We start from the raw sequence: 57,671 nt of genomic DNA on the forward strand, positions 1-57,671 counted from the left end.
CGTATACTAAAAAGATCGTAAAGCAGTAATTATGGTAGAATTAAAATCGATTAAATCAACTGATCCTATTTTCCCTTAAAACCTGTGTAGGTAAACTGTTGATGTCGTAGAGATGCAATCAAATTTTAAAACCATCATAAATTATTTTTAAATTAAACTAAACAAAAATGAAAACAAAATTTTTACAAACCATGTTATTTATTACCTGTGTTTTGATGCAGGTTAATATCACTAATGCTCAAGATCCAGGTGATCGTGCGCAAAAACTACGAGGAACTTGGTGGGCTAATCTTCCTCCAGAGTTATTCGATGAAAGGATAACGAGTCTCAAAACTTTAGATGGCTTTCAAGTATCGTTTAATAGTGGGGCTAGTCAATCGGCATTGCATAGTGCGCCATGTCCATTACTGAGCGGGTTAGATGGAGCAGATGCCGTTTTTCCAGCTGATAATGATACCAAAACTATGGATCAAATATCAATTATTAGAGATGCAGGTTTTATGGTTAAAGCGTATTCAAATGCCGAACATTTTGTTGGAGATAATTCTGCTGAATTTGAGGAGTTTGTAGCAAGTTTTAAAGCATGGTGTGATACCAATCCAACAGCTCAAGCATTTATCAATAGCGAATCATATCATACGAAATCAGGATATCCTAACCGTCCTTATATGTTTTGTTATGCAGAATTCGTTTTAAAGTATTATTCTCAACAATATGGTCAATATATTGATGCATGGATTTTTGATGATGCTGAAGGAAATATGGAAGAAAATGGTGACGATGCAACGAGCGGAAATATAGATGATCAACGTATATATGAAGCATTTGCAAATGCTGTACGTTCAGGAAATGATGATATCCCAGTGGCATTTAACAACGGAAGGAGTACTTCAAATCACAATTCTTATCCTTTTGCAGCTGCTACAAGATTTGATGACTTTACGTTTGGTCATGCCTTTGGTGGAAATAACAATCATGCTGAAAAAATAACTGGAAACCAGTTTAATAATAATTACAAACACGTAACGCGCATGACGGAAACCAATGGTTATGTACATGAAGGTGGAACATGGACCTGGGACGACAAAATTGTTGGGAATTATCATTCTAAATTGTCTACTACAGCCTGGAAGTATGGGCCTACCCAGGCATGGGAACAGGATGATTTTAATACATGGAATGAAGAGGCGCTTTCAGCAGGAGGTATGATGACCTGGGGAGGTTCTTATAATAGAACTGAAACAACAATTTATGCTTGGGTGTATGATTTGTTACAGGGATGTGATGACTATTTGTTTGAACGTGGTATTTCAATTAATAGTGAAAACAACGGAAATGACAATGGTCAAGTTGGCAATGGAAATAACCTCGCTTTAAGCGGAACAGCCACACAATCTTCAACCTATTCTAGCGGTGCAGCTTCACTTGCTATAGACGGTAATACCAATGGTGCATGGCGAGGCGGTTCTGTAACGCATACAGAAACTGAAGATAATGCTTGGTGGGATTTAGTTTTAGATTCAGAATCTTCCATAGAAGAAATTGTAATACATAATAGAACAGATTGTTGTGAGGATAGATTATCAGATTTTATAGTTTTTATGTGGGATGAAGCAGGTAATCGTACCTTAAGAAAATTTTATACAACAGCCCCAGATTCTTCTTTAAGTATAAATGTTGGTGGCTTAGCAGGTTACAGAATTAGAATTAAATCGAACTTAGCTGCTACAGCACTTAGTTTAGCTGAAGTGGAGGTATATGGAACGCGTAATTTAGCCTTAAACGGCATAGCTACCCAGTCTTCAACAGCAAATGGAGGTGCCGCCTCACGAGCTATAGATGGTAATACTAATGGGGCGTGGAGCGCAGGTTCTGTAACCCATACTTCGGCAGAAGATGGAGCCTGGTGGGCTTTAGACCTTGGTGCAGATTATAATATCGGAGAAATCAAAATTTATAACCGTACCGATGCCTGTTGTACAGAGCGTTTATCTAATTTTACCATGTTTATGTGGGATAGTAACGGAAACCGTACCATTAGAAAAGTAATCAATACCACGCCAGATCCCTACATCACCATAGATGCCGGTGGTGTTTTAGGTAAGAGTATCCGAATTAATTCAAACTTAACCGGTACGGCGTTAAGTCTTGCTGAAGTTGAAGTTTATAATGCTTCAAGTAGTTCTACAGCAAAAGCTGCTGATGGTAAAATAGGGGCTTCAAATGCTGCTGTTAGTACTTCATTGAAGGTTTATCCAAATCCAGTACATAATGTGTTTACGGTTCAAACACCTGATGATACTTCAGAAAACACTGCCTATTCAGTTTGTAACCATTTAGGACAAGTGGTTCTTAAAGGCCGTTTTAAAGGGGATTCAACTCAAATAGATGCTAGTGCATTAAAAGCTGGGATGTATTTTTTAAGAGTTTCTAGCGGTGAAAAAACGTATACTAAAAAGATCGTAAAACAGTAAAGGAAACTTAATCTATAATAAAATAATGCCCCGGATGTTACGCATTCGGGGCTTGTTTTTTAGCGTTTTTCTAGCAAAAGAAAACATAATCTTGAATTGGTTTTAATTTCAACTGATTCATGTATTCTAAAATAACTTTCTGCTCATCTTTATTAGCAACACTAATGATGCTTTGTATATTTTCAATGTCTTCTAAAAAACGAAATGGTTTTAATACTGTGCCGTAAATATCTTTACCTATTTTTTTAGGATTATCGCAAACCCATTCAAACGGAATATTCAAAGCTGTTAGTTTTTTAGCGATGGTTTTTCCTTTGTTTCCAGCACCCCAAATCACTAAAGTTTTATCTTGCCGGTAATCGAGTTCAAGAAAATATTTCAGTTTAATATCTATAAAATGATTTTCAGCATAATGCTCATGAGTTCGTGAGGTGCGATCGCTATAATCTCGCCAATCGTGTAAAACGTCGTCACAGGGTATGCATTTTAAACCGTATTTGTAAAACCTGAAAGCCAAATCGTAATCTTCAGGGTATAGGTCTGGGTTAAAAGCATCACAAGTCAAAAAATCATCACGATGTACCATCCAACAAGGTGAAGGGATCACGCATTCTTTATAGATTTCAGAATAATTGCTGCCTTTTTCAGTTAAATCATTCAGCCAAACCTCGTAACTTTTGTAACCTGCTTTAATACCAGATTCAGCAAAATAGTGCACTTTACCTAGGGCGACATGTTGCTTTCCGTAGGTTAATAAATTTTCAACTAGAACCTCAATTTTATTTAGGCGCATCACATCATCACTATCCATGCGTGTTATGAAATCGCCTTGACTATGTTGAAAAGCTAATCTTAAAGCGTCTATAATGCCGCTTCCAGGATTTTTTAAAAGCTTGATGCGGTGGTCTTCAGAAGCAAATTTTTCAACGATATTAAAACTGTGATCTGTAGAATGATCGTCTACAATAAGCAACTCCCAACGACTATAGCTTTGCTTAATTATGGAGGTAAGACAATTCGTAATGTAATTTTCAGTATTTTTAAACGGAATTAAAATACTAACAAGAGGTGTCTGCATGTCGCGAATTTAACAAAACCTTAGCGAATGCACCCGTTACTAAATAGTATTTTGCGCATCTATTTTAATAAAAAAAAGAATACATGAAAAACAGATTTTTAGCCTTAACCCTCACAGGCTTAATATTGGCCAGTTGTGGTACAAAAAAGACATCAGCAAATGATTTAGCTGTAAATACACCAATTGAAACTTGGTTGGACTTGGTTCATATTAATGAAGACCGTGTTCCGGTAACGATAAACCCAGGGCGTTTTACAGTTGATGAAGTGACTTATAGGTTGCCAAAAGTGGTTCAAGGGACTTATGCGGTTAGTGATTTTGGTAAGTATGTTGATGATATCAAGGCTTACGATTACAATGGTAAAGAAATGGCTGTTAAAAATGTAGATGATAATACTTGGACCATTTCTAATGCTAAGGAATTAGATAAAATTAGCTATTTAGTTAATGATACTTTCGATATTGAAGAAGAAGGCGGAATTGGTCACGAAACACCATTTTCACCCTCAGGAACAAATATTGAAGAAAACAACTTTGTACTTAACCTTCATGGTTTTATAGGCTATTTTGATTCTTTGAAAACCAATCAATATAAAGTTGATATTACGAGCCCGTCAAAATTTGTGCGTTCAGCAGCTTTGCAAGAAGTAGGATCTAAAACAAGTGAAGACGGTAAAACAACCACGTCAAGTTATATCGCTCAAAAGTATTTTGATATTACAGATAATCCATTAATGTATGGCGATTTAGATGTTGAAACTTTTCAAGTTGGCGACATCAAAATTGTATTAAGTGTTTATTCTCCAAGTAAATCACATTCAGCAAAATCGTTAAAAGAAACGGTTTATAAAATGATGGAGGCTCAAAAAGCATATTTAGGTGATATTAACGCGACCTCTAGATATGATATTTTCTTGTATTTATCTGAAGGTAAAGAAGATTCTCCAAAAGGTTTTGGTGCTTTAGAGCATCATACATCTACTGTAGTGGTTTTTCCAGATAGCATGCCGGCTGCTGCTTTATCTAAAAATATGATTGACGTGGTTTCACACGAATTTTTTCATATCGTAACGCCGTTAAGTGTACACTCTGAAGATGTGCAGTATTTCGATTATAACAATCCTACATTCTCCAAACACTTATGGATGTATGAAGGGGTTACAGAATATTTTGCAACCTTATTTCAAATCAATCAAGGTTTAGTGGATGAGGCTGAATTTTACAACACCATTATGGGAAAAATCAATTATTCAAAACAAATGGATGATACCATGAGTTTTACCATAATGAGTGAAAACGTTATTAAGGAACCTTATAAGGATCAGTACTTAAACGTATACCAAAAAGGCGCGTTAATTGGTATGTGTATTGATATTTTAATGCGTGAAGAAAGTGATGGTCACCGTGGTATTTTATCACTTATGAAAGAATTATCTAATAAATATGGTAAAGACAAGCCTTTTGAGGATGATAAATTATTTGATGAAATCGTAGCAATGACTTACCCTTCTTTAGGTGAGTTTTTTGAAATGCATGTTATTGGTGATATTCCAATTAATTATAATGAATTTTTCGATAAAGTAGGTCTGGAAGTTAAAACAGGTCAAGTTGAAGGTAATCATATTATCATGGGTGGTGCGCCTATAGTTACAGGAGATCCTGAGAAACGTGTTATCTTTTTTACAGAGCAAGTTGCGGGGAATAGTTTCTGGGTAGAGCAAGGTGTATTACCAAACGATATACTAAAATCGGTTGATGGAAAACCAATGACCTTCGAAAACGCAAATACAATTTTACAAGAAATTTATACTTGGGAAGAAGGACAAGATGTTAATATTATTGTCGTTCGTGATGGTGTAGAGAAAGTTATAAAAACGAAAGTGACTAAGACATACATTTCAGGTGAAGGTCTTAACGAAAAAGCTGATGCTACCGCTGCTCAAAAATCATTGCGTGAAGCTTGGTTACGAGGGTAGTTTTTCGGAGCTAAGTAGTTAAGAAGTTAAGAAGTTAAGAAGTTAAGAAGTTAAGAACAAAAAACGATTGGTGAACTGTGTTCACCAATCGTTTTTTGTTTGTTTTAATTTGTGTATTTCGCAGCCTTTCCGTTGCTTGATGCATTTTTTATAAACTCACGAATGTCATCGTTGGCAGATATTAAATCATCTTTTCTAAGATACATCATATGTCCGCTACGGTAACCTTTGAATGTAAAACGGTCTTTCATTTTTCCACTCGGATCGACTTGCCACGTGGTGTATTTTGCGGCAAAATAAGTTGTCGCGCCATCATAATACCCGGATTGGACAAGCACTTTTAAATACGGGTTTTGTGCCATAGCCTCTCTTAGCCCTTCTCTTACATTATCGTTTCTTCTATCCCATGGGTGTACATTTCCAAACATGTTATATTTTATGTCGGTTTTAAAATTTAAATGTTCTCTTATATAATAATTTATAGCCGGTGTAAAAGAGTGCGACCATGAAGAGATTTCGGCGTTATAATCTGGAGAGTTGCCAGATTCTGTTTTGTCAATACCTAAATATCTAGAATCTAAACGCCCGATTGTTTGCCCTGTTTTATCCCGAAGTAATGCTTTCCAGAAATAGCTGTTAGGTACTTCTAAATTATGTTGAATGATTTCTTTTTCAGTTAAACCAGAGTAGTAGGCTACTTTTTTAGCGATTTGTTGTTTTTCAGTTTCCGAAATAGAACCACCTTTAGCCAGTGCCGGCATGAAGTTGTTTATGGCATAATTTTCAACTTCAGGAAGAATTTCCAATAAATCCTTTTGTTGCAGTTCAGTAGGTAATACTTTATGATACCAAGCGGCAGCAGTAAAATATGGCAAGTTCAATGAAGCGTAAATAGGTTGACCAGTGCTGTATAGTTTATAATCGGCAGGAGAAACCATAATAACCCCATTAAGATACATCCATTGGTTAGATTGTAGTTCGTTAGCTAAACCCATAACTCGAGTGCCTCCGTAACTTTCACCAATAATATATTTAGGAGATTCCCAACGGCTTTTTCTAGAAACAAAGGTATTCATCCATTCTGCTAAGTATTTAATGTCAGCGTTAATACCAAAAAAGGTATCGCGCTCTGGAAGTTTACCATCTTTATCGGCAATCATTCTTGAATAACCTGTGTTTACAGGATTTACGTAAACAATATCAGCCACATCTAAAATAGAGTTGGGGTTGTCTTTTACGCCGTAAGGTTGTACTGGATAACCCTCATCATCGAGATTTATAACTTTAGGCCCAGTATATGCAATATGCATCCAAACCGAAGCAGAACCTGGGCCGCCATTAAATGAAAAAACTAAGGGGCGATTGGCTTTATCCTTAACGTTATTGCGTTCGTAATAGGTGTAGTAAAGTGTGGCAATGGGATCACCTTTTTTATTCCAAACAGGCTGCGTTCCTGTGGTAGCTTTATAGGATATGCTTTGACCTTTTATTGTGGTTGTATTTGTGGTTACAACCATCGTGTCAACAGGAATTTTTCGAGACTGAGAAAATGCAGAAAAGAAGAATAAGGCAAATAAAAAAAGTAGTAATCGCTTCATAAGTATTCAAGTTTTTAAACTCAAAGGTAATGAAAACCGATTTTAAAACCCTTCAAAAACACCTAGTCCAAAAAGGGCAAAGTCATATTTAACAGGGTCTTTGGAGTCTAATTCCCGCAAAGCGGTGTCTAATTCTGACAAAGCTTTGGCATCATTTTGCTTTCGGGTAAGTAAGCCTAATTTTCGAGCAACATTACCGGAATGTACATCTAAAGGGCACGATAATACGGAAGGCGAGATGGTTTTCCAAACACCAAAATCGACACCAGCTTGGTCGTTTCTTACAAGCCAACGTAGCATCATGTTCAACCTTTTTGCTGCCGAACCTTTATTTGGATCCCCTACATGTTTTAGAGTTCTTGATGGATGATCAATAGAAAAAAACGTCTTTTTAAACTCATGAATTGCGAGTTGCATCGTGTTTCCCTTAAGATGCTTTAGAAAAACAGTTTCCAGACCACCGTGATTTTGATAGATGTTCTTTAAAGATTTTATGAAATAGGTTAAATCTTCAGTATTAAAGGTGCGATGTACATAGCCTTCAAAATGATCTAAGTCATTTTCTTTATGGTTTATTATAAAATCATAGGGTGAATTTCCAAGCAATTGCATCATACGATCTGCATTTTTTATAATCATTTTACGATTTCCCCAGGCTATCGTTGCTGTTAAAAAGGAAGCGATTTCAATGTCTTCTTTCTGTGTAAAACGATGCGGAATTTGGATAGGGTCACTGTCAATAAATTTCGGGTTATTGTATTCAATGACTTTAGCGTCTAAAAATTCTTTTAATTCTGAGGTATTCAAGTTAGATAAATTGAAGTTCAACATGATTTTATGTATTCAAAAATACTCTTTATTATGTAATTGATAAAAACACATTTTACTATAGAATCCTGAAAAATATTATTTTTATCTTTGAAGGGTGAAATAATACCGATGAATGGCGTTAGTTTGTCGAAAAACAGGGTTTCAACACTTTGAATGAACTAAATTTCAAACAAACAACGTTATTTGGTTAAATATTAAAACATACATACTTATGAGAAAACTAATTGTACCAATTTTAGCATTATTTTTTATAGCCTGTGACACGGAAGAAGTAAAAGATATATCAAAACCAGATGATTCTATTGAAGCCGTTAAAGAATATGCTTTAGTGAATCAAATATTTCAGGATATAGGTAATAATTCAGGCGATGCTGTAATTACCTCTGAGAATTCGCAAACTTCAAAAATTGATGGTGCTAAAAATGAACCAAATATTACTATAGTGCCTTTTGATTTAACTACTTTCCCTAAAACAATAACAGTCGATTTTGGAGAAGGGTTGTTGTGTAAAGACGGTATTACACGTAAAGGTGTTATAACAATTGTGTCTACTAATTGGTACGGACAAAAAGGTAGTGTGCATACCACAACTTTTAATAATTATTACCATGAAAGTTTCCAGGTAGAAGGGACGCATGTTGCTAAGAATTTAGGTAAAAATACAGCTGGTTTTTCTGAATACAGTGTAGCTATTAGCAATGGAAAAATAACGACTGCAACTGGTGACAGTATTTATTATACTGAAGATTCTATGAGAACCTGGATTTCTGGATTCAACACGCCTTTAAATATTTGGGATGATGAATACTTGTTAGATGGTATGCAATCTGGTGTAAGTTCGAAAGGTGTTGAGTACAGCTTAACCATTGATGAAGCGTTACATTTTGTGTTACTACCACGACAAGTTAAATCTGGAATTCTATCAATTGATGTAGGTTTGTTTAAGGATATTAAATTAAATTATGCCGATAAAACCATCACTGTTTTAGGTGTGACTTATCCGTTGGTGAACTAATAATTTATAAAAGTCTGAATTGTGTCTACCCTATTCAGACTTTACTTTAAATGTTGTTTTTTAAAATTAATACTAGGTTAATTTCTTTCACTGAAATATTTTACCAAGACAAAAGAAATAAGAATACGAATGAAAAAAATGACAATCATTTTTGTGTTACTACTATTAGTTAGCTGTAGTAGTGATAGTGAAAACAATAATTCTACATCAAAGGGAGAAGTTGAATTAGTAACAGGAATTAATATCAGAAGTTCTGAGTATTCTGAGGTAACTCGATTAGGAAACCCAAATGTTTTTACCAAAAATCAATTTGTTGTTTTTCCAAACCCTTTAGCTCGGCCTTATTTGAGTGTGAAGTCTTCTGTAAATATTTCTGATGCTTGGGTTATAAGTGCTAATGCAGAAAAAACACAACAACAAGCAGATTTTAGTTCAATTTTAAACTCAGACTATTACAATGAATCTGAAATCGAATTAAATGCCAAAATGGAATTTATTGATGTGAATTCAACTAATTTAATATTGAATTTAGAAAATTTAAGTTCTGGTTATTACAAGGTTTTTGTAAAAATTAATGGAAATTTATATTGGGATAATATTTTCTTGCAAGGAAATGACTTAGATGTTGATGATTTAATAAATTATTGGGATTAAAAAAAACTTGGGTAAATTGGATAAAATTAAGTGCTGTAAGTATTTATTAAATTAGGTGTCTAATCTAGCTATTAAATTTATTCATAACCCATTAATTTGAACCACTCCAAAGTCATTTTACCCACCATTGTTTTTTCTCAATTTTGTTGTACCTCCTTGTGGTTTGCTGGAAATGGTGTGATAACCGATTTAATTTTTACCTTTCATTTAGAACCGTCTGCATTAGGGCTTTTAACTTCAGCGGTACAATTTGGATTTATAATTGGTACTTTTCTATTTGCTTTTTTTACCATTACCGATCGGTTTTCTCCTTCAAAAGTCTTTTTTGTGAGTGCGTTTTTAGGAGCATTTTTCAATGGTTTGGTTGTTCTTAAAGGGCATAGCATTCATACTTTGATATTGCTTAGGTTTTTAACGGGGTTCTTCTTGGCAGGCATTTACCCCGTAGGGATGAAAATAGCTGCAGATTACTATCATAAGGGTTTAGGGAAATCTCTTGGCTTTTTAGTAGGAGCCTTGGTTTTGGGAACGGCTTTTCCGCATTTATTAAAAGGTTTTAGTCATTTTTTGGCTTGGGAAAACATCGTTTATATTACTTCAGCGCTAGCTTTATTAGGAGGTGTTTTAGTTTTAGTTTTTGTTCCTGATGGCCCTTTTAGAAAATCCGCGAAAGCGATGGATTTATCGGTATTGTATAAAATATTTAGAAATGGTGATTTTCGTTCTGCTGCTTTTGGGTATTTCGGACATATGTGGGAACTTTATGCGTTTTGGGCTTTTGTACCCTTACTTTTAACTAGCTATGTGAAAACACATCCCAACGCAGAGTTTAATATTTCGGTATTAAGTTTTAGTATTATCGCTCTGGGCGGAATCGCTTGCGTGATATCAGGGTATTTATCTGAGAAATTTCAAGCGAAACGTGTCGCTTTAACCGCTTTAATTTTATCTGGAATTTGTTGCATAGCATCGCCGTTGTTTTTCGGAATCACTTCCGAAGTGGTTTTTATCGTAATTATTGCGTTTTGGGGTATGATGGTAATTGCCGACTCGCCATTGTTTTCAACATTAATTGCGCAAACGGTGAATCCAGAATTTAAAGGAACAGCCTTAACCATTGTGAATTGTATAGGTTACTGCATCACGATTGTAAGTATTATGCTTTTAAATAAGTTAAGTACCTATATACCTATGGAATACCTTTTCGTAGTATTGGCTGTTGGCCCACTTTTGGGTGTTACGGCATTATTAAAAGAGCCAAAGGCTTAGCTCGTTATTTTTCCATCTACCATGGTTAATTTTCTATCGGCCATGTTGGCTAAATCTTCATTGTGCGTTACAATTACAAATGTTTGTCCGAATTCATCACGAAGCTTAAAAAATAAGTTGTGAAGGTTTTCGGCAGATTCACTATCTAAATTCCCAGAAGGTTCATCGGCAAAAATTAAAGCTGGACTATTAATTAAAGCTCTAGCTACGGCAACACGTTGTTGTTCTCCTCCCGAAAGTTCGTTAGGCTTGTGGTCGTATCTGTGAGATAAGCCTAAAAAGTCAAGGAGTTCTTTTCCGCGTTTTTCAGCATCAGCTTTATTGGTACCTTTTATAAAAGCTGGTAGACAAACATTTTCTAAAGCCGTAAATTCTGGAAGTAATTGATGAAACTGAAAAATAAATCCGATATGCTCGTTTCTAAACTTCGCTAGCGCCTTATCTTTTAAATCATTGATTTTAGTTTTATTGATACGTAAATCAAAAGGTTTGCGCGAAGAAGCACGATCTAAAGTGCCTAGAATTTGTAACAACGTCGTTTTTCCAGCACCAGAAGCACCAACAATAGAGACCACTTCTCCTTTTTTAATATGGATATCTACGCCTTTTAAAACTTGTAAATCGTCGTAAAATTTATGAATGTTTTTTGCTTGAATCATCTATAAGAAATAATAGGGGTGAATTTACTACTTTAAAGCGTTATGGACAATTAAGTTTACTTTTTTTGTGTTATCTGTTTTTAGGGGTATATTTATAGAGGAGTTAAAAATTAAAAATTAAAAATGGTCAACTCTATTTAGGGAGGTTCAGTTAATAATGTTTAACAAGAAATTTATTTTATTTAAAAAACAATGTCAACTTTCAATAACCAATAACCAATAACCAATAACCAATAACCAATAACCAACAACCAACAACCAATAACTATTTATGGAATATTTTTTACCCATTTTTAATGGAAAATAGCAATTTTAGGAATGATTATCTTAAGAAAAGATATAAATAAACCCGTGAAAATATTAGTGACAAGCATTGTTGTACTTTCTACTATTTGCCTTGTTGGATATTTTCTAGGAAAATCCATGTTTTATATATCCAACCAATAATAAATAATAATTAATCAATAGTCAATATTTAATATATGGCCTACAAAAGTTTTGAAGAATATAATGATGAAGTAACCGGCGACGTTACCAATCGATATAAGCATATAATTGAAGATTTAGGAGAAGATACTCAGCGTGAAGGTTTACTTAAAACCCCCGAACGCGCGGCCAAGGCGATGCAATTTTTAACTCAGGGTTACGAGCAAGATCCCGTTGAAATTTTAAAAGGCGCTATGTTTAAGGAATCTTATAATGAAATGGTTATTGTAAAGGATATTGAATTGTATTCTTTATGTGAGCACCATATTCTACCTTTTTTTGGGAAGGCTCATATTGCTTATATTCCAAACGGACAAATAGTTGGACTAAGTAAACTACCTCGAATAGTAGATGTCTTTGCAAGACGTTTACAAGTACAGGAGCGGTTAACTAAACAGATTTTAGACTGTATAAACGATACCTTAAAACCGCAAGGTGTTGCTGTGGTAATTGAGGCTTCACATATGTGTATGATGATGCGTGGTGTACAGAAACAAAACTCGGTAACCACAACTTCTGGATTTAGAGGGCAGTTTGAAAAAAATGAAACCAGAAACGAATTTTTGAAATTAATCGGGAAATAAAATTGGAATATTTCTTGTTTAAAGCTTAGTAAAAATAATAGTTGTTAATGAATAAAAATAAAAAACTCATTTTAGGGATTGTGTTTGACGCCATTGGTTGCCTCTCATACTTTTTCCCTGGTATCGGTGAGTTATCAGATATAGTTTGGGCACCAGTTTCGGGTTGGCTCATGACTAAAATGTACAAAGGAAAAGCGGGTCGTGTAGCTGGAGTTGTGGCATTTGTTGAAGAAATTATGCCTGGATTAGACTTTATGCCAACTTTTACATTAATGTGGTTTTATACCTATGTTTTTAAAAAAGATAAAAAAGGCTAATTTATATGAATGTATGGCTTATTCTTTTTGAGTTTTTTTCCTTTATGAAATGTTGTAATTCATAGTAACTATATAGGTTTAATATTATTAAGGATCTAGATTTTATAAGAGTTATCGCTATAAATTCACTCCTGAAATATTGTTTGCAATAACCGCGGAAATAACTATTAAAATTTCGTAAATTTGCCTGCGTTTAAAAGCGCAACATGACAAGTACTACAAAATACATCTTTGTAACCGGTGGAGTTACATCTTCCTTAGGTAAAGGAATTATAGCAGCATCTCTAGCTAAACTGTTACAAGCTCAGGGTTACCGAGTTACCATTCAAAAATTAGATCCGTATATAAACGTTGATCCAGGGACGTTAAATCCTTACGAACATGGCGAATGTTATGTGACTGAAGATGGTGCCGAAACCGATTTAGATTTAGGACACTACGAGCGTTTTTTAAACCGTGCCACCAGCCAAGCGAATAACGTGACAACAGGTAGAATTTACCAAAGTGTTATTGAAAAAGAGCGTCGTGGAGAGTTTTTAGGAAAAACAGTTCAGGTGGTTCCTCATATTACCGATGAAATTAAAGAACGTATACAAATTTTAGGTAAATCTGGCGATTATGATATCGTGATTACCGAAATAGGTGGAACAGTAGGTGATATTGAGTCCTTACCATACATTGAAGCTGTACGTCAGTTACGTTGGGATTTGGGAGAAGATAACGGTATTGTTATTCATTTAACTTTAGTGCCATTTTTATCTGCTGCAGGCGAGTTAAAAACAAAACCAACACAACACAGTGTGAAAACCTTAATGGAAAGTGGTGTTCAAGCAGATATTTTAGTTTGTAGAACGGAGCATAACTTACCAAAAGATTTACGTCGTAAATTGGCCTTATTCTGTAACGTAAAGGAAAATGCAGTTATTCAATCTATTGATGCGTCTACTATTTATGATGTGCCTAACTTAATGCTAGAGGAAGGTTTAGATAAGGTAGTTCTTGAGAAATTAGCACTTAAAAGTGATGTGCCAGATATAGAAAGGTGGAATCAATTTGTACACCGTCATAAAAATCCGAAATCTGAAATCACTATCGGGTTAATTGGAAAGTACGTAGAATTACAAGATTCATATAAATCTATTTTAGAAGCTTTCATTCACGCTGGAGCCGAAAATGAAGTTAAAGTAAAAGTTGAATCTGTACATTCAGAATATATAAATAAAGATAATGCGCATTTGAAACTAGGCCATTTAGACGGTGTTTTAGTAGCTCCAGGATTTGGAGAGCGTGGCATTGATGGTAAAATTGATGCCGTTCAATACGTAAGAGAAAACAATGTGCCTTTCTTAGGGATTTGTTTAGGTATGCAAATGGCGGTTATTGAATTCGCTAGAAACGTTCTAGGTATTGAAGATGCAGCATCTTCTGAAATGAATTCAACGACAAAAAACCCTGTAATTGATTTGATGGAAGATCAAAAAACAATTACCGATAAAGGTGGTACGATGCGTTTAGGAGCATGGGCTTGTGACTTAAAATTAGGATCTGCCATTCGTGATATTTACAAAGCAGAAAGCATTAGCGAGCGTCACAGACACCGTTACGAATTTAATGGGAAATATAAGGACCAATTGGATGCTGCAGGTATGAAAGCAACTGGATTAAACCCAGATACTGGTTTGGTAGAGATTGTAGAAATTCCAGAACACCCATGGTTTATAGGTGTGCAATACCACCCAGAATATAAAAGTACTGTTGCCAACCCGCATCCATTATTTGTGGCTTTTGTAAAGGCAGCTTTAACAAACAGTAGAGAAAAAAGAAGTGCCAGTATGGCAAAAAAATAAAATTGGATAGTTTATTGATAACCAATTAAAGATTATAACAAATACTTCGTCATTTTAATTATAGATAAACTCTTATTTATTTCTGTTAAAACGATTAAAATGACACTAATTAAAATATGGAAGAAAAAAAATTAGATCTTAATTCGATAATAGGTTTTGTACTTATATTCGGTATCCTGGGTTACATGTTATGGCAAAATCAGCCAACACCAGAGGAAATTGAAGCCCAAAAGAAAGCTAAAGAAGAATACGTAGCATCAGAGCAAAAAGCTAAAACAGATCAAGAAACAGCGGTAACCACTGCTTCAGATTATGTTGCGGGTGCTGGTGTAGATTCCTTACAGCAAATTGAATTAAAGAATAAATTAGGTGCTTTTGCTTATTCGGCGATGCAATCTAAAGGTGGAGAAACTACGGTTGAAAGTGATTTATTTGAATTGAAATTCGACAGTAAAGGTGGGTATCTTTCAGAAGTGCGCCTAAAGCAATTTGTAGATTACGATTCGCTTCCTATTTATTTACTTCAAGATAAAAACGCATCGTTCAATATTAATTTTGGTACTACAGATAGTCGCATCTTAAACACAAAAGATTTGCCATTTGTTCCCGAAGTGACTAAAAACGGTGATGTAACTGTGGTTTCTATGAAACTTAAAGTTTCTGAAAGTAAGTTTTTAGAATACCGATACGAAATTAAAGAAGGAGATTACATGATCGATTTTTCGGTACGTTCGCAAGGATTAGGTAGTGTTATCAATAGTTCTTCTGAAATTAATTTAGATTGGAAAATTAAAGGATTCCGCCATGCGAAGAGTATCACTTATGAAAATAGATATACCGATGTGCATTATGAATATGAAGGCGGTAAAGCTAACTATACAGGGGCTAGAGATGCCGATAAGGATATAGAAGATGCAACTTGGATTGGCTTCAAGCAACATTTCTTTTCTTCGGTTTTATTAAATGAAAAAGGCTTTAAGACAGCAAATATTAAAACGGTTAACCTTGTTGATGATGAGGTTGTAGATACCGTTTACACCAAAGATTTTGCAGCTAAAATGCCTTTAGTTTTACAAGGTGGTGAAATTAACGAATCGATGGATTGGTATTTCGGTCCGAATGATTTTGATATCTTAAATGCTTACGATAGAAACCTTGATGAATTAGTGCCTTTTGGTTGGGGGATTTTCGGTTGGATAAACCGTTATATTTTCATGCCGTTGTTTGGTTTCCTTGGAGGATTTATGCCTTATGGAATTGCTATTGTGGTGATGACGATCATGGTGAAAATATTATTGTCTTTCGTGCAATACAAACAATTCTTATCTCAGGCTAAGATGAAAATTTTAAAGCCTGAATTGGATGAGATTCGTGAAAAGCACAAGAACAATAAAATGAAAGCGCAACAGGAAACAATGGCCTTACAAAATAAGGCAGGAGCTAGTCCAATGGCGGGTTGTTTACCAGCTTTGGTGCAATTACCTGTATTCTACGCCTTATTTCAGTTTTTCCCATCGGCTTTCGATTTGAGACAAAAACCTTTCCTTTGGGTAGACGATTTATCATCTTATGATGTTATTGCAGAATTACCTTTTAATATTCCTTTTTATGGTAGTCACGTAAGTTTGTTTCCCATTTTAGCGTCTATTGCTATTTTCTTTTACATGCGTTTAACAACAGGGCAGAATATGCAAGCGGCTCAACCACAGCAAGAAGGTATGCCTGATATGGCTAAGATGATGAAATACATGATGTATTTCTCACCTATCATGATGTTATTTTTCTTTAATAATTACGCCTCTGGTTTAAGTTTGTATTACTTTATTTCAAACTTAATTAGTATCGGTATTATCTTAGTGATAAAGAATTTTATTCTTGATGAAGATAAAATTCATGCACAGATTCAAGAGAATAAGAAAAAGCCTAAGAAACAAAACCGTTTCCAAAAGAAAATGGCTGATATGATGGAGCAGGCTGAAGCCCAACAAAAAGCTCAGAAAAAAGGTAAATAATACCATTTGATATATTTTTAAGGAGGCTGTCCAAAAAGTATTAAAGTGCGTCATTCTGCAAGTTCAGGTTGACAAAACTTTACTTTTTAGACAGCCTCTTATTTTGTTATAAGAATTAACGTGATCATCCGTTAGTAATGTATAATTTCCGCGAAAGCGTTATAAATAATTTAAATTATGAAAAGGATATTGAGCTTATTGATTGTCTTATTTATAAGTCATCATGTTTTTGCGCAGGGCATTAATCAATTTGATGCAGAAGGTAAGCGCAACGGTGTTTGGAAAAAGTATTTTGAAGACACGAAAATCTTAAGGTATGAAGGTCAATTTAAACACGGGAAAGAAGTTGGCTTGTTTAAGTTTTATAAAAAATACAAGAAGAAAGCTGTATTATCGGCAACAAAATTATTTAATGATACGACACATAGCGCCGAGGTTAAGTTTTTAGCATCCAATGGAAAAGTAATTAGTGAAGGCCAAATGAATGGTAAATTACATATTGGAACTTGGAAATACTATCAGAAAAATTCAAAAAAGATATTAACTGTTGAAACTTATAATAGTAATGGAGAACTAATAGGTGAACGTTTGGTGTATTATCCGAATGGCGCTGTTGCGGAAAAAAAACAATACAGCAATGGTAAGTTAGAAGGTAAAGCATACTCTTATACAGATCGCAATAAGGTGCTCACCGAAAGCACCTATGAAAATGATGAACTTCATGGGGTTTCTAAATCCTATAACCCCAAAGGACAATTAGTATCGGAAGGCGTGTTTAAAAGAGGCAAGAAAACAGGGGTATGGAAGTTCTATAAAAACGGGGCATTGGTTAAGGAAAAGAACTTTTCATATACAGCTAAACGCACAAAAAAAACTCCTTAATTATAAGGAGTTCTCTTTTTTTATAGACAATAATCCGAGGAAGGAAAGAGTGAATATTGTCTACAAACTAACAAACCAAAACTAACTAACTAACTTTTCTTTTTCAAAAGAGATGCGTTTTACCACCTCTTGTATTATTTCAAAACTACTCACATAATTTTTGGTGAGCTTATTTGTTTTATTTTAAACGACTCATGTTAAATCTGCATCTTTAGTAAATATAATAAATTTGTAAGAAATAACACTCAAAAATTAAATTTATTTTGTTGGTGTAGTTCTAATATTACTATTGATGTCGTATAAATATATCAATTAATATATGAAATAACAACTTTATTAGTGATTTATTTATTAAAATGTTAAAATATTGTTGATTTTATTGTGTTTGAGATAATCGTTTGGTAGATGTAAATCTTGTAATTATATGTATCTTTGTGCCCTAATTTTTTAAGTATGAAACGAGTAATTATTGGCCTTTCTGGCGGCGTAGATTCTAGTGTAGCGGCATACTTGCTAAAGGAGCAGGGCTATGAAGTTATTGGTTTGTTTATGAAAAACTGGCACGACGATTCGGTTACGATTTCTAATGAATGTCCGTGGTTAGATGATAGTAATGATGCGATGTTGGTCGCAGAAAAATTAGGTATTCCATTTCAAACGGTCGATTTAAGCGAGCAGTATAAAGAACGTATTGTTGATTACATGTTTAATGAATACGAAAAAGGTAGAACACCAAATCCAGATGTTTTATGTAATCGTGAAATTAAGTTTGATGTGTTCATGAAAATTGCCTTAGATTTAGGTGCAGATTATGTTGCAACGGGGCATTATTGTAGAAAGGGAACCATTCAGAAGGATGGTGAAGCTATTTACCAGTTACTGGCAGGTGTAGATGGTAATAAAGATCAGTCGTACTTTTTATGTCAGTTATCACAAGCGCAATTAGCAAAATCATTATTTCCTATTGGAGAGCTCACAAAACCTGAGGTTCGTGAAATTGCAACAAAATTAGATTTAGTAACGGCCGATAAAAAAGATTCTCAAGGACTTTGTTTCATAGGGAAAGTAAAGCTTCCAGATTTTCTTCAACAACAATTAAAACCTAAAGAAGGAGTAATTGTTGAAGTACCTAGCGACCAGACAGTTTATGATAGTGAGGAACCAGCATTCAATTCCGTAGAAGAAAAATTAGCCTATTTATCTCGTAAAATTAACTATACGGTTGATTTAGGAAAAATAGTTGGTAAACATCAAGGGGCTCATTATTTTACAAAAGGACAACGTAAAGGTTTAGGTGTTGGCGGTACTGTAGAACCTTTATTTGTTATTGATACCAATGTTGAAGAAAACGTCATTTATACAGGTCAAGGGAAGGAACACCCAGGTTTATACAAAAAAGCGCTTTTTGTGAGTCAAGAAGAATTACATTGGGTACGTGAAGATTTGGCTTTAAACACTGGAGAAACCATGGAAGTTCAAGCTAGAATTCGTTACAGACAGGCCTTAGAACCAGCAACACTATATAAAGTAGAAAATGGCATGTATGTGTCTTTTGAAAACTTTCAATCGGCGATTACTGAAGGGCAATTTGTGGCATGGTACCTCGAGGACGAACTTATTGGTTCGGGAGTAATTTCGTAATTTAGCATCACCTAATCTTTTGACTATGAAAAAAAAGCTTCTGTATTTAAGTGTTCTTCTTTTTCAATGTGCCGTTTTCGCCCAGGTTCAAGATGCTTGGGTTTACTTTGTGGATAAGGAAAATGTTTCAGCATCTATAAACAATCCAATAAGCATACTTTCTCAAAAAGCTATTGACAGAAAAAGGAAAGCGGGTATAGCTATTGATTTTAGAGATGTTCCTGTTAATGAAAACTACATCGCCCAATTAAAAAATACTTCTGGAATTTCAGTTTTAGCCAAATCTAAATGGTATAATGCGGTTCATGTTCGAGGTTTAAAAACGGACATCGATAATTTAAATTCTAATCCATCATTATCGTTTATAGATGCTATCGATTTTGCAGATAAACGTTTAAATGCTAAAAGAAGGGTATATTCTAAATCAGCTCAGGTCTCAGATAAATTCAGCTTAGAAAATGAAACCGTTGATTTTGTTTATGGAAATACGCAAAATCAAGTAGAAATGATTCAAGTCGATCAATTACATCAAAATGATTTTACGGGAGAAGGCATTACTATTGCAGTATTGGATGCGGCCTTTACAAACGTGAATACCATGACTGCTTTTCAACGTTTAAGAACTGCTGGCGACTTAAAAGGTGGTTATGATTTCGTTGATGGTACCTATGATGTTTACGCTTATACACCACCTAGTGGAAGTATTAGTCACGGTACTCAGGTTTTAAGTTGTATGGCAGGTTTTGTTACAAATGAATATGTAGGTACAGCTCCAGATGCGACGTACTATTTATTTAGAACCGAGGATGGAAAGGATGAAAACCCTGTTGAAGAAAGTTATTGGGTTGAAGCCGCCGAACGTGCAGATAGTTTAGGTGTTGATATTATAAATACCTCATTGGGGTATCAGGATTACGGACCTAATTACCCGAATTATACCTATACAAGTGACGCTATGGATGGCAACACCGCTTTTATAACAAGAGGATCTAACATAGCCTTTGAAAAAGGTTTACTGTTAGTGACTTCAGCTGGGAACTCGGGGAATTCGGGTGTTGGCGCGCCTGCAGATTCTCCTAATGTTTTATCGGTTGGAGCCGTAGATGCCTCGGGGCAATACGCAAGTTTCAGTTCTATAGGTAGTTCGATACAACCGTCTCAAAAACCAGATGTTGTGGCTAAAGGATATAGATCGAACCTTATTAATAGGAATGATGTTATGGTTCAAAATAACGGGACTTCTTTTAGCGGACCAATAATGGCGGGAGGTGTGGCCTGCTTAATGCAAGCACTCCCTAATAAAACGCCAACAGAAATAATGGGCTTAGTTAGAGGGGCTGGATCGCAGTTTAATACACCAGATTATCAATTGGGTTATGGTATTCCAGATTTATATCAAGCTTTACAAAAGGGCTTGTCGAGTATTGAATTCAATAGCTTGGCTTTTAAAATATATCCGAACCCCGTAAACTCAAATTTGTTTATAGATTTTGGTACAGATGAAAGTGAAGCACAGTTAAAGTTATTTAATGTATTGGGCGTTTTGGTTTTAGAAACTGTTGTGAATAATAAAAAAGGAGTTTCAATAAGCCATTTGCCGCAAGGACTGTATTTAGGTGAAATTCAATTAGAAAATGAAACGAGATCCTTTAAAATCATAAAAAAGTAATGAATCGCATCACTGAATTATTCAATATAAAATATCCAATCATTCAAGCAGGTATGGTTTGGAATAGTGGTTGGCGCCTCGCATCGGCAGCCAGTAATTCTGGTATTTTAGGACTTATAGGCGCAGGGTCTATGTATCCAGAAGTGCTGCGTGAACATATTCAGAAATGTAAAAAAGCGACTGATAGGCCTTTTGGTGTTAATGTACCTATGCTTTATCCAAATGTTCAAGAAATTATGGACATTATTATTGAAGAAGGCGTGAAAGTAGTATTTACTTCCGCAGGAAACCCTAAAACATGGACGTCCTGGTTGCAAGAACGTGGTGTGACCGTCGTGCATGTGGTTAGCAGTGTGAAGTTTGCTTTAAAAGCGCAAGAGTCTGGTGTTGATGCTATTGTAGCTGAAGGTTTTGAAGCTGGAGGACATAATGGAAGGGACGAAACAACCACTTTAACTTTGATTCCCATGGTAAAAGAGCAGGTTAAAATTCCTTTAATTGCTGCTGGAGGTATTGCTACCGGGAGAGCTATGTTGGCGACTATGATTTTAGGAGCCGATGGGGTGCAAATTGGTAGTAGGTTTGTGGCTAGCGAAGAAAGCTCTGCACACCAAGCTTTTAAAAACGCTGTTGTTGAAGCTAAAGAAGGTGATACCCAACTCACTTTAAAAGAACTGGCTCCGGTAAGATTGTTGAAAAATAACTTCTTCAATCAGGTTCAAGATTTATACAAATCAGCTCCAACCATTCAGGATCTTAAAACTTTATTAGGAAGAGCCCGAGCTAAAAAAGGTATGTTTGAAGGCGATTTAATTGAGGGTGAATTGGAAATAGGGCAAATTTCAGGAATGATACATGATATAAAACCAGTTTCAGAGCTTGTTAAAGCCATTGTTAAAGAATTTGAACAAGCTAAAAATCAAAATCTGAATATCAATTAAGTGAAATAATCTGCTTTTTACTTTTTATAGTTTTCCTAGATTCCCGTAAAATAAGGCTACTTTTGCAGCATGCAATTATCGCAATACACTAAAGAATTTAAATACAATTGGCAACTCGCTGCACCAGTGATGTTGGGTATGCTCGGGCATACTTTTGTGAGTTTTGTAGATAATATCATGGTTGGGCAACTAGGAACAGCCGAGCTTGCAGCAGTATCTTTAGGGAATAGTTTTATGTTTATTGCCATGTCTCTAGGGATAGGTTTTTCAACAGCTATAACACCTTTAATTGCAGAGTACGATGCCGCTAATGATTTTACCAATGGCAAGTCGGCCTTTAAAAATGGTTTGTTTTTATGTACGGTTATCGGTATAATACTTTTTCTTTTAGTCCTTTTTGCGAAACCTTTAATGTATTTAATGAAACAGCCCGTTGAGGTTGTAGAATTGGCTATTCCTTATCTAGATTTGGTGGCTTTTTCCCTAATACCATTGGTTGTTTTTCAGGGGTTTAAGCAGTTTAGTGATGGGATGTCCATGACCAGATACCCGATGTATGCAACGCTTATTGGAAACGTGATAAACATTGTTTTAAATTACCTTTTCATCTTTGGGAAATTTGGTTTTCCTGAGTACGGACTTGTAGGAGCGGCATATGGTACCTTAATTTCTAGGATTGTTATGGTGTGGTACATATGGTACCTACTTAAAGGAAAGGAGAAATCGAAGGCTTATGTAACAAACATCAAGTTCTTCATTTTAGATAAACTCATGCTTAGAAAACTGCTTGATTTGGGGGCGCCAAGTGCCATGCAAATGTTTTTTGAAGTGGCGATTTTTACATCGGCGATATGGCTTAGTGGTTTATTAGGTAAAAATCCGCAAGCGGCCAATCAAATTGCTTTAAATTTGAGTTCAATGACCTTTATGGTAGCCACCGGTTTAAGTGTAGCAGCTATGATACGTGTGGGAAATCAAAAAGGATTGAAAGCCTATTTTGAATTACGCCGTATTGCTTTTTCATTATTTTTAATGAGTGTATTATTGGCAACAGTTTTCGCTATCATATTCTTCGTTTTTCATACAGAATTGCCTAAAATTTATGTAGATTATGATGATGCTAAAAATCTTTTAGATAACAAAGAGGTGGTAGGAATTGCTTCAAAATTATTGATAGCCGCCGCGATTTTTCAAATTAGTGATAGTATTCAAGTGATGGTTTTAGGAGCGTTACGTGGCTTACAGGATGTGAAAATACCAACTATTATAACCTTTATTTCGTATTGGCTCATCGGGTTTCCAATCTCTTGGTATTTAGGGAAAGAAGATGCCTATGGGAGTTTTGGTATTTGGATCGGGCTTTTAGCAGGATTAACGACTGCTGCGATTTTATTGTATATAAGGTTTAATTATTTAACGAAAAGGTTAATTTTGTCAAACAACAAATCATAAGAAAAATGAGTCTTCCAAAGTTTATTTTAGGTGATAATACCGAATTTCCAAATGCTATTTATGTTATTCATACCGAATTTCCACGTTTCATAATCAACCTTGAAAATGACGAGGTGGAATGGTTTGAAGATTTTGATGCCGAAGACCAAAAAGAATTAGAATCTGAAACTGAAAATGCTATTAAATTGGCTAGTGACTTTTACGATAATGAAGTAGCGCAATACGAAGACTAATTTTTATTATGATTGAAGATTTATTAAAGTACGACACCGAATTATTTTTATACTTAAATAACCTAGGATCTTCATCATGGGACAACCTTTGGCTTATCATTACGGCAGAACTCACTTTTGTTCCGCTTTATGCCATCTTATTGTATTTGATTTATAAGAAATTCGGACTTAAAACTTTACTTATTGTTGCTGTTGTTATTGCCTTAATGATTACGTTTACCGATCAAACAACCAATGCTTTTAAACGTGGATTTCAGCGTTTACGCCCTTGTGGAGAACCAAGTATTGCAGATCAGGTGCGTTTTATAGCGGTGCGTTGCGGTAAATATGGATTTTTCTCTGGTCATGCATCAAACTCTATGGCAGCTGCTATTTTTGCAGGGCTCATGTTAAAACCATACTATAAATACCTCATGATTATTTTAATAGGTTGGAGTTTAATTGTGGCGTATAGTCGAATTTATGTTGGTGTACATTACCCTTTAGATTTACTTTGCGGACTCACCTTCGGGGTTATTGCTGGGACCTTGTTTTATTTCCTTGCTCAGTATTTATTGAAGCGATACGCTAGAAATTAAGAGCTCATTTTTAGCAGTAATTCCGCGGCAGCAAAAGGTGTAGTTTTATTATTTTCTAACAGCTGAATTTGTGCATTTAAGGCTGCTTCTATTTCAGGATTATTAAAAAATTGGGACGATAATTGGTGCTCTATAGTTTGTATAAGCCAGAATTTATTTTGCTGGTTGCGTTTTTTTATAAAATAGTTGTTTTCTGTAGTGATGCGCACATAATCTAAAATCTGTTTCCAAATAGCATCAATGCCTTCTTTTCTCAGTGCACTACATACGGTAACTTTAGGTTGCCAACCCGATTTATTTTTTGGGTAGAGGTGAAGCGCACTATTAAAATCGATTTGCGCTATTTTGGCGCGATCTAGATTGTCGCCATCAGCTTTATTAATGGCTATAGCATCAGCCAATTCTATTATACCACGTTTAATTCCTTGCAGTGCATCACCTGCCCCTGGAAGTTTCAGCAGTAAAAAGAAATCGACCATACTGTGAACCGTGGTTTCACTTTGCCCCACGCCAACCGTTTCAATAAGGATCACATCAAAACCAGCAGCTTCACATAAAACAATGGATTCTCTGGTTTTTCTGGCAACACCTCCTAGGGACGTCCCTGATGCCGATGGGCGAATAAAAACGTTGTCATCTTTTACCAAATCGCCCATTCTCGTTTTGTCTCCTAAAATACTGCCTTTCGAAATGGTGCTGCTCGGGTCGATGGCCAAAACAGCCACACGTTTGCCTTGAGAAGTTAAATGCTTGCCAAAGGTTTCGATAAAGGTACTTTTACCAACACCAGGAACACCAGTAATACCAATACGAATGGATTTGTTGGCGTGTGGTAAACACGTTTTTATAAGTGTTTTGGCTTGTTCGAAATGTTTTGGATTCTGACTTTCAATTAGGGTTATGCTCTGACTTAAGGCCGTGATGTTTTTAGCTAAAATACCTGAAGCAAGTTCGTTTAGAGAACTTGTTTTATGACGCCTCGATTTAAATGCCGCAATAGCCGATGTATTTGTAGTTTCGGAAACTGAAACTCCTTTACTTTCTTGTAATGAAGACTTTTTAGGCTTAGACACGTGTAGACAATTGTTTGTCTAAATTTACAATTATTTTTCTGTTAGACTGAAATACTATTTTAAAGGCAATGCGATTTTAACATCATCCCAAGCCATAGTTAAAAAGAGGTTGTCTGTTGAATTATCGAATGCAATCGTAAATTGCTCAACATCATTATCCAATTTTTGAACGGGTACGTTGGTCGTAATGACATCGTAATTCGGGTCCCACATGGGTTGCATTTCAGCATTTACACCCCATTTATATTGTTTTGAATTGAAAATGACAGTCCAAGTAGAATCTTTAGGGACAGTCCATAATGTGTATTTTCCTGGAGCCAATGGCATGCCATTAATTTCAAGGTCTTGATTGGTTTCGAAAGTTGTAGCCTCGTTTGCTCCTGTACGCCAAACTTGATTGAAAGGGACTAAAGCCCCAAAAATTTCACGACCCTTTTTGTAAGGTCTGTTATAGAAAACCTCAAGTTCTAAATCATTTAATTTAAATTCTACAGTATCCTCCGGACTTAATCGTGGTGCGAAAATATTTTCAACAAAAACAGAATATAAAAATAATCCTAAGGCTACTACAGATAATAGAATTAAGACGCGTTTTAAAAAGGTGTTCATAGGGTATGATCATTAAATAGGTGATAAAGATAAATTAAAAGAGATAACTACTAAGCTGCAAACGCAGTTTTATTTAACCTAGTCTGTAAGTTGATATAAAAATATTGTAATTTTTGCAACACTTTAAATTTTTGATCGTCTTTAATACGAACAAACCAAATACCGAAAGAATTAAAAGCATGCTTCAAGCAGATATCATTGAACAGTGCAAAAAGAACAATCGTAAAGCACAAATGCAGTTGTATAACCAGTACTGCCAAGGGATGTACATTGTTGCCAAACGATTTGTGAAAGACAGTGCTGAGGCTGAAGATGTCGTACAAGAAGCTTTTATAAACGCGTTTACCCGTCTACATCAATATCATGCTGAAGTTACTTTCGGGGCTTGGTTAAAACGTATTGTTGTTAATAAAAGTCTGGATTTTTTAAAAGCAAGAAAACAAGAACTCGTAGAGTTAAACGAGGTGCATTTAAAAGTTGTAGAAACAGAAAAGGACAGCAAATGGTTGGTAGATGATGCTATTACTGTAAATGATGTGAAATTGGCAATTGCGAAATTACCCGATAAATATCAATATGTAGTGATGCTTTATTTAATAGAAGGCTATGATCATGAAGAAATTTCAGAGATTTTAGGCATATCTAATGTGTCTTCACGAACACAATTATCTAGAGGAAAAAGGAAGTTACAAGAATTATTAAAAGTTAAAAAAAATGGCTCAAGATATTAGGGAATTATTTAAGAATAGTAAGGTTACTCACCAAGAAATGCCTGAAAGTCATGAAGCTCGTTTTCTAAATAAGCTGGATCAGGCATTACCACAAAAAAGTCAAGGGTATCCAAATTGGATGAAAATTGCGGCAGCTATTGTGGTATTTCTAGGATTGGGCATGGGGGCATTCCAGATTTTTAAAGTTGAGAATAATGAGGAGTCGTCTACAGAAGTAGCTACTGCAAAACCTATTGAAAATAAGACTTTGGGTGATATTTCTCCAGGGCTTAAAAAAGTTGAGGATTATTATTTGGCGAGTATAAATTTAGAATTATCTAAAATCGATCCTACGCCAGAAACCAAGGAATTATTGGATGGTTATTTAGAACAATTGGAGGTTTTGGATCGGGCCTATCAAAAATTATCAGAAGAGTTATCAACTTCTGGACCTAGTGAACTAACAGTAAATGCGCTAATAGATAATTTAAAATTGCGCCTTAATTTATTGTACCGCTTGAGGTCACAATTACAAATCTTAAAAAACGGTGAAGATCTTGGTGATGCTTCACAACAAAACATTTAACAATCAAAAAATGAACAAATTAAATATATATAAAATCATTACTGTGCTCTGTTTCATGACTACGGCTAATTTTTACGCCCAGCAAAAACTGACTAAAGTCAAGCAGAGTATCGATGTTGATAAGGAGGTTAAAATAGACTTAAACACGAGTCATTGTAATATTGTTTTCGACACTTGGAACAAGGATGTGGTTGAAATAGAGGCTTACATCAATGGTGAGCAGTTAACTAAAGAAGAACTTAAGAATGCCTTAGATACCTGGGATATTAATGTGAATGCATCCATGCAAGAGGTGATGATTGCTTCAAAAGCAAACCATAAAAATGTATGGGTTTATAATACTGGTGGTGATTATGATGATGAAGCCGTTCATGCCATTATTGAAGAATTGAAATTTGAATTGGCTGAAGTGCCTGAAATGGATCTGGATTTGCACTTAGAGCTTCCACAACCCCCAATACCACCTGATTTACCCAAACTACCAAAGTTTCCGAAATTACCTAAGTTGCCTAAAAACATTGGTGCTGTAAAATTTGATTACAAGGCTTATAAAAAGGAGGGTGATGCCTATATGGCAAAATATGCGAAAGAAATTGAATCACAGTATGGTGATGATTTTGCTAAAAACATGGCATCTTGGGGTGAAGCTTTTGAAAAACAATGGGAAGACAGTAAATATGCTGAAAAAATGGAAGCCTGGGGCGAACGTTATGCTGAACGTATGGAAGCTCATGCCGAACGTATGGAGGCGCATGCTGAGCACATGGAAGAACAGGCTAATAAACATAAAAACGAGGCTGAAATGTTGAAAAATGAGCCATGTAAAATCATCATTAAAAACAAGGACAACAGGGATAAAAATAAAGCAGAACGTGTTATTCTAATACAAAATAGGCAGAAGAAAATAGAAGAGCTTGTAAAAGGGTATTCCAATTCTAAAGCTGTTAAAACAATAAAAATTAAAATACCCAAGCATGCTAAACTGAAGGTTAATGTAAAATACGGAGCCATTGAATTTGCTTCGAATGTTGAAAATATAGATGCTAATTTAGAATACGCAAAATTACAAGCAGAGCGCATTAATGGAGGTTTTACTTCTATTAATGCTTCGTATTCACCGTTATCTATAAAACATTGGAATACTGGTGTGCTAAACCTTAATTATGTAGAAGATGCCAGAATTGAAACCGTAAATCAGCTCACTTTAAATGCAGTTTCATCTCATGTGGAAATTGATGAACTTTTAAAAACAGCTGTTATTAACGGTAATATTGGGAATCTTAATATTTTAAAAATAAATGATAAGTTTTCTAATTTAAATGTGAACTTGCAAAATAGTAACGCTGTAATTAATCTGCCCGATACAGATGTGAATTTACAATACACTGGAACGCGTTCGCAGTTTAAGCATCCTGGAAAGGCTTCTAAAGAGCAAGTTTCTAGTTTTTCTAGCGGAAACGGTAATAGTGATAAGAGTATCACGGTGAATGCCAAATTTAGCAGTGTAACTATTAAGTAATCTGAAAATTAACTCCTTATTTCCTTTTCTAGGGCCGCTGTAATGGTAGCTAATTTTTCTTCATAATCAAACCACAGGGTATTTTCATTTCTTTTAAACCACGTGAGTTGGCGTTTAGCAAAACGACGTGAGTTTTTTTTAATTTCTGAAATGGCAAAATCTAAAGTCCATTCGCCATTTAAATAATTGAAAATCTCTTTGTATCCAACCGTATTTAAAGCGTTTAAATCTTGATAGGGTTTTAAGCGTTTTACTTCATCAAGTAAGCCTTGTTCTATCATAATATCGACACGTTGGTTGATGCGGTTGTATATGATTTCCCTATCGGCTTTTAAGCCTACGGTTATGGTCTTAAAGTGACGTTTTTCTTTGCCCTTATTTAGAAATGATGCATATGGTTTTTCGGTTCCGATACAAATTTCTAAGGCTCTAATTACCCGATGCGGATTATCAATCGCAATAGTGTCGTAACTTTTGGGATCTAAGTCTTTAAGTTGGTTTTGTAAATACTCTAAACCTTTAGATTCTAACTCATTATTTAAACCTTCACGTATTTTTGGGTCTACTTCTGGAAAGTAATCTAACCCTTTTACTGCGGCATCAACATAAAGCCCCGAGCCGCCAACCATAACCACAACATCATGTTTTTTGAATAAAACCGCTAAGCAAGTAAGTGTGTCTTTTTCGAAAGCACCTACGTTGTAATTTTCTTGAATGGATTTATGCTGAATAAAATGGTGTGGAGCAGCAGCGCGCTCCTCTGGGGTTGGTGCTGCGGTACCAATACTCATTTCTTTAAAAAACTGCCGTGAATCGGCTGAAATAATTTCGGTATTAAAATGTTGTGCGAGTTTAATGCTGAGTGCTGTTTTTCCAATGGCTGTAGGGCCAACAACGCTAATGAGGTATTTGGATTTTGAATTTATGATAGTGGTTTTTAGATATTTTGTAAAGTTATATTGAAAAACGGATTCGCCAAATGTTTGAAGCTAAAAATATCTTTTGAAAAACGTCCTGCGTTAAGGATTGCAGTGGAAATCCTTTTTAAAGATGGAAGTACAAAAACACAATTTATATGATTATTTAAAATCAAAAATAAAACAGCCAACATTCCCTAGAGCTTTAAAAAGATTGCAACGGAAAGCCTGACCACGCCAGAGCGTGGTAACGCCCAAATCCATTTATAGGTTTTCACCACAACGGTAGCAAAATTGAGCGCCATCTTTATGTTTCTCGGCCGTACAGTTTGAACAGGACTGGGAGTTCATATGTAATAAAGGTTCTTGAGATTTTGAAGGTTCTGGCTTTTTATTGCTTTGACTGGTGTATTCGGCAGAAACAATACCGGTTGGCACGGCAATAATCCCGTAACCAATAACCATGACGATGGAGGCCAAAAATTGTCCGAACGGGGTTTGTGGGGCGATATCGCCAAACCCAACAGTGGTTAGGGTAACGATACACCAATACACACTTTTTGGTATGTTTGTAAATCCGTTTTCCTCACCTTCAACAAGGTACATTATTGTGCCTAGAATAATCGCAATAATGACAACCGCAAATAGAAACACCGCTATTTTTGCACGACTGGCTTTTAGTGCGTTTACAAGGTTTCTAGAAGCACCTAGATAACGGGCTAGTTTTAATATTCTAAATATGCGAAGTAAACGTAGAGCGCGTAATGCTGCCAGAGCGTGTATGCCACCAAAAAATAATGAAATGTATTTTGGAATGGTAGAAAGCAAATCGATCATACCATAAAAACTAAATATATAGCGAATAGGTTTTTTTACCGTAACCACGCGTATGATATATTCTATGGTGAACAGGATGGTAATTATCCATTCTGATATGTTTAAAAAGGCATGATATTCTTCATCAATACTTTTAACGCTTTCGAGCATTACCAACACGATACTGGCAATGATGGTGATGAGTAAAATAACATCAAAAAGCTTTCCCGCAGGAGTGTCGGCTTCATAAATAATTTCATGAAGCTTTTTTTTCCAGGTTGTTTTTGAGTTCGTCATTTGGGTTAAAAGTAATAAATGATTATTAGCTTTTTGTTATTAGGATGGTTGAATTATTTTGAGCATCGACAATTAAATTCATAAACTCTTTTAAATAATCATAATATTCGGGTTCGTAAAATGGTTTATTGAAGTTGATTTTAAACAGAATATTAATTGTGCTACCCACTTTTTTTGTGCTTAAAACAAAACTACCAGTACTGTTTGGAAGTTGAAACGCAACATCTTTAGGTAGTTCTTTAATGGTATATTCATTGTTAATATCAAGGATCATATTGTAGAAATACGTATCGGAATATCCAAAATCGATAGGGTAGGTACGCTCTTGAAGTTTAAAAGGGTTTTCACTAAAAAACTTAATTAAAAAAGGGTTTAAATAGATGTTGCCTCCAATATTTTCTAAATTATGAGTAAGTTCATAATTGGCTTTAAAATCTGGATTATTAGGATTATTTTTTGGTGCTTCAAAGTTTAAAACTTCACTATTTACATGAGTGTCTTCGATTTCATTTAGATAAGAATCTTTATTGTTAAAAAAGGTTTTTTTACTGCTTAAGGCATGATAACCGGTTTGCTTCATGTTAATTTTACCGACAAGTTGGTTATTTTCTTTTAAACTGAATTTAGCCATAACAAAGGTGGCCGTTTTAGAATTTGGCTTTAAATCAATCCATTTACTTTCATTTTTGAAATCGAATAATCGCCCTTTCTGATTTAAGCATCGAAAAGGAATTTGACCAAAAGTTAGAAACTTATCTGTAGCATCAAGTAAGTAGGACTTATCTCCTATAGTGACTCTTGTAATTAAATAGTTGTAATCTGAAAGTACTGGGTAGAGGATGGTTGGAAAACCATTTTCTCTGGTTGATAAAAAAACTGGTTTAGCGTCAATCTCTGATTCATTTAATAAATTATGTAGTAAAATGTTTATTGAAGACACGTTACCCGATTTACTATTTATAAGGTTTTTTATTGAAACGTCGTTGAATATTTTGAAATCCCCATTCCACATATAATGTGTTTGTACATAATTGTAAATAGCTTTGGCTTTTTTTAGAGGATTTGTTTCACTTATAATTTCTGGAGTTAGAAGTTCTTCCAAATCAACCGATTTTCTTAATTGTCTGCCAATATCTTTGTCTGATCTTAGTTCTTTATCTACAGCTTTCCATGACTTTGTATAATGTTTAACCGATGCATCTGCTCGTGTAAATGTTTTTAACTCATAGTCTATTCGGGCCAGGTAGTTTTGCTTTGTTGTACTATAATCTTCTTCAATAAAAGCAGGGATGTCTTTCATGACATAGGTGGAATTAGTACAATCGGCAGAACCTCCACGACCAACTTCTAAACAGGTGTTTTCTATCTTAGAGTCGTTTACAGCTAGTTTTTTACCACCTACAAGTTTTATATGATAATCCCAATAGCCAGGGATACTCGTATTATATTGACTATAGAGTTTTGGTATATCGCCTTGAAATTCCCAACCATGATATTTAAACATGAATGGTGACGTTATTTTATAACCATAGGTAAGTACCGAACCGGGTTTTATATTAGGTAAAGTAAATTTGACTATAGTGTGGTTCTCATCATACACTTCCTTAAATATATTTTCTTCTTTTAATTTCGTTGATTCAACTTGACCATCGAATTCGTTATATGTGGTCGCAATAATTTCTGATACGTTTTCAGAATTACCACCATCACTGTTGTACAAGTGAATAACAATATTTGCTTGATCAAAACCTTCTTGATTTAGAATTTTAATTTTATGCTTTTTTTCAGTTGTTAATCTGAAATTTGTTTTGTCTACATAACTATTACCAAATTCATAGATAACAAAGGCATTAGCGGTTGAGTCTTTTTTAAAGGTTTTAGAACTCAGGTCGCCTAAAGTAATTTTATACGATTCGGAATTGTAATTTTCTTGGGAATAAAATTTAATGGTCGCTAATAGGAATATTAACAAAAGAGATTTACTCATTTTTTGGTTATTTGGTTTATGTGGTGGCTCTTAATTTTTATTCGAAGTTGATAATTTTTAAACGCTTGTTTTTACGCAAATAGCTTTGAATAATATGTTGTGAATCGCGGTTGTTTTCCATAGTCGTAATGATGGATTCCAGAACTTCTAGGTTATTAATTTGGTAGTTTAGATTGTAGAAACCAATGCCTTTAAATACCCCGTTTTCTATAAGTATAGCACTGCGTTCGTCGATATCTCGTCCGCGATCGATAATAACCATGTTTTTGTTAGCGTAGCTGTATTTCGAGATAAGCGCTTGAACACGTTTGTTATAGGTTTCAGGAGATTCTTTTTGAATACAAGCCCCATTACAGGTTTTAATATCGTAATGAAAACAACTGGTTTTTGTTTTGTAAATACCAGCAAGTTTTTGACACAATTGAAACTCTTCAACTGCTCGGGTGATAAAACTTTTACCACTTTGTAAATTACTAAAAGTTGTGATGGCTTTTTTTCGGCCGTCGGCCTTATCAACTTTCAAATTGATGTACCCGTTTTCGTCTACAAACGAGTATAAGGCATAAGTAAAAACAGAACGTCGTAAAGCCCTGTTAAACTTCGGTTTTAACCGTTTTATAGCTTCGCTTTCTTTTAAAAGCGCTACCAATTCACTGCCCGTCGCTTCGTAGGTAACCGCCGAAACTTTGGCTTGAAGTTTTTTGCCTTTGGAACTATTGTTCGTGAAATGCTGATTAATGCGTTTTTTTATATTATTGCTTTTACCAATATATATAATCTCACCATCTTCTTGATGCATGTAATACACTCCTGTGATTGAAGGCATTTCGGCAATGATATCAAGATGTTTGGGTGCTAACTTTTGTTTCGGACTTAAACGTATGGCGTTTTTAATAATTGTTTTTGTCGTGTCTTTATCTAAGAGTAATTTGAATAGTTTTACAGTGGCCAAGGCATCACCAGAAGCACGGTGTCTGTCGGTAACAGGAATGCCCAGCGAACGCACTAATTTCCCTAAGCTGTAAGAAGCTTGTCCGGGAATTAAATCTTTAGAAAGTTCTACCGTACATAAGGATTTACGCTCATAGTCAAAGCCTAAACGACGAAATTCCGTAGATAAAATTCTGTAATCAAATTGCGCATTATGGGCGACTAGAATACAACCTTCGGTAATTTCTACAATACGTTTCGCAACCTCATAAAACTTCGGTGCATTCTTAAGCATATTGCTGTTAATACCCGTGAGGTTCACTACAAATGGTTGGATTTCACGCTCTGGGTTGATTAAGCTTATAAACTGATCGACCACTTCATGACCGTCAAATTTATAGATGGCTATTTCGGTAATGCCTTCTTCGTTAAATTTCCCTCCCGTTGTTTCTATGTCTAGTATGGCGTACAATATGTGTTTTTAAGTAGTTAAGTAGTTCTAGTAGTTAAGTAGTTATAGTAGTTATAGTAGTTAAGTAGTTATGTTGTTAAAGTAGTTATAGGAGTTAAGTAGTTATGTTGTTAAAAGTTTATTTGTCAATTTTAATAATCATTTTTCAATAGTCAATAGTCAATAGTCAATGGTCAATGGTCAATAGTCAATAGTCAATAGTCAATGGTCAATAGTCAATGGTCAATAATCATTTTTCAATAGTCAATGGTCAATGGTCAATAGTCAATGGTCAATAGTCAACAGTCAATGGTCAATGGTCAATGGTCTTCCGTCTTCGGTCACTCTTCATTATTCACTTTTAATTTTTAATTATTCATTCATTATCAACTCCTATGTCCAAATATACTACTTCCAACACGAACCATGGTGCTGCCACATGCTATGGCTAATTTATAATCGCCACTCATGCCCATGCTAATGGTTTCGGGTTTAAAGTTAGGGTGTTCTATGTTTTTTAAGCTATCGAAAGCTGATTTTAATTTATTAAATTCTGATTTAATTTGAGCGTCATCTTCCGTAAAAGTTGCCATGCCCATTACGCCGGTTACTTTAATGTTTTTTAATGCTGAAAAGTCTTCCGAATGGAGGATATCTTCCGCATTAGATAATGTCATACCGAATTTAGATTCTTCTGAAGCAATTTTTATCTGAAGCAAACAATCAATCGTTCTACTGTGTTTTTCGGCTTGCTTATTTATTTCCTTTAATAACTTGAAATTATCAACACCATGAATTAAAGACACAAATTCTGCCATATATTTCACTTTATTTCGCTGTACATGACCAATCATATGCCACTGAATATCCTTTGGCATGTTTTCATGTTTTTCGGCCATTTCTTGGATTTTATTCTCTCCAAAAATACGCTGACCAGCATTGTAAGCTTCCGTTAAATCGCTTACAGGTTTTGTTTTTGAAACCGCTACCAAGGTAACATGATCTGGAAGCGTAGATTTTATGTTTTTCAGGTTTTCTGAAATGCTTGTCATATATTTTGTTTTTCTTGTTGTGTTAGTAAACTACAAGATTTTAAATTTCAGTTAAAAGAAAATGGATTTTAAGCTTTTATGAACTGTTTGGCAATTTTTTCGGCCTTTCTACTTTCGGTATAATCATAAAAACCTTCTCCCGATTTTACACCTAATTTTCCAGCACGTACCATATTTACTAATAAGGGGCAGGGTGCGTATTTAGGGTTTTTAAAACCCTCATACATCACGTTTAAGATCGATAAACAAACGTCTAAACCAATAAAATCTGCTAATTGTAAGGGGCCCATAGGGTGTGCCATACCTAGTTTCATAACCGTATCGATTTCATAAACACCAGCCACGCCATTGTATAAGGTTTCAATCGATTCATTTAGCATGGGCATTAAAATGCGATTGGCTACAAAGCCTGGGTAATCGTTCACTTCAACAGGTTCTTTTCCTAAGGTTTTCGAAAGTGCCATGATACTATTTGTAACCACATCACTGGTGTTGTAGCCTCGAATAATTTCCACTAATTTCATAATGGGCACCGGATTCATAAAATGCATACCAATTACACGTTCTGGGTTTGATGTGGCTGCCGCTATTTGAGTGATGGAAATTGAGGAGGTGTTTGTTGCTAAAATGGCGCTATCTAAACAAGCTTCGTCTATGTCTTTAAATATCTTAAGTTTTAATTCTAAATTTTCGGTAGCAGCTTCAACAATTAAATCGGCTTTAGAAACGCCATTTTTTAAATTGGTAAAGGTTTTTATGTTGCTTAAAGTGGTTGATTTTTCCGTTTCGGAGATTTTTTCTTTGTTCACCATACGGTCCAAATTGGTTGTAATCGTTTGAATGCCTTTTTTTAAAGCATCGTTATTTACATCAATCAGGTTTACCTTAAATCCATTCTGAGCAAAAGTATGAGCAATACCGTTGCCCATAGTTCCAGCACCTATAATTGCAACATTTTTCATTTAGAAACAGTTTATTATTTGAGTCGCTACACGAAGTGCCTCGGTACCGTCATGTAAAGATACAATTGGCGTTTTGTTGTGATTCACCGCATCGGCAAAAGTTTCTAATTCATCTAAAATAGAGTTGCTATCAGGCACTTCAGGGTTATCGAAATAGATTTGTTTTTTTACGCCTTCAGCATTTTGAAGAATCATATCGAAATCTCCAGGATTTTCAGGAGCATCTTTCATTTTAACAACCTCACATTTCTTAGTTAAAAAATCAACTGAAATATAAGCGTCCTTTTGGAAGAAACGTGCTTTTCGCATTTTTTTAAGTGAAATACGGCTGGCTGTTAGGTTAGCCACACAACCATTTTCAAATTCTAGTCGTGCATTGGCAATATCCGGTGTTTCACTAATTACCGAAACGCCACTTGCCGAAACGTGCTTTACTTTAGATTTTACAATGCTTAATATTATGTCGATATCGTGAATCATTAAATCTAAAACCACGGGAACATCGGTACCTCTAGGGTTAAATTCAGCCAAACGATGCGTTTCGATAAACATAGGCGATTTAATATCGTTTTTAATAGCCATAAAGGCCGGGTTGAAACGTTCTACGTGGCCTACTTGTCCGCGTAAATTATGTTCCGCTAAAAGTTCACGAATGTGTTCGGCTTCTTCAACGGTATTGGTAATGGGTTTCTCTATAAATATGTGTTTGCCTTTAGAAATGGCTTGTTTTGCGCAATCGTAATGCGACAGTGTAGGGGTTACGATATCCACGATATCCACAGCATCAATAAGGGCGTCGATCGTATTGAAAAATTTATAGCCAAATTCGGCTTCAACCTTCTTGCCGTTTTCTTCATCAGCATCATAAAAACCAATAAGATTGTATTTTTCAGATTGATTAAGAAGTCTTAAATGAATTTTACCCAAGTGTCCCGCACCTAGTACTCCAGCTTTTAGCATAATTATTTAGGTTTTCAACAAAAATAAGATAATTAAAACACGATGTTGCGTATTTGAAGTTTAATTTTTTGCATTCATAAAATGAAAAATAAATTTCAAAAAAGGGTTTGCTCTTAAAAAGGTTGACGTATTTTTGTATGCCAAACCTCCAACCAAATTGAAAGATACATTTAGACATCAGGGATTACGTCAGCAACTCGTTAATGTGTTGATAAATAAAGGAATAAAAGATCCAAGCGTTTTAAAAGCGATTGGTAAAATTCCACGTCATTTGTTCATGGATTCTAGTTTTTTAGACCATGCTTATCAAGATAAGGCTTTTCCTATTGCAGCCGATCAAACCATTTCTCAGCCTTATACGGTGGCTTTTCAATCGGAATTACTTCAAATAAAAAGAGGCGATAAAATTCTAGAAATTGGCACGGGTAGTGGGTATCAAACCGCGGTGCTTTGTGAATTGGGAGCACGTGTTTATAGTATTGAACGCCAGCATGAATTATTTAAAATTACCAGCCGTTTTTTACCAAAATTGGGTTATCGCGCCAAGAAATTTGTTTTTGGAGATGGCTATATTGGTTTGGAGGAAGAAGCACCTTATGATGGTATTATTGTAACCGCTGGAGCACCTTATGTGCCAAAGCCTTTATTAAAGCAATTAAAAGTTGGAGCGCGGTTAATCATCCCTGTTGGTGATGATGTGCAGATCATGAACATGATTACTAGAAAAGGGCCTAAAGAATTTGAACAAGAAGAATTAGGTGAATTTCGATTTGTGCCGCTATTAGAGGATAAAAATTAATTAGAAAATTTCAAGTCGTAAGTCGTCGAGACCTCAGGTCGTAGATACAAAAAAACGCTTCTCCACTCCGCTCGAAGACCGTCACGAAACATCAAATCGATGTTCTAGCGGAGTCGAGAACGCTTCTGATAAGCAATAAAATATAGCCCAAGACATAGATAAACAAAGACGTGAATCGTAAAGAAATCAATGAAATCTGTGTTTAAAAATCCTCTGTGGTTCTCTGTGAAATCTCAGTGCAGCTCTGTGTAATAACCCCGCAAGAGTAAGCAACTAACAACTAGAAACCAGTTTCTCGCAAAGTCGCAAGGCCGCAAAGCTGGACAACGCAAAATATTCGTTAAAATTAGTGTAATTCGTGTCAAAAGTCAACCTCTGCGAAATCTCAGTTCAGCTCTGTGTAATAACCTCGCAAGAGTAAGCCGCCAACAACCAGAAACCATTTTCTCGCAAAGTCGCAAGGCCGCAAAGCTGGACAACGTAAAATATTCGTTAAATTAGTGTAATTCGTGTCAAAAGTAAACCTCTGCGAAATCTCAGAGCAGCTCTGTGTAATAACCTCGCAAGAGTAAGCCGCCAACAACCAGAAACCATTTTCTCGCAAAGTCGCAAGGCCGCAAAGCTGGACAACGCTAAATATTCGTTAAAATTAGTGTAATTCGTGTCAAAAGTAAACCTCTGCGAAATCTCAGAGCAGCTCAGCGTAACAACCCCGCAAGAGTAAGCCGCCAACAACTAGAAACCAGTTTCTCGCAAAGTCGCAAGGCCGCAAAGCTGGACAACGCAAAATATTCGTTAAAATTAGTGTAATTCGTGTCAAAAGTCAACCTCTGCGAAATCTCAGAGCAGCTCAGCGTAACAACCCTGCAAGAGTAAGCGACCAATAACCAACAACCAGAAACCAACAACTAATACCTCCCTTTTCTAGGTAAATAGTCTTTTGGGATGAGGTTTCGATGCGTTTCATGTGTCCAATAGATATTGATAATCCACCAGCGTTCTTCATCGTATAACAGTTGAAAACTATTGATACCTCTTAAAAAAGGTTCTTCATCCGATAAATCATGGTAGGCTTCAAAAGTGCTAAATACCTGTGCCATATTGCCGAATATTTCTGTTTTTCGGTGTATTTCATTTTGAATGAACCCATTTTCTTTAAACCATACAGTAGATTTTTTCTTGTAGTCATCAGGTGATAAATACCCCACGTGGTAAACACCCATTTTGTCTTTTCCGCTAGGGATAAGTTTGGCGTCTTTCTTAAATAAATATTTAAATTGTTTCCAGTTTCTTACCGTATCCTTTTTTGCCGAAACAACATCATAATACGTTTTTATAGTACTGTTTAAGGTTAGGGCCGATTTCTTATTTACAGTGAAAACTGCTTTTTTAACAGCGCTAGTATCTGTTTTTTTTTCTTTCTGAGCGTGTAGGTTAAAGGCAAATGCCAATATAAAAAGTGTTGTTAATCTTTTTAATCTCATGGTAAGAATTGATTTGTCAAGAGGTGTCAACTTTAACGTCAAAATCATGAATTACTTATATATTTTTTTAACCCGATCTAAATTCCTTTTGTTATCACGATCTTTAATAGTTTCACGTTTATCATACAATTTTTTACCTTTCGCCAACGCTATATCTAGTTTAGCAAAACCGCGATCTGTAATAAACATGCGTAGCGGAATAATGGTAAGTCCCGTATTTTGAACTTCCTTGCTTAACTTTTTAAGCTCCTTTTTGTTTAGTAAAAGTTTGCGCTCTGCTTTTGGCTTATGGTTGTAGTAGGTGCCATAAATGTATTCTTCAATGGTCATGTTTATAACAAAAAGCTCGCCCTTCTCATTAAATTCACAAAAGCTTTCGGCAATAGAAGCCCTACTGTTTCTAATGGATTTTATTTCGGTACCCGTTAACACAATGCCAGCAGTATACTTATCTAAAATTTCATATTGAAACCGTGCTTTTTTATTCTGTATGTTTATTTTTTTTTGCATGAAGCACAAAACTAAACAATTTTTAATTTGTGTCTTCTATAAACTGCGTTTTCGTTGCTAATTTTGTTGTAGTTTACATGGAATACTATGCTTTCATTGTAAAACCTAGCTTGATAGTTACTTGCCATCTATCCACTTTTCCGTCTTTAATATTTCCTCTGGTATTGGTAACTTCAAACCATCTTAAGTTTTGAATGGATTTAGAAGCTTTGTTTAAGGCATTAGTCACGGCATCGTCACTGGATTTATCAGAGGTACCAACAATTTCGATTATTTTATAAATATGATCTTCCATAATAAAAAAATTAGTTAATAATTAATCTATATAAAATACAAATTTATTGCCGATAATGTATGTTTTGGTTCACTATCTTGCTGATAATTTAGCTACATAGTTAAAAAATAATGTTATGCGTATATTTTAGTTTCGTAGAAGAAAACCTGTATTTAGAAAGTTTTTTAGGATATTAGGAATATACCTTAGTATAAATTTAGAAATTATAAATTCACTTTATAAAGCCTCAATTTTTATTGTTGAAGCGTAAAACATTCGTATTTTTGATTCTGACATTAATTTAAGATAATTTCAAAAATATATTATGAATTCATACGATGTAGCCGTTATTGGCTCGGGTCCTGGAGGATATGTAGCAGCGATTCGTTGCGCACAATTAGGCATGAAAACGGCCATTATAGAAAAATATGCAACGCTGGGAGGAACCTGTTTAAACGTGGGATGTATCCCAAGTAAAGCACTTTTAGATTCTTCTCATCATTACGAAGATGCGGTTAAGCATTTTGAAGAGCATGGTATTGAAATTCCAGGTGACATTAAAGTGAATTTGGAAAAAATGATTGCACGTAAGCAATCGGTTGTAGATCAAACTACAGGTGGTATCGATTTTCTTATGAAGAAAAATAACATTGATGTATATCAAGGTTTAGGAAGCTTTAAAGACGCAACACACATTACAATTGCAGGTGAAGAAACGACTGAAATTGAAGCAAAAAATACCATTATCGCAACAGGAAGTAAGCCATCTAGCTTACCGTTTATCAAATTAGATAAAGAGCGTGTGATTACATCTACTGAAGCTTTAAAGTTAAAAGAAATCCCTAAACATTTAGTGGTTATTGGTGGTGGCGTTATTGGTTTAGAGCTTGGTCAAGTATACAAGCGTTTAGGAGCTGAGGTAACAGTTGTTGAATATATGGATAGAATCATCCCTACTATGGATGCTGGTTTATCTAAAGAATTAAACAAAGTACTTAAAAAGGCGAAGTTTAAAATGAACTTGTCTCATAAAGTAAAGTCTGTTGAAACTGTAGGCGACGAGGTTGTAATTAAAGCAGATAATAAAAAAGGCGAAGAAGTAGAAATTAAAGGGGATTACTGTTTAGTTTCTGTAGGTCGTCGTCCTTACACAGACGGTTTAAATGCTGAAGCTGCTGGTGTGAAGCTAGATGAAAGAGGTCGTGTAGAAGTTAACGATCACTTACAAACTAGCGCATCAAATATATATGCGATTGGAGATGTGGTTAAAGGCGCGATGTTAGCGCATAAAGCTGAAGAAGAAGGTGTTTTTGTTGCTGAATCTTTAGCGGGTCAAAAACCACATATCGATTATAACTTAATTCCAGGTGTCGTTTACACATGGCCAGAAGTTGCTACAGTTGGTAAAACTGAAGAGCAGTTAAAAGAAGCTGGTGTAGTTTACAAAACAGGATCTTTCCCAATGCGTGCTTTAGGTAGAAGTAGAGCGAGTATGGATTTAGACGGGTTTGTGAAAATCTTAGCTGATAAAACTACTGATGAAATTTTAGGCGTACATATGGTTGGAGCTCGTGCTGCCGATATGATTGCTGAAGCTGTAGTGGCGATGGAATATCGCGCTTCCGCGGAAGACGTATCACGTATGTCTCACGCTCACCCAACATTTACTGAAGCGATTAAAGAAGCGGCGCTTGCTGCTACCGAAGATCGTGCTTTGCATATCTAATTAGAGACTTCATTATAATTTAAAACGAGGCTGTTTTCTTTGAGAACAGCCTCGTTTTTGTTTTAGATCTTATTTTTACTGCATTTATATTTCGCTAAAGAGAATGAATATATGATTGTAGAAGTGATTGGAATTAATCATGTTTTTACCACAAGGTACAGTTTCTGAGATGCTGATGTCTGTTCTGAAATTCAATAAATATTTATTGAAAAACGATAAAATATTATTGTTTTTCGTTTTTTATTGTTATGTTTGTAGGGTAAGTCATCAAACAAACTATCATGAAGAAAAATACACTCCTCAATGTTGCAATCATTATATGTAAATCATTACGCTTAATTTATATTTTAATATTTTTAATAGTTACTGGATTATTTGTGCATTTTCAGTGGAGTCCTTCAACTTATGACAATCTTGATCTTACTAATTTTACTATTAATAATATTGATATTAAGAATAAAACCAGCTCCAATAAATCTTTCATTAATAAGTTTAGTTCTTATAAAATTCATGTTGATGGAAAAGTACCAAGCGACTCAGAAGTATTTGTTTTGAATAAACTAAAATATAAATCTTTATATATCAATTTTATACAATGCTCTGCAATTTTTATTTTGCTTTTTTTGGTAACAAAAGAATTTGAAAAGATTATTAAGTCTGTAAAACAAATTAAAACTTTTCATAAAAATAATGTGATCTCTTTTAGAAAAATAGGCAAATATTTATTGATACTTTTTGTTCTGTCTAGTTATTCCGCACTTACTTTTCAGCAAGGTGGTATGAGTAGTTTACATTTGATTTTCTCATATTTAATTCTAGCATTGTTAGCCTATATCATGGCTGCAATTTTTGAAGAAGGAAATAATCTTTCAGAAGAAAACAAATTAACAGTATAATTATGGCAATTATTGTGAATTTAGACGTGATAATGGCCAAGAGAAAAATGAGCTTATCGGAACTCTCTGAAAGAGTTGGAATTACTATGGCCAATTTGTCAATTTTAAAAAATAACAAAGCTAAAGCTGTTCGTTTTTCAACTTTGAATGCCATTTGCTTAGTTCTAGAATGTCAACCTAGTGACTTGTTAGAATACAAAGAATAAAATATAACAGGAGTTAATTTACATAATTCTAATCTATTTGTAGGGCGAAGCAGCAGTCTGTTTTTAACTTTACCCCAAAACACCAACCTAAGAAGGTGCCCCACCAAGCTGTTTAATACTCCCTTTATTCATAACCAGCAAAGGCAAGGCCACACCAAAGGTTAAGCCTATCAGGACATAAATCATTTTAAATCCGTGTGAAAACATAGCGTCTATAAGAAGCAATCGTTTTTCGGGGTCTGTTTCAATAAACACAAAATTCATAATCGATAAAATGGTTTCGTAGGCAAAATATCCTGGAATCATCGGGATCATAGTAGGAATTGAAAAAACAACTGGCGGATGGTGAATTTTATGAGCAATAGGAATACTAACCCATCCTACAAAAGAAGCGGCTGCTAAACTTGCCAACGCAATATGATGCTCAAATTGTAAAATGCTAAATTTTATAAGTCCTGCTAAAAAGCCCAAAGCAAAAATGGTAAAAATGGTTTTTCTAGGCACATTAAATAATATGCCAAAGCCTACGGCTGCAATGCCAGACCAAAACGAAACCTCTAATAGATGAAAAATAAGATCGGTCATATTAACTTAAATTTATTGAAAAAATATACATGGCCAGAAAGAGTCCGGTAGCAATAGCAAGAACAATCATAGCTCCAACCGCGAAACGAGCTAAGCCATTTAAAATGTTGTTTTCTAATAAGTCGGTAAACGAATTAATAAGCGGTACGCCTGGTATTAAAAAGAGGATTGAAGTCGCTAGCGCAGTTTGCGGATTAGTACCAATGTTATAAATTATACCTACCGAAGCCACCAACGATGCAGTTAACGATGCTAAGAAGATTCTAATGTAAATGTTATAATGTTTTTTATGTATTTGTTGTGATACAAATAAGCCCATAAACGCACTAATAAAGGCCACCGTCATATTAAGATAATCTCCATTAAATATTTTGCAGAAGCCTGCTACAGCAAAACTTACCGCAATTAAGACCACCAGATTAGAGTATCTGTCTAGGCTTTTAATACGCTCTATTTCCGTTGCAATTTGATCGATGGTCCAACCTTCCCTTATCGCTTTCCAACTGGCTTTACTGATTTCAGAAATCGTTTTAAAATTAATAGCATGTGGAGGTAAATTATAGACTTTGGTTGCGCTCATCTTGGTGTCATTATCTGTTAATGTCATAATGATGGTTTTTTGATGAATCCAACTGTGAACACTAAAATTTAGAGCGGAAGAAAACCGGTCAATGCTTCTATTTATTCTACTAGTATTAGCCCCGGAAATCATTAATAGGGAACCGATTTCAAGCAGTAAATCGGCAGTTTTTGTAAACTTTTCAGAATCTGACATTTAAGAAATAAGTTTGATTTTGTATCAAGTAAATATGGTTTTTTAAGGTTAACCCATAAAAAACGATGAACACATAAGCATTCAATATTTAAAGTTACAACAAAATCCAAAAAGATATTACTTCTTTTTGTTACGCTTATTATAATTCTTATCGCCTCTTGTTTTTGGTTTTTTGTATTTAGCGGCGATTTTGAATTTGTAAGAACCTCCTAAGTTTTCTTTTGAATTCTTTTCTGACTTGTCATGAAAAGCAGGGCCAGGAGCATCTTCATCCTTTCGTTTGGTAGGGTTGTTTCGTTCTTTTATTTGCGGACGCTCTTCTTCAATAAGTTCTGTTGAAATTTGAACGTCTTCTGGGATTTCCAACAATGGAATTTCCATTTTCATTAAAGCTTCAATATTTTCAATAGACTCTTGTTCTTTTTTAGTAGAAAAAACTAAGGCTTCTCCCAAACGTTCTGCGCGACCAGTTCTACCAATACGATGCATGTAATTTTCAGGATATTCTGGGGTGTCAAAATTAATAACATGCGATACATTGTCTATATCCAAACCACGTGCCATCACATCGGTAGCGATTAAAATACGATTTTGACCTTCTCGAAATTGTTCAATACTACGTAAACGGTAATTCTGTGTTTTATTAGAGTGAATCACACATAATTCTTCTTTAAAAAATTCATCTAATTGTTCAAATAAACGATCGGCCATGCGCTTAAACGCCACGAAAACAAGTACTTTGTTGTAGGTTTCTTCATCTCTCAATAAATGTGTTAACAAATTAACTTTCGTGTAAAAGTTTGGCACATCGTAACGCGACTGATTGATGTTTTCTAAAGGTGTTCCTGAAATAGCAATAGAAACACGTTCTGGAGTTTTAAAGAAATCGTTTATTAATAAATCCACATCTTGAGTCATCGTAGCCGAAAACATAATGTTTTGACGACGTTCCGGTAGAATATCAAAAATATTAATTAATTGGTGTCTAAACCCTAAATCTAGCATCACATCAACTTCATCAATCACCAATTTCTGAATGGATTTCAGTTGTAAAACACGGCTTAAAGCTAAATCGTATAAACGTCCTGGTGTGGCTACTAAAATATCAACACCTTGAGCAATAGCTTGTTTTTGGGTGTTAATATTGGTGCCGCCGTAAACCCCTAAAACACGATTGTTAATGTATTTTGAAAGTTTTTCAATTTCATCAACCACTTGCACAACCAATTCACGGGTAGGCACTAAAACTAATACTCTAGGATTTTCTTGCATCGAAAACTTCAAGTTTCTAAGAATTGGCAACATGTAAGCAAAAGTTTTACCTGTTCCTGTTTGTGCAATTCCTACCACATCTTTTCCAGAGCTCACTACATTAAAAGCTTGTTCTTGAATAGGTGTTGGCGTTGTAAAACCTAAATCGTCTAAGGCATTATATAAAGGCGTGTTTAAATTTAAATCTTGAAATTGAGCCATAAAAAAGGAGGTTTCCGTGAATAATTTTCGACCTACTTTTTTAGTAGAAGTAAGTCTTGGTATGCTATTTTGCTGGCAAAGTTACGTTTATTATTCTATTTAAGTTAAATGCTTTGGGTCTATTTCAATAGTATAACTTGCTGCAAACGTTTTGTTAGGTTCTAATTGTAAGATCCCTTCTTTTGTTTTAAAATCCTGATTGGTGTTTTCATGATCTGCAATACCCAACCATGGCTCAATGCAAACGTAGTTGCCAGCTGGTTTTGCCCAAATACCTAAGTATGGGAAATCTTTATATGATACCGATAAAATAGCGCCATGATTTTTACTTTTAAGCGTTACTTTGTTAGATTTCAAATCCTTAAAAATAAGGGCATCGGCATTAAATAAATCATGGGTTAATGCTAAGGTTTTACTAGCATTGAAAATAGGCTTGGTTTTAGAAGAAATTAAACCGTTTTCCATGTTTATGAGATGGGTGCTAGAATTTTCTTGGTGCTCAAACTCTAAAATGTAATCTTCGTAAGTTTCATCTTGAAAAACAGGACACTTAAATGCAGGATGCCCACCAAGTGAAAAATACATGGTCTTTGAGTCTGCATTTTTAATACGATGTGTTAAGGTAATGGTAGCGTTTTTAAGCGTATAGGTTAAATAAAATTCAAACTTAAAAGGATACATTTTTAAAGTCGCTTCATTATAAACTAATTTAAAAGTTAAACTGTTTGCGGTTTGTTCATGCAGTTCAATATTAGGGTTGTTTCTAATAATGCCATGCTTCGGAAGGCTGTACGATTCACCTTCAAAATGATAAGATCCTTTTTTTAAAGCACCGATAATAGGAAATAAATTCGGAGCAAAACTGCCCCAAACATCAGGATTGGCGTCCCACATAAATTGGGTGTCATGTTTTGCAGACTGTATTTGGCATAATTCGGCACCGGTTTTTTTAACGGCTATTTTAAGTAAATCGTTTTCTATTGTAAACATCAAAGGAAATTTTAAACTAAGATACAAAACTTGCCTTTTTTTAAGTATTCTAACTAACTTTACGGCATAAATTGTACGCTTGAGAACAAAAGAAATTCATAACCCAGAAGATATTCAGCAGTTTAAGGAAAAAGCGCTGCTTTGGAGTCAGCAATTTGATGATGTGGTCTGGTTAGATTCTAACAATTATGCTCAGAATTATTCAAGTTATGATGCTGTTTTGGCTGTTGATGCCTTTACTAGTATTCAAACCGATTATTTTGATGGTTTTGAAAAACTTAAAGAATACCAGTCGCAAACTAAAGACTGGATTTTCGGATACTTAACGTACGATTTAAAAAATGATGTTGAAGCTTTAAAATCTGAAAACTTCGACGGCTTAGGTTTTCCTGATCTCTACTTTTTTCAGCCAAAAAAACTCTTCTTATTTAAAGATAATCAGGTTGAAATTCAGTATTTAAATTGTGTTGATGACGAATTGGAAGACGATTTAAAAACGATAAATTCTTCCGAAGAAAAAAGTGTAAAAACCCCTTCCGAAGACTTAAAAATAAAACTTCGTATTCATAAAGATGCCTATTGCGAAAAGGTGAATACCATGCTTAAGCATATTCAGCATGGCGCGATTTACGAAGCCAATTTTTGTCAGGAGTTTTATGCCGAAAATACGACGATTAATCCGTTGCTTACTTACAACAGGTTGAATCAGATTTCAAAACCACCATTTGCGACTTTTTTAAAACTCGGTGATAAGTTTGTGATGAGTGCTTCGCCTGAGCGCTATCTTAAAAAAGAAGGCACCCGCGTAATTTCTGAACCTATAAAAGGTACGGCCAAACGTTCTAAAAATCCTGAAAAAGACGAACAGCTAAAAATTGATTTGGCTAAAGATGAAAAGGAGCGTAGTGAGAATATCATGATTGTTGATTTGGTACGCAATGATTTATCGAAAACCGCTATAAAGGGTAGTGTTCAAGTTGATGAATTGTGCAAGATTTATACCTTTAAACAAGTGCATCAAATGATTTCTACGGTGACATCAACAGTTGAAGTTTCGACGCATCCGGTTGATATTATAAAAAGTACTTTCCCAATGGGGAGCATGACAGGCGCTCCTAAAATTTCGGCTATGAAAATCATTGAAAACCTTGAAGAAACCAAACGCGGTTTGTACTCTGGGGCGATTGGCTATTTTACACCTAACAATGATTTTGACTTTAATGTGGTGATTAGAAGTATTCTATACAACGCCACTAAAAAATACGTGTCTTACTCGGTGGGTAGCGCCATTACAGCTAAAAGTGATGCACTTAAGGAATACGAAGAGTGCCTTATTAAGGCTAAAGCCATGCGAGAGGTTTTGGAACAAAAAGACTAATGGGTAGTTGTGTTAATGGTTTTTTAATCCTCATTTCAGGAATTTAGTCATAAAAGCGCTACGCTAAAAAACACTCGTTTTCACTAAAGTTGTATATTTGATACTATGCTAGATTCACTACAAATTCATATCGAAAACCACCTCGGTTTTTTAAAAAAAGCAAAACTTTTAATTGCTATTTCTGGCGGAATTGATAGCGTGGTTTTAACGCATTTATGCGCGAAATTGGACTTAAATATTGCCTTAGCGCACTGCAATTTTAACTTAAGAGGCGATGAAAGTGATGCCGATGAAGCTTTTGTTAAAAATCTTGCGGAAGCTTTAAATATAGAGTGTTTTGTGCAGCATTTTGATACCGAACATTACAGTAGCGACCAGAAGTGTTCCATTCAAATGGCAGCTCGTGAGTTGCGCTATAATTGGTTCGAAGAATTGTCGCAACAATTGGGTTACGATTATATTCTAACTGCCCATCATGCCGACGATAATTTAGAAACTTTTTTAATCAATTTCACAAGAGGTACAGGTTTAGATGGTTTAACCGGAATACCTGAAGTAAACGGTAAGTTTGTGCGTCCGCTATTACCATTTTCAAGTGAGAATATTGAGGCTTTTGCTAAAGAAAATAACATCCAATGGAGAGATGATAGTAGTAATAAATCGGTGAAATATCTACGGAATAAACTGCGCCACGAGGTGATTCCTATTTTAAAAGAAATCAACCCCAGTTTACTGAAAAGTTTCGATAATACCTTGAATAATTTACAGGGCACAGCGGTGATTGTGGAGCATGCCGTCGATGGTTTTTTGAATAAAAGTATAGAAAGCATTGAGAATGGAATTGTGAAGTTTAAAATTTCAGAATTCAAACAAAAAGAAAATCCGAAACCGTATTTATATGAGGCTTTTAAGGAATTCGGATTTACAGAATGGGATGATGTGCTACACCTTTTGGATGCTGAAACAGGCAAACAAATTTATTCAAATACATACCGTTTATTGAAAAATCGCGAGCATTTACTGTTGAGTGAAATGAAATCTGAAACTGAAGTAGAAATTCAAATTTCAGAAGCAGATAAAAAGGTAGAAACAGTATTAGGAACCCTGGTTTTTTCTGAAGTAGAAGAGATTTCAGAAACGCCTACCAACTGTATTTATGTAGATAAAGGCCTTTTGAAGTTTCCTTTAACTTTACGTAAAAAGCAAGAAGGCGATGTGTTTTATCCGCTGGGAATGACTGGTAAAAAGAAATTAAGCAAGTATTTTAAAGATGAAAAATTATCGCTTTTAGATAAAGAAAATACCTGGCTCTTATGTTCTGGTGAAGATATTGTTTGGGTGCTTAACAGGCGTGCAGATAATCGTTTTAAAGTGACGCCAAACACTGAAAGTATATTGAAAATAGAGATATTGGAAAAGTTGTAATGACAAGAAAGAAGTCATGCGGCACCCTGAATTATTCTGTCACCCAGAACTAATACGTCACCCTGAACTTGATTCAGGGTCTCATAGCAAATTGATGGTTTGTCATTCAGAAGGAGGTACGACTGAAGAATCTTTGTTTGATTCATGAGATTACTCGATTCCTCGGAATGACAACAGAAACATTAGATATGTTTACGAGCATTCAGTAAAATAAAAACTAAAAACAAAGCATTTTGAAACTACAAGGACAAATTGTTGACATAGAAAACAAACGAATTTACAAAGGAGAAATAAGTGTAGAAGGAGGTAAAATAGTTTCTATTATTGAAAAAGACCACGACGTCACAAATTATATCCTGCCTGGCTTTGTAGATGCACACATTCACATAGAAAGTTCGATGTTAGTACCTAGTGAGTTCGCTAAAATGGCGGTGGTTCATGGTACGGTCGCCACAGTTTCCGACCCGCATGAAATTGCTAATGTTTTAGGTGTTGAAGGTGTGAAATTCATGATTGAAAACGGTAAAAAAGTACCTTTTAAATTCAATTTTGGTGCACCATCTTGCGTACCCGCAACCACTTTTGAGTCTGCCGGAGCAACGATTAATTCCGATGATATAAAAACGCTTTTAGAGTCGGACGACATCAAATACCTTGCGGAAATGATGAACTACCCAGGCGTTATTTTTGACGACGACGAAGTGCTGAAAAAAATAGCTTGGGCCAAACACTTTAATAAACCTGTGGATGGTCACGCACCAGGAGTAATTGGCGATAAGCTAGACAAGTACATTAGTGCAGGAATTTATACCGATCATGAAAGTTTTACTTTCGAGGAAGGTCAAGAGAAGCTCCAAAAAGGCATGAAAATTTTGATTAGAGAGGGGAGTGCGGCCAAAAATTTTGAAGCTTTAATCGATTTAGCGCCAGAACATTTTGAAAATATGATGTTCTGTAGTGATGATAAACATCCAGACGATTTGCTTATAGGACATATCAATCAATTATGTGCGAGAGCCGTTAAAAAGGGTGTGGATTTGTTCAAAGTCTTGCAAATGGCTTGTGTAAATCCGGTAAAACACTATAATTTGGATGTGGGACAATTAAAAGTTGACGGTGCCGCCGATTTTATTGTGCTCGAAGATTTATCCGAATTTAAAACCCTTCAAACCTATGTGAATGGCGAGTTGGTTTTTGATCAAGGAAAATCTTTAATTGAAACGGTTACTTTTGAAAACCTGAATAATTTCCATTGTGATGCTAAAATAGTTTCTGAATTTGAAATCCCTTCTTCCGCTAAGGAAATCCGTGTAATTGAAGCCTTAGAAGGTCAATTAATAACAAACGCAATAATTGAAAAAGCCACGATTGAAAATGGCAATTTAGTATCAAATACCGAAACGGATATTCTTAAAATGGCTGTGGTAAACCGTTATCATCCCGATAGCAATCGGGACCAGCCACCAGCCTTAGCTTTTATCAAGAATTTTGGTTTGAAGGAAGGGGCTATTGCGGCTTCCGTAGGACACGATTCGCATAATATTGTGGTGGTAGGTGTGAGCGATGAAGCGATTTGTAAAGCGGTGAACTTAATCATTAAACATAAAGGTGGTGTTTGTGCGGTGTCTTCTTCCGAAGAAAAAATAGTTCCGCTTCCCGTAGCCGGAATTATGAGTGACCAAGACGGTGAAACCATCGGAAAGGCTTACGCCGAACTTGACGAAATGGCAAAAATATTAGGGAGTACTTTAAAAGCACCGTATATGACACTGTCGTTTATGGCTTTGCTCGTTATTCCATCATTGAAATTAAGTGACCAAGGGCTTTTTGATGGTATTGGTTTTAAGTTTACAGATTTGGAAGTGGGTTTTAATGAATAGTTAAAAAGTAATAATTAAAAATTTCATATTCTAGCAGAGAAATTCAGTTGATAATTAGTAATTAAAAGTTGATAATTAATAAGTTAATAACTCTGAATTATAAATTTAAAGTCGTTTTTTCAACAGTCAACAGTCAACAGTCAACAGTCAACAGTCAACAGTCAACAGTCAACAGTCAATAGTCAACAGTCAACAGTCAATAGTCAAAACATGCCCATACTCAATTCCACATACAAACCATTCTTCCTATTCCGTAACGGCTTTGTCTCAACAGTATATTCCGGCTTAGTTCGCCGCGTAGATTTGGAACAAGAGCGTGAACGCATGACCTTGCGTGACGGTGATTTCTTAGATTTAGACTGGAGTTATTCCGAAGAAAAATCGAATAAGTTAATCATTTTACTGCACGGTTTGGAAGGCAATGGGAAGCGTCCGTATATGACAGGTACTGCCAAGCTTTTCAATGAAAATGGTATCGATGCCGTATGCGTTAACTTTCGAGGATGTAGTGGTGAAACCAACTTGAAATATAGAAGTTATCATTCTGGTGCGACTGAAGATTTAGAAGATGTGATAAATCACATTCTAAAAGAAAAGAACTATGCTGAAATCTATTTGAAAGGTATCAGTTTAGGAGCCAATATGATTCTTAAATATTTAGGTGAGGGTGATGGAGTTCCGGCGCAAATTAAGGCGGCCATTGCGGTTTCGGCACCTTGTTACTTGCATGGTTCAGCTAAAGAACTACATACTTTAAAAAATAAGTTATTCCATGACCGGTTTTTAAAACACCTTTCGGAATCTTTAAAAAATAAGCAGAAACGGTTTCAAGAAGATTTAAGTGTGGATACCATTGAAAAAATAAAAACATTATTTGATTTTGATAATGTATACACGGCTCAAGCCCATGGTTTTAAAGATGGTTTAGATTATTATACCAAATCCAGTAGTTTACAATTTCTTCCTAAAATTAAAACACCAACCCTGATTATCAATGCGTTAAATGATTCCTTTTTGTCTCATGAATGTTACCCTGTAAAGGAGGCAAAGGAAAACGATTTTTTACATTTAGAAATGCCAAAATATGGCGGACATGTGGGTTTTATCTCCAAAAAAAACATTTATTACAATGAAAGTCGTGCGTTAGACTTTATATCTTCCTTAGAAAAATAGATAATATTTTCTGATTGACGCTTAATTAACAGAAGTACTAAAAAAGCTATAACTGTTTTTTACTTAAACGTTTGAGTATTGTATTTTTCGCGTGTAATGTACTGTATGTTAGAGGTTTGTTTTATTGTGTGTTTCGTTGTGTTACCTAGAATTTTGAATGTATCTGTCGAAATAAGGCACTCTAATTAGTAAATTTGAGAACACTTCAACAATTAATACATAATAGTTTGTACTATATAGGATACGATTTAGGAAGCTCTTCAGTGAAAGTGGCCATAGTAGACGCCTCTACTGGTCAGCAAATAATTTCACTTAACGAGCCTTCCAGTGAAATGGAAATTTTGGCACCAGAATTAAATTGGGCCGAGCAAGACCCAAATATGTGGTGGGATTACATTTGTATAGCGACAAAACGCGCAATAAAAGAGGCTCATATTGATGCTTCAAAAATTCAAGGCATTGGTATTTCATATCAAATGCATGGTTTGGTTGTCGTTGATAAGGCTGGAGAACCGCTAAGAAATTCTATTATTTGGTGTGATAGTCGTGCAGTAGAAATTGGTAATAAGGCTTTTGACGATTTAGGTCATGATAAATGTACTTCCCAGTTGCTGAATTCTCCAGGGAATTTTACAGCTTCAAAACTGAAGTGGGTAAGAGATCATGAGCCAGAAGTGTATTCAAAAATTCATAAATACATGTTACCTGGCGATTTTATAGCGTTAAAATTAACCGGAGAGATGAATACCACTAAAAACGGACTTTCAGAAGGCATTTTATGGGATTATAAGAAAGATGAGGTTGCTAATTGGTTGTTAGAATATTATGGGGTTGATACCGCTTTAACACCAGATATTGTTGAAAACTTTACAGCACAATGTCACGTGAATGAAAAAGGCGCTGAAGAAACAGGACTTCCTGTTGGTATCCCTATTACTTATCGTGCGGGCGATCAACCTAATAATGCCTTGTCTTTAAATGTTTTTAATGATGGTGAAGTAGCCGCTACTGGTGGGACTTCGGGTGTTATTTATGCTGTAACCAATCAGAAAAAATCTAAAGAAGCCTCGCGAATAAATCATTTTGCACATGTAAATTATACTAGTGAGAATGCAAACTTAGGGAAGTTGTTGTGTATTAACGGTGCAGGGATTCAATACCGTTGGTTGAAAGATAATTTAGCTTCAAATTCTTATGAAGCGATGAATGCGAAAGCTAATGAAGTGCCCGTGGGGTCTGAAGGTGTTTGTGTGATTCCTTTCGGAAATGGTGCAGAACGGATGCTAGATAACAAAACCATTGGAACACACTTTTTCAACCTTAATTTAAATAAACATGATGAAGGCCATTTGTGTCGAGCTGCCCTTGAAGGCATTGCTTTTTCATTTGTTTATGGTATGGATATCCTGAAAAATGACCATGCTGAAATTAAAGTAATTCGTGCAGGAAATGATAACCTTTTTAGGTCTGAAATATTTTCAAATACCGTGGCGACATTAATTGGGCATGATATCGAAATTTATAATACTACGGGGGCCATTGGAGCAGCAAGAGCTGTTGGGTTAACTAATGGAGACTTTAAAACGTTTGGAGATCACATTACAAACAATGACCATGTGATGACTTACAAGCCTTTAGGGAATAAGGAGCCTTACATCGAGGCTTATAAAAACTGGAAAAAACAATTAGAACTTTTATTACAATAGAAATAAACTAAAATAAACTAATAAGTTATGGCAACTATAGGGAACAAAGAATACTATAAAGGTATAGGCGAAATAAAGTATGAAGGCAAGGACTCTGATAATCCTTTAGCATTTAAATATTACAATCCAGAGCAGGTTGTTGCAGGAAAAACAATGCGCGAGCATTTTAGATTTGCGATTTCTTACTGGCATACGTTCTGTGGCACTGGTGGTGATCCATTTGGACCAGGCACGATTAACTTTCCTTGGGATCAACCAACAGATGCTATTCAAGCAGCAAAAGAAAAGGCAGATGCAGCCTTTGAATTCATCACGAAAATGGGATTCGATTATTACTGTTTTCATGATATCGACTTGGTACGTGAAGGAGCTACCTTTGGTGAGCATGAAAGTAGGTTAGACGCTGTTACCGATTATATTAAAGAGAAACAAGCGGCTTCGGGAGTAAAATTACTTTGGGGAACAGCAAACTGTTTTTCTAATCCGAGATACATGAACGGCGCTTCTACTAATCCAGATTTTGACGTGGTGGCTCGTGCTGGCGGACAAATTAAATTGGCTTTAGATGCTACCATTAAATTAGGTGGTGAAAATTATGTATTCTGGGGAGGTCGTGAAGGTTATATGTCTTTATTGAACACCGATATGGGGCGTGAATTAGATCACATGGGACGCTTTTTAGGTATGGCAAGAGATTATGCCCGTGCTCAAGGTTTTAAAGGAAACTTCTTTATTGAGCCAAAACCTATGGAGCCTATGAAACATCAATATGATTTTGATTCGGCTACAGCAATTGGATTCTTACGTGAATATGGTTTAGATAAAGATTTCAAAATAAATATAGAAGTAAATCACGCCACTTTAGCGCAGCACACCTTTCAGCATGAAATTGAAGTGGCTGCTAAAGCAGGGATGTTAGGAAGTATGGATGCTAACCGTGGCGATTATCAAAACGGATGGGATACAGATCAGTTTCCTAATAACATTCAAGAAACGACTGAAGCGATGCTAGTATTCTTAAAAGCTGGTGGTTTACAAGGTGGCGGTATTAATTTTGATGCTAAAATCCGTAGAAATTCAACCGATTTAGATGATGTTTTCCATGCACATATTGGTGGTGCAGATACGTTTGCACGTGCTTTATTGATTGCAGATAAAATTATGACCTCTTCACCTTATGAAAAATTAAGAGAAGCACGTTACAGTTCGTTCGACTCAGGAAAAGGAAAAGCCTTTGAAGATGGGAAATTAGAGTTAACAGATTTATATAAAATTGCTCAAGAAAACGGTGAGTTGTCTTTACAAAGTGGTAAACAAGAGTTGTTTGAGAACATAATTAATCAGTACATATAATGGCAGCTCAAAATAAGTTTTATATATATGTAGTGACCCTTGTAGCAACCCTTGGTGGTTTGTTATTTGGTTATGATACTGCTGTTATTTCTGGAGCAGAAAAGTCAATTCAAGCGTTCTTGATTGATAGTCAGGGATTGAGTTCTTTTTTACATGGTATTACGGTATCTTCTGCGTTAGTTGGTTGTATTGTTGGTGGGGCAATTTCAGGATTTGTATCTTCAAAATACGGAAGAAAAAAAGCGTTGATTATCGCTGGTGTTTTGTTTTTATTATCAGCTTTAGGTTCTGGTAATCCTGAATTTTTATTTTTTGAAAAAGGCGTACCATCTATGGGATTACTCTGGATGTTTAACTTTTATAGAGTTGTTGGTGGTATTGGTGTAGGTTTAGCTTCAGCAGTTTGCCCGATGTATATTGGTGAAATTGCTCCTGCAGACATTCGAGGAAAATTAGTTTCGCTCAATCAGTTTGCCATCATTTTCGGTATGCTTGTGGTTTATTTTGTGAATTGGGGTATTGCCGACGGACAAACTATTGAGTGGATTAATGAAATTGGGTGGAGACGCATGTTTTTATCTGAAGCCATTCCTGCATCTATTTTTGCAATACTCATGTTTTTTATGCCTGAAACACCAAGGTATTTGGCGCTTCAAGGTAAAGATGAAGAAGCCTTATCTACCCTTACAAAGTTTAACGGTATCGATAAAGCAAAAGAAGTGCTATCGGAAATTAAAAATTCTGTAACCAGTTCAACTAAAGGCGCATTATATTCATACGGAAAAGTGGTGATTATAGTAGGTATTTTATTATCTGTGTTTCAACAATTTGTTGGTATTAATGTGGCACTGTATTATGCACCACGAATTTTTGAAAGTATGGGGGCTGCGAAAGATGCATCGATGCTTCAAACCATTATCATGGGCTTAATAAACGTCGTGTTTACTGTAGTTGCGATTATGACTGTAGATAAGTGGGGTAGAAAACCACTGCTTATTACAGGTTCGATAGGAATGGCGATTGGTATGATTGCCATTTCCATATTAGCATTTCAAAATATTATTGGTATGGCTACATTGGTGTTTATCATTGTATATACCGCCTCATTTATGATGAGTTGGGGGCCAATTTGTTGGGTGCTTATTTCAGAAATATTCCCGAATAAAATAAGAAGTCAGGCTATCGCTATTGCAGTTGCCGCACAATGGGCAGCTAACTTCTTTATATCGTCTACCTACCCTCCAATGATGGAGTTTAGTAGTGGAGGTACCTATTTGTTTTACGGAATTATGAGTATACTTTCAGCTATTTTTGTTTGGAAAATGGTACCAGAAACTAAAGGGAAAACTTTAGAAGAAATGGAAAGTATTTGGAAAAAATAGATTAGTAGTATTAATAATTGGTAATTGGAAAAAAGCCTCAACGATTTTAGTGTTGAGGCTTTTTTTTAACTTTAAAATACCTTTGATTAATTAAGAACTCACGCTCTTTTCAAGAAAAGGGTAGTCTGTGTAACCTCTTGCGGCGCCACCACCAAAAAGTGTATGTGTATCGCTAATTTCGTTCATTTTAGCCTGTTTTTTTACACGTTCAGGGTAATCAGGGTTGGTTAAAAACTTTCTGCCAAAACCAACCAAGTCAACTAAATTTTTACCTAATAAGTCATTCGCTTGTTCAGGTGTTTTGTTCCCTGTTGCGATAAGGGTTTTGCTGAATGTATTGCGTAGTTTAACTCTAAAATCATTAGGAATTTCAGGAGCATCATCCCAGTCGGCTTCACATAAATGTATATAAGTAACTCCAATTTCTTCCAAGGCTTCAGAGGCAATCATAATGGTTTCCAAGATTTCAGGATCATTCATGTCTTTAAAACTGATGAAAGGTGATAAGCGTACCCCTGTTTTTCCTTTGCCGATTTCATCAGCAACCGCTTGAGTGATTTCTTTTAAAATACGCACACGATTTTCTTTGCT

Annotated in this window: 51 protein-coding genes (1 of these 51 cut by a window edge); 30 read left to right on the forward strand and 21 right to left on the reverse strand. The window is 35.2% G+C overall.

The window, feature by feature from the left end; genetic code table 11:
- Nucleotides 1-167: 167 nt before the first annotated feature.
- Nucleotides 168-2,474, forward strand: coding sequence for a galactose-binding domain-containing protein (locus KO493_RS12225; RefSeq protein ID WP_216068251.1), 2,307 nt, complete (start codon nucleotides 168-170; stop codon nucleotides 2,472-2,474).
- Nucleotides 2,475-2,544: 70 nt separating this feature from the next.
- On the opposite strand, the gene KO493_RS12230 is transcribed toward KO493_RS12225, so the two are convergent.
- On the reverse strand, nucleotides 2,545-3,552 hold the full coding sequence (locus KO493_RS12230) for a glycosyltransferase family 2 protein (RefSeq protein WP_216068252.1): 1,008 nt from the start codon (nucleotides 3,550-3,552) through the stop codon (nucleotides 2,545-2,547).
- Between the two features lie 83 nt (nucleotides 3,553-3,635).
- On the opposite strand from KO493_RS12230, the gene KO493_RS12235 reads away from it, so the two are divergent.
- Complete coding sequence (locus KO493_RS12235; RefSeq protein ID WP_216068253.1) at nucleotides 3,636-5,528, forward strand: peptidase M61; 1,893 nt, start codon at nucleotides 3,636-3,638, stop codon at nucleotides 5,526-5,528.
- Nucleotides 5,529-5,632: 104 nt separating this feature from the next.
- Here KO493_RS12235 and KO493_RS12240 read toward each other — a convergent pair whose 3' ends face one another.
- Nucleotides 5,633-7,126 (reverse strand): S10 family peptidase, encoded by a 1,494-nt coding sequence (locus tag KO493_RS12240; protein WP_216068254.1) that lies wholly within the window; start codon nucleotides 7,124-7,126, stop codon nucleotides 5,633-5,635.
- A gap of 42 nt (nucleotides 7,127-7,168) precedes the next feature.
- On the reverse strand, nucleotides 7,169-7,933 hold the full coding sequence (locus tag KO493_RS12245) for a TIGR02757 family protein (RefSeq protein ID WP_216068511.1): 765 nt from the start codon (nucleotides 7,931-7,933) through the stop codon (nucleotides 7,169-7,171).
- Nucleotides 7,934-8,168: 235 nt separating this feature from the next.
- Here KO493_RS12245 and KO493_RS12250 point away from each other — a divergent pair, with 235 nt between their 5' ends.
- The 3 genes from KO493_RS12250 to KO493_RS12260 all read left to right on the forward strand — a co-directional run bounded on the left by KO493_RS12250 (nucleotide 8,169) and on the right by KO493_RS12260 (nucleotide 10,895).
- A complete protein-coding gene (locus KO493_RS12250) occupies nucleotides 8,169-8,972 on the forward strand; it encodes a hypothetical protein (RefSeq protein ID WP_216068255.1) in 804 nt (267 codons plus the stop codon).
- Between the two features lie 138 nt (nucleotides 8,973-9,110).
- Nucleotides 9,111-9,626 carry a hypothetical protein gene (locus KO493_RS12255; RefSeq protein WP_216068256.1) on the forward strand — a complete coding sequence of 172 codons (516 nt, stop codon included), beginning with the start codon at nucleotides 9,111-9,113 and terminating at the stop codon, nucleotides 9,624-9,626.
- A gap of 96 nt (nucleotides 9,627-9,722) precedes the next feature.
- On the forward strand, nucleotides 9,723-10,895 hold the full coding sequence (locus tag KO493_RS12260; RefSeq protein WP_216068257.1) for an MFS transporter: 1,173 nt from the start codon (nucleotides 9,723-9,725) through the stop codon (nucleotides 10,893-10,895).
- Here the strand turns inward: KO493_RS12260 and KO493_RS12265 are convergent.
- Complete coding sequence (locus KO493_RS12265) at nucleotides 10,892-11,554, reverse strand: ABC transporter ATP-binding protein (protein ID WP_216068258.1); 663 nt, start codon at nucleotides 11,552-11,554, stop codon at nucleotides 10,892-10,894. The two genes, KO493_RS12260 and KO493_RS12265, sit on opposite strands and share 4 nt — an antisense overlap.
- Before the next feature lie 482 nt (nucleotides 11,555-12,036).
- Here KO493_RS12265 and folE point away from each other — a divergent pair, with 482 nt between their 5' ends.
- The 11 genes from folE (at nucleotide 12,037) to KO493_RS12320 (ending at nucleotide 24,196) form a co-directional block, all read left to right on the forward strand.
- Nucleotides 12,037-12,624, forward strand: coding sequence for a GTP cyclohydrolase I FolE (gene folE / locus KO493_RS12270; RefSeq protein WP_216068259.1), 588 nt, complete (start codon nucleotides 12,037-12,039; stop codon nucleotides 12,622-12,624).
- A gap of 47 nt (nucleotides 12,625-12,671) precedes the next feature.
- On the forward strand, nucleotides 12,672-12,941 hold the full coding sequence (locus tag KO493_RS12275) for a hypothetical protein (RefSeq protein ID WP_216068260.1): 270 nt from the start codon (nucleotides 12,672-12,674) through the stop codon (nucleotides 12,939-12,941).
- A 206-nt stretch (nucleotides 12,942-13,147) separates the two neighbouring features.
- Nucleotides 13,148-14,788: a CTP synthase gene (locus KO493_RS12280; protein ID WP_216068261.1), complete on the forward strand. Its 1,641-nt coding sequence runs from the start codon at nucleotides 13,148-13,150 to the stop codon at nucleotides 14,786-14,788.
- Between the two features lie 116 nt (nucleotides 14,789-14,904).
- Nucleotides 14,905-16,800: a membrane protein insertase YidC gene (gene yidC / locus KO493_RS12285; RefSeq protein WP_216068262.1), complete on the forward strand. Its 1,896-nt coding sequence runs from the start codon at nucleotides 14,905-14,907 to the stop codon at nucleotides 16,798-16,800.
- A 177-nt stretch (nucleotides 16,801-16,977) separates the two neighbouring features.
- The gene (locus KO493_RS12290; RefSeq protein WP_216068263.1) at nucleotides 16,978-17,682 is read left to right on the forward strand and encodes a toxin-antitoxin system YwqK family antitoxin; all 705 of its coding nucleotides are present in this window, start codon (nucleotides 16,978-16,980) and stop codon (nucleotides 17,680-17,682) included.
- Between the two features lie 453 nt (nucleotides 17,683-18,135).
- A complete protein-coding gene (gene mnmA, locus KO493_RS12295; protein WP_216068264.1) occupies nucleotides 18,136-19,323 on the forward strand; it encodes a tRNA 2-thiouridine(34) synthase MnmA in 1,188 nt (395 codons plus the stop codon).
- A gap of 25 nt (nucleotides 19,324-19,348) precedes the next feature.
- On the forward strand, nucleotides 19,349-20,992 hold the full coding sequence (locus tag KO493_RS12300) for a S8 family serine peptidase (protein WP_216068265.1): 1,644 nt from the start codon (nucleotides 19,349-19,351) through the stop codon (nucleotides 20,990-20,992).
- The gene (locus KO493_RS12305) at nucleotides 20,992-21,933 is read left to right on the forward strand and encodes an NAD(P)H-dependent flavin oxidoreductase (protein ID WP_216068266.1); all 942 of its coding nucleotides are present in this window, start codon (nucleotides 20,992-20,994) and stop codon (nucleotides 21,931-21,933) included. The genes KO493_RS12300 and KO493_RS12305 overlap by 1 nt, the downstream gene beginning before the upstream one ends.
- A 69-nt stretch (nucleotides 21,934-22,002) precedes the next feature.
- Nucleotides 22,003-23,385: an MATE family efflux transporter gene (locus tag KO493_RS12310; RefSeq protein WP_216068267.1), complete on the forward strand. Its 1,383-nt coding sequence runs from the start codon at nucleotides 22,003-22,005 to the stop codon at nucleotides 23,383-23,385.
- Nucleotides 23,386-23,390: 5 nt separating this feature from the next.
- Nucleotides 23,391-23,618, forward strand: coding sequence for a hypothetical protein (locus tag KO493_RS12315; RefSeq protein WP_216068268.1), 228 nt, complete (start codon nucleotides 23,391-23,393; stop codon nucleotides 23,616-23,618).
- 8 nt (nucleotides 23,619-23,626) lie between these two features.
- Entirely contained in the window at nucleotides 23,627-24,196 is a 570-nt protein-coding gene (locus tag KO493_RS12320; RefSeq protein ID WP_216068269.1) for a phosphatase PAP2 family protein, read from the forward strand.
- On the opposite strand, the gene meaB is transcribed toward KO493_RS12320, so the two are convergent.
- Nucleotides 24,193-25,269, reverse strand: a complete 1,077-nt coding sequence (gene meaB / locus KO493_RS12325; RefSeq protein ID WP_216068270.1) for a methylmalonyl Co-A mutase-associated GTPase MeaB — start codon at nucleotides 25,267-25,269, stop codon at nucleotides 24,193-24,195. The genes KO493_RS12320 and meaB overlap by 4 nt on opposite strands.
- A 54-nt stretch (nucleotides 25,270-25,323) precedes the next feature.
- Nucleotides 25,324-25,878: a DUF2911 domain-containing protein gene (locus KO493_RS12330; protein ID WP_216068271.1), complete on the reverse strand. Its 555-nt coding sequence runs from the start codon at nucleotides 25,876-25,878 to the stop codon at nucleotides 25,324-25,326.
- 179 nt (nucleotides 25,879-26,057) lie between these two features.
- Between KO493_RS12330 and KO493_RS12335 the strand changes: the two genes are divergently transcribed.
- From KO493_RS12335 to KO493_RS12345, 3 genes are read left to right on the forward strand one after another with little or no spacing between them, the layout of a single operon-like run.
- A complete protein-coding gene (locus tag KO493_RS12335; protein ID WP_216068272.1) occupies nucleotides 26,058-26,609 on the forward strand; it encodes an RNA polymerase sigma factor in 552 nt (183 codons plus the stop codon).
- Nucleotides 26,593-27,174: a hypothetical protein gene (locus tag KO493_RS12340; RefSeq protein ID WP_216068273.1), complete on the forward strand. Its 582-nt coding sequence runs from the start codon at nucleotides 26,593-26,595 to the stop codon at nucleotides 27,172-27,174. Before KO493_RS12335 ends, KO493_RS12340 begins: the two co-directional genes overlap by 17 nt.
- Before the next feature lie 10 nt (nucleotides 27,175-27,184).
- The gene (locus tag KO493_RS12345) at nucleotides 27,185-28,693 is read left to right on the forward strand and encodes a hypothetical protein (RefSeq protein WP_216068274.1); all 1,509 of its coding nucleotides are present in this window, start codon (nucleotides 27,185-27,187) and stop codon (nucleotides 28,691-28,693) included.
- A gap of 8 nt (nucleotides 28,694-28,701) precedes the next feature.
- On the opposite strand, the gene miaA is transcribed toward KO493_RS12345, so the two are convergent.
- The 7 genes from miaA to KO493_RS12380 form a co-directional block, all read right to left on the reverse strand.
- Nucleotides 28,702-29,619: a tRNA (adenosine(37)-N6)-dimethylallyltransferase MiaA gene (gene miaA, locus KO493_RS12350; protein WP_216068512.1), complete on the reverse strand. Its 918-nt coding sequence runs from the start codon at nucleotides 29,617-29,619 to the stop codon at nucleotides 28,702-28,704.
- 255 nt (nucleotides 29,620-29,874) lie between these two features.
- The gene (locus KO493_RS12355; protein ID WP_216068275.1) at nucleotides 29,875-30,723 is read right to left on the reverse strand and encodes an ion transporter; all 849 of its coding nucleotides are present in this window, start codon (nucleotides 30,721-30,723) and stop codon (nucleotides 29,875-29,877) included.
- Between the two features lie 25 nt (nucleotides 30,724-30,748).
- The gene (locus KO493_RS12360; RefSeq protein ID WP_216068276.1) at nucleotides 30,749-32,710 is read right to left on the reverse strand and encodes a transglutaminase domain-containing protein; all 1,962 of its coding nucleotides are present in this window, start codon (nucleotides 32,708-32,710) and stop codon (nucleotides 30,749-30,751) included.
- A gap of 37 nt (nucleotides 32,711-32,747) precedes the next feature.
- Nucleotides 32,748-34,112 (reverse strand): exonuclease domain-containing protein, encoded by a 1,365-nt coding sequence (locus KO493_RS12365; RefSeq protein WP_216068277.1) that lies wholly within the window; start codon nucleotides 34,110-34,112, stop codon nucleotides 32,748-32,750.
- Nucleotides 34,113-34,477: 365 nt separating this feature from the next.
- A complete protein-coding gene (locus KO493_RS12370) occupies nucleotides 34,478-35,143 on the reverse strand; it encodes a YggS family pyridoxal phosphate-dependent enzyme (RefSeq protein ID WP_216068278.1) in 666 nt (221 codons plus the stop codon).
- A gap of 68 nt (nucleotides 35,144-35,211) precedes the next feature.
- Nucleotides 35,212-36,105 (reverse strand): 3-hydroxyacyl-CoA dehydrogenase family protein, encoded by an 894-nt coding sequence (locus tag KO493_RS12375; protein WP_216068279.1) that lies wholly within the window; start codon nucleotides 36,103-36,105, stop codon nucleotides 35,212-35,214.
- The gene (locus KO493_RS12380; protein ID WP_216068280.1) at nucleotides 36,106-37,065 is read right to left on the reverse strand and encodes a Gfo/Idh/MocA family protein; all 960 of its coding nucleotides are present in this window, start codon (nucleotides 37,063-37,065) and stop codon (nucleotides 36,106-36,108) included.
- 157 nt (nucleotides 37,066-37,222) lie between these two features.
- On the opposite strand from KO493_RS12380, the gene KO493_RS12385 reads away from it, so the two are divergent.
- The gene (locus KO493_RS12385) at nucleotides 37,223-37,864 is read left to right on the forward strand and encodes a protein-L-isoaspartate(D-aspartate) O-methyltransferase (RefSeq protein ID WP_216068281.1); all 642 of its coding nucleotides are present in this window, start codon (nucleotides 37,223-37,225) and stop codon (nucleotides 37,862-37,864) included.
- Nucleotides 37,865-38,772: 908 nt separating this feature from the next.
- Here KO493_RS12385 and KO493_RS12390 read toward each other — a convergent pair.
- The 3 genes from KO493_RS12390 to KO493_RS12400 form a co-directional block, all read right to left on the reverse strand.
- Nucleotides 38,773-39,348, reverse strand: coding sequence for a hypothetical protein (locus tag KO493_RS12390; RefSeq protein WP_216068282.1), 576 nt, complete (start codon nucleotides 39,346-39,348; stop codon nucleotides 38,773-38,775).
- Between the two features lie 51 nt (nucleotides 39,349-39,399).
- The gene (smpB, locus tag KO493_RS12395; RefSeq protein WP_216068283.1) at nucleotides 39,400-39,858 is read right to left on the reverse strand and encodes an SsrA-binding protein SmpB; all 459 of its coding nucleotides are present in this window, start codon (nucleotides 39,856-39,858) and stop codon (nucleotides 39,400-39,402) included.
- A gap of 85 nt (nucleotides 39,859-39,943) precedes the next feature.
- Nucleotides 39,944-40,153: a dodecin gene (locus tag KO493_RS12400; RefSeq protein ID WP_216068284.1), complete on the reverse strand. Its 210-nt coding sequence runs from the start codon at nucleotides 40,151-40,153 to the stop codon at nucleotides 39,944-39,946.
- Nucleotides 40,154-40,457: 304 nt separating this feature from the next.
- On the opposite strand from KO493_RS12400, the gene lpdA reads away from it, so the two are divergent.
- The 3 genes from lpdA (at nucleotide 40,458) to KO493_RS12415 (ending at nucleotide 42,960) form a co-directional block, all read left to right on the forward strand.
- Nucleotides 40,458-41,858 (forward strand): dihydrolipoyl dehydrogenase, encoded by a 1,401-nt coding sequence (gene lpdA, locus KO493_RS12405; RefSeq protein WP_216068285.1) that lies wholly within the window; start codon nucleotides 40,458-40,460, stop codon nucleotides 41,856-41,858.
- A gap of 281 nt (nucleotides 41,859-42,139) precedes the next feature.
- On the forward strand, nucleotides 42,140-42,754 hold the full coding sequence (locus tag KO493_RS12410; RefSeq protein ID WP_216068286.1) for a DUF2975 domain-containing protein: 615 nt from the start codon (nucleotides 42,140-42,142) through the stop codon (nucleotides 42,752-42,754).
- 2 nt (nucleotides 42,755-42,756) lie between these two features.
- Nucleotides 42,757-42,960 carry a helix-turn-helix domain-containing protein gene (locus tag KO493_RS12415; RefSeq protein ID WP_216068287.1) on the forward strand — a complete coding sequence of 68 codons (204 nt, stop codon included), beginning with the start codon at nucleotides 42,757-42,759 and terminating at the stop codon, nucleotides 42,958-42,960.
- 87 nt (nucleotides 42,961-43,047) lie between these two features.
- On the opposite strand, the gene KO493_RS12420 is transcribed toward KO493_RS12415, so the two are convergent.
- The 4 genes from KO493_RS12420 to KO493_RS12435 form a co-directional block, all read right to left on the reverse strand.
- Entirely contained in the window at nucleotides 43,048-43,545 is a 498-nt protein-coding gene (locus KO493_RS12420) for a threonine/serine exporter family protein (protein WP_216068288.1), read from the reverse strand.
- A 1-nt stretch (nucleotide 43,546) separates the two neighbouring features.
- Nucleotides 43,547-44,320 (reverse strand): threonine/serine ThrE exporter family protein, encoded by a 774-nt coding sequence (locus KO493_RS12425; RefSeq protein ID WP_216068289.1) that lies wholly within the window; start codon nucleotides 44,318-44,320, stop codon nucleotides 43,547-43,549.
- A 117-nt stretch (nucleotides 44,321-44,437) separates the two neighbouring features.
- Nucleotides 44,438-45,793 (reverse strand): DEAD/DEAH box helicase, encoded by a 1,356-nt coding sequence (locus KO493_RS12430; RefSeq protein WP_216068290.1) that lies wholly within the window; start codon nucleotides 45,791-45,793, stop codon nucleotides 44,438-44,440.
- Nucleotides 45,794-45,892: 99 nt separating this feature from the next.
- Nucleotides 45,893-46,783 carry an aldose 1-epimerase family protein gene (locus KO493_RS12435; RefSeq protein ID WP_216068291.1) on the reverse strand — a complete coding sequence of 297 codons (891 nt, stop codon included), beginning with the start codon at nucleotides 46,781-46,783 and terminating at the stop codon, nucleotides 45,893-45,895.
- A 79-nt stretch (nucleotides 46,784-46,862) separates the two neighbouring features.
- Between KO493_RS12435 and KO493_RS12440 the strand changes: the two genes are divergently transcribed.
- The 7 genes from KO493_RS12440 (at nucleotide 46,863) to xylE (ending at nucleotide 57,080) form a co-directional block, all read left to right on the forward strand.
- On the forward strand, nucleotides 46,863-48,161 hold the full coding sequence (locus KO493_RS12440; RefSeq protein ID WP_216068292.1) for an anthranilate synthase component I family protein: 1,299 nt from the start codon (nucleotides 46,863-46,865) through the stop codon (nucleotides 48,159-48,161).
- A 105-nt stretch (nucleotides 48,162-48,266) separates the two neighbouring features.
- On the forward strand, nucleotides 48,267-49,586 hold the full coding sequence (gene tilS, locus KO493_RS12445) for a tRNA lysidine(34) synthetase TilS (RefSeq protein WP_216068293.1): 1,320 nt from the start codon (nucleotides 48,267-48,269) through the stop codon (nucleotides 49,584-49,586).
- A gap of 233 nt (nucleotides 49,587-49,819) precedes the next feature.
- On the forward strand, nucleotides 49,820-51,466 hold the full coding sequence (gene ade / locus KO493_RS12450) for an adenine deaminase (protein ID WP_216068294.1): 1,647 nt from the start codon (nucleotides 49,820-49,822) through the stop codon (nucleotides 51,464-51,466).
- Nucleotides 51,467-51,676: 210 nt separating this feature from the next.
- Nucleotides 51,677-52,639, forward strand: a complete 963-nt coding sequence (locus KO493_RS12455; protein ID WP_216068295.1) for a YheT family hydrolase — start codon at nucleotides 51,677-51,679, stop codon at nucleotides 52,637-52,639.
- A gap of 227 nt (nucleotides 52,640-52,866) precedes the next feature.
- Nucleotides 52,867-54,345: a xylulokinase gene (locus tag KO493_RS12460; protein WP_216068513.1), complete on the forward strand. Its 1,479-nt coding sequence runs from the start codon at nucleotides 52,867-52,869 to the stop codon at nucleotides 54,343-54,345.
- 27 nt (nucleotides 54,346-54,372) lie between these two features.
- Complete coding sequence (gene xylA, locus KO493_RS12465; RefSeq protein ID WP_216068296.1) at nucleotides 54,373-55,698, forward strand: xylose isomerase; 1,326 nt, start codon at nucleotides 54,373-54,375, stop codon at nucleotides 55,696-55,698.
- Complete coding sequence (gene xylE / locus KO493_RS12470) at nucleotides 55,698-57,080, forward strand: D-xylose transporter XylE (RefSeq protein ID WP_216068297.1); 1,383 nt, start codon at nucleotides 55,698-55,700, stop codon at nucleotides 57,078-57,080. The genes xylA and xylE overlap by 1 nt, the downstream gene beginning before the upstream one ends.
- A 90-nt stretch (nucleotides 57,081-57,170) precedes the next feature.
- Here the strand turns inward: xylE and KO493_RS12475 are convergent, their stop codons facing one another.
- Nucleotides 57,171-57,671, reverse strand: the 3' portion of a protein-coding gene (locus tag KO493_RS12475) for an alkene reductase (protein WP_216068298.1). It continues 624 nt past the right edge of the window; only the last 501 of its 1,125 coding nucleotides appear in the window; its start codon lies beyond the right edge, outside the window; it ends in the stop codon at nucleotides 57,171-57,173.

It is taken from the genome of Pseudotamlana agarivorans (assembly GCF_018860245.1).
Taxonomy (GTDB): Bacteria; Bacteroidota; Bacteroidia; order Flavobacteriales; family Flavobacteriaceae; genus Pseudotamlana; species Pseudotamlana agarivorans_A.

What these genes read in the sequence shown, in the direction of transcription:
- KO493_RS12225 (WP_216068251.1), top strand. Translation starts at nt 168, where the DNA reads ATGAAAACAAAATTTTTACAAACCATGTTATTTATTACCTGTGTTTTG.
- KO493_RS12230 (WP_216068252.1), bottom strand. Translation starts at nt 3,552, where the DNA reads ATGCAGACACCTCTTGTTAGTATTTTAATTCCGTTTAAAAATACTGAA.
- KO493_RS12235 (WP_216068253.1), top strand. Translation starts at nt 3,636, where the DNA reads ATGAAAAACAGATTTTTAGCCTTAACCCTCACAGGCTTAATATTGGCC.
- KO493_RS12240 (WP_216068254.1), bottom strand. Translation starts at nt 7,126, where the DNA reads ATGAAGCGATTACTACTTTTTTTATTTGCCTTATTCTTCTTTTCTGCA.
- KO493_RS12250 (WP_216068255.1), top strand. Translation starts at nt 8,169, where the DNA reads ATGAGAAAACTAATTGTACCAATTTTAGCATTATTTTTTATAGCCTGT.
- KO493_RS12255 (WP_216068256.1), top strand. Translation starts at nt 9,111, where the DNA reads ATGACAATCATTTTTGTGTTACTACTATTAGTTAGCTGTAGTAGTGAT.
- KO493_RS12265 (WP_216068258.1), bottom strand. Translation starts at nt 11,554, where the DNA reads ATGATTCAAGCAAAAAACATTCATAAATTTTACGACGATTTACAAGTT.
- folE (WP_216068259.1), top strand. Translation starts at nt 12,037, where the DNA reads ATGGCCTACAAAAGTTTTGAAGAATATAATGATGAAGTAACCGGCGAC.
- KO493_RS12275 (WP_216068260.1), top strand. Translation starts at nt 12,672, where the DNA reads ATGAATAAAAATAAAAAACTCATTTTAGGGATTGTGTTTGACGCCATT.
- KO493_RS12280 (WP_216068261.1), top strand. Translation starts at nt 13,148, where the DNA reads ATGACAAGTACTACAAAATACATCTTTGTAACCGGTGGAGTTACATCT.
- yidC (WP_216068262.1), top strand. Translation starts at nt 14,905, where the DNA reads ATGGAAGAAAAAAAATTAGATCTTAATTCGATAATAGGTTTTGTACTT.
- KO493_RS12290 (WP_216068263.1), top strand. Translation starts at nt 16,978, where the DNA reads ATGAAAAGGATATTGAGCTTATTGATTGTCTTATTTATAAGTCATCAT.
- mnmA (WP_216068264.1), top strand. Translation starts at nt 18,136, where the DNA reads ATGAAACGAGTAATTATTGGCCTTTCTGGCGGCGTAGATTCTAGTGTA.
- KO493_RS12300 (WP_216068265.1), top strand. Translation starts at nt 19,349, where the DNA reads ATGAAAAAAAAGCTTCTGTATTTAAGTGTTCTTCTTTTTCAATGTGCC.
- KO493_RS12305 (WP_216068266.1), top strand. Translation starts at nt 20,992, where the DNA reads ATGAATCGCATCACTGAATTATTCAATATAAAATATCCAATCATTCAA.
- KO493_RS12310 (WP_216068267.1), top strand. Translation starts at nt 22,003, where the DNA reads ATGCAATTATCGCAATACACTAAAGAATTTAAATACAATTGGCAACTC.
- KO493_RS12315 (WP_216068268.1), top strand. Translation starts at nt 23,391, where the DNA reads ATGAGTCTTCCAAAGTTTATTTTAGGTGATAATACCGAATTTCCAAAT.
- KO493_RS12320 (WP_216068269.1), top strand. Translation starts at nt 23,627, where the DNA reads ATGATTGAAGATTTATTAAAGTACGACACCGAATTATTTTTATACTTA.
- KO493_RS12330 (WP_216068271.1), bottom strand. Translation starts at nt 25,878, where the DNA reads ATGAACACCTTTTTAAAACGCGTCTTAATTCTATTATCTGTAGTAGCC.
- KO493_RS12335 (WP_216068272.1), top strand. Translation starts at nt 26,058, where the DNA reads ATGCTTCAAGCAGATATCATTGAACAGTGCAAAAAGAACAATCGTAAA.
- KO493_RS12340 (WP_216068273.1), top strand. Translation starts at nt 26,593, where the DNA reads ATGGCTCAAGATATTAGGGAATTATTTAAGAATAGTAAGGTTACTCAC.
- KO493_RS12345 (WP_216068274.1), top strand. Translation starts at nt 27,185, where the DNA reads ATGAACAAATTAAATATATATAAAATCATTACTGTGCTCTGTTTCATG.
- KO493_RS12355 (WP_216068275.1), bottom strand. Translation starts at nt 30,723, where the DNA reads ATGACGAACTCAAAAACAACCTGGAAAAAAAAGCTTCATGAAATTATT.
- KO493_RS12360 (WP_216068276.1), bottom strand. Translation starts at nt 32,710, where the DNA reads ATGAGTAAATCTCTTTTGTTAATATTCCTATTAGCGACCATTAAATTT.
- KO493_RS12370 (WP_216068278.1), bottom strand. Translation starts at nt 35,143, where the DNA reads ATGACAAGCATTTCAGAAAACCTGAAAAACATAAAATCTACGCTTCCA.
- KO493_RS12375 (WP_216068279.1), bottom strand. Translation starts at nt 36,105, where the DNA reads ATGAAAAATGTTGCAATTATAGGTGCTGGAACTATGGGCAACGGTATT.
- KO493_RS12380 (WP_216068280.1), bottom strand. Translation starts at nt 37,065, where the DNA reads ATGCTAAAAGCTGGAGTACTAGGTGCGGGACACTTGGGTAAAATTCAT.
- KO493_RS12390 (WP_216068282.1), bottom strand. Translation starts at nt 39,348, where the DNA reads ATGAGATTAAAAAGATTAACAACACTTTTTATATTGGCATTTGCCTTT.
- smpB (WP_216068283.1), bottom strand. Translation starts at nt 39,858, where the DNA reads ATGCAAAAAAAAATAAACATACAGAATAAAAAAGCACGGTTTCAATAT.
- KO493_RS12400 (WP_216068284.1), bottom strand. Translation starts at nt 40,153, where the DNA reads ATGGAAGATCATATTTATAAAATAATCGAAATTGTTGGTACCTCTGAT.
- lpdA (WP_216068285.1), top strand. Translation starts at nt 40,458, where the DNA reads ATGAATTCATACGATGTAGCCGTTATTGGCTCGGGTCCTGGAGGATAT.
- KO493_RS12410 (WP_216068286.1), top strand. Translation starts at nt 42,140, where the DNA reads ATGAAGAAAAATACACTCCTCAATGTTGCAATCATTATATGTAAATCA.
- KO493_RS12415 (WP_216068287.1), top strand. Translation starts at nt 42,757, where the DNA reads ATGGCAATTATTGTGAATTTAGACGTGATAATGGCCAAGAGAAAAATG.
- KO493_RS12420 (WP_216068288.1), bottom strand. Translation starts at nt 43,545, where the DNA reads ATGACCGATCTTATTTTTCATCTATTAGAGGTTTCGTTTTGGTCTGGC.
- KO493_RS12425 (WP_216068289.1), bottom strand. Translation starts at nt 44,320, where the DNA reads ATGTCAGATTCTGAAAAGTTTACAAAAACTGCCGATTTACTGCTTGAA.
- KO493_RS12430 (WP_216068290.1), bottom strand. Translation starts at nt 45,793, where the DNA reads ATGGCTCAATTTCAAGATTTAAATTTAAACACGCCTTTATATAATGCC.
- KO493_RS12435 (WP_216068291.1), bottom strand. Translation starts at nt 46,783, where the DNA reads ATGTTTACAATAGAAAACGATTTACTTAAAATAGCCGTTAAAAAAACC.
- tilS (WP_216068293.1), top strand. Translation starts at nt 48,267, where the DNA reads ATGCTAGATTCACTACAAATTCATATCGAAAACCACCTCGGTTTTTTA.
- KO493_RS12455 (WP_216068295.1), top strand. Translation starts at nt 51,677, where the DNA reads ATGCCCATACTCAATTCCACATACAAACCATTCTTCCTATTCCGTAAC.
- xylA (WP_216068296.1), top strand. Translation starts at nt 54,373, where the DNA reads ATGGCAACTATAGGGAACAAAGAATACTATAAAGGTATAGGCGAAATA.
- xylE (WP_216068297.1), top strand. Translation starts at nt 55,698, where the DNA reads ATGGCAGCTCAAAATAAGTTTTATATATATGTAGTGACCCTTGTAGCA.